General features: G+C 71.3%; 47 protein-coding genes and 3 pseudogenes. 24 read left to right on the forward strand and 26 right to left on the reverse strand.

The annotated features are described in order from the left end of the window. The 4 genes from ACF08N_RS11380 to pdhA (ACF08N_RS11395) all read right to left on the reverse strand — a co-directional run. The coding region (locus ACF08N_RS11380; RefSeq protein ID WP_392324371.1) for an FG-GAP repeat domain-containing protein at window positions 1-1,473 on the reverse strand (1,473 nt) is incomplete at its 3' end. Window positions 1,474-1,677: 204 nt separating this feature from the next. Next, on the reverse strand, window positions 1,678-3,081 hold the full coding sequence (locus ACF08N_RS11385) for a dihydrolipoamide acetyltransferase family protein (RefSeq protein ID WP_392324372.1): 1,404 nt from the start codon (window positions 3,079-3,081) through the stop codon (window positions 1,678-1,680). A 14-nt stretch (window positions 3,082-3,095) separates the two neighbouring features. After that, on the reverse strand, window positions 3,096-4,076 hold the full coding sequence (locus ACF08N_RS11390) for an alpha-ketoacid dehydrogenase subunit beta (protein WP_392324373.1): 981 nt from the start codon (window positions 4,074-4,076) through the stop codon (window positions 3,096-3,098). A gap of 2 nt (window positions 4,077-4,078) precedes the next feature. Beyond that, window positions 4,079-5,227 carry a pyruvate dehydrogenase (acetyl-transferring) E1 component subunit alpha gene (gene pdhA / locus ACF08N_RS11395; protein WP_392324374.1) on the reverse strand — a complete coding sequence of 383 codons (1,149 nt, stop codon included), beginning with the start codon at window positions 5,225-5,227 and terminating at the stop codon, window positions 4,079-4,081. Window positions 5,228-5,554: 327 nt separating this feature from the next. Between pdhA (ACF08N_RS11395) and ACF08N_RS11400 the strand changes: the two genes are divergently transcribed. From ACF08N_RS11400 to ACF08N_RS11410, 3 genes are all read left to right on the forward strand, one after another. Then, window positions 5,555-6,220 carry a response regulator gene (locus ACF08N_RS11400; RefSeq protein ID WP_392324375.1) on the forward strand — a complete coding sequence of 222 codons (666 nt, stop codon included), beginning with the start codon at window positions 5,555-5,557 and terminating at the stop codon, window positions 6,218-6,220. Between the two features lie 249 nt (window positions 6,221-6,469). Then, the gene (locus tag ACF08N_RS11405; RefSeq protein WP_392324376.1) at window positions 6,470-6,886 is read left to right on the forward strand and encodes a pyridoxamine 5'-phosphate oxidase family protein; all 417 of its coding nucleotides are present in this window, start codon (window positions 6,470-6,472) and stop codon (window positions 6,884-6,886) included. 15 nt (window positions 6,887-6,901) lie between these two features. Then, window positions 6,902-7,912: a phosphotransferase gene (locus tag ACF08N_RS11410; protein ID WP_392324377.1), complete on the forward strand. Its 1,011-nt coding sequence runs from the start codon at window positions 6,902-6,904 to the stop codon at window positions 7,910-7,912. 28 nt (window positions 7,913-7,940) lie between these two features. Here ACF08N_RS11410 and ACF08N_RS11415 read toward each other — a convergent pair whose 3' ends face one another. After that, window positions 7,941-9,488 (reverse strand): protein kinase, encoded by a 1,548-nt coding sequence (locus tag ACF08N_RS11415; RefSeq protein WP_392324378.1) that lies wholly within the window; start codon window positions 9,486-9,488, stop codon window positions 7,941-7,943. Window positions 9,489-9,795: 307 nt separating this feature from the next. On the opposite strand from ACF08N_RS11415, the gene ACF08N_RS11420 reads away from it, so the two are divergent. The 6 genes from ACF08N_RS11420 (at window position 9,796) to ACF08N_RS11445 (ending at window position 17,624) form a co-directional block, all read left to right on the forward strand. Continuing rightward, window positions 9,796-11,409, forward strand: coding sequence for a protein kinase (locus tag ACF08N_RS11420; RefSeq protein WP_392324379.1), 1,614 nt, complete (start codon window positions 9,796-9,798; stop codon window positions 11,407-11,409). 415 nt (window positions 11,410-11,824) lie between these two features. Beyond that, window positions 11,825-12,418 carry a hypothetical protein gene (locus tag ACF08N_RS11425; protein ID WP_392324380.1) on the forward strand — a complete coding sequence of 198 codons (594 nt, stop codon included), beginning with the start codon at window positions 11,825-11,827 and terminating at the stop codon, window positions 12,416-12,418. Window positions 12,419-12,501: 83 nt separating this feature from the next. Then, entirely contained in the window at window positions 12,502-13,212 is a 711-nt protein-coding gene (locus ACF08N_RS11430) for a PadR family transcriptional regulator (protein WP_392324381.1), read from the forward strand. Between the two features lie 143 nt (window positions 13,213-13,355). Then, entirely contained in the window at window positions 13,356-14,117 is a 762-nt protein-coding gene (locus ACF08N_RS11435) for an ABC transporter ATP-binding protein (RefSeq protein WP_392324382.1), read from the forward strand. Beyond that, window positions 14,114-16,972, forward strand: a complete 2,859-nt coding sequence (locus tag ACF08N_RS11440; RefSeq protein WP_392324383.1) for an FtsX-like permease family protein — start codon at window positions 14,114-14,116, stop codon at window positions 16,970-16,972. Before ACF08N_RS11435 ends, ACF08N_RS11440 begins: the two co-directional genes overlap by 4 nt. 109 nt (window positions 16,973-17,081) lie before the next feature. Then, a complete protein-coding gene (locus tag ACF08N_RS11445; RefSeq protein WP_392324384.1) occupies window positions 17,082-17,624 on the forward strand; it encodes a bacterial proteasome activator family protein in 543 nt (180 codons plus the stop codon). Between the two features lie 168 nt (window positions 17,625-17,792). Here ACF08N_RS11445 and ACF08N_RS11450 read toward each other — a convergent pair whose 3' ends face one another. The 7 genes from ACF08N_RS11450 to pdhA (ACF08N_RS11480) all read right to left on the reverse strand — a co-directional run bounded on the left by ACF08N_RS11450 (window position 17,793) and on the right by pdhA (ACF08N_RS11480) (window position 26,598). Next, the gene (locus tag ACF08N_RS11450; protein ID WP_392324385.1) at window positions 17,793-18,782 is read right to left on the reverse strand and encodes an NAD(P)H-quinone oxidoreductase; all 990 of its coding nucleotides are present in this window, start codon (window positions 18,780-18,782) and stop codon (window positions 17,793-17,795) included. 10 nt (window positions 18,783-18,792) lie between these two features. After that, the gene (locus tag ACF08N_RS11455; protein WP_392324386.1) at window positions 18,793-19,881 is read right to left on the reverse strand and encodes a potassium channel family protein; all 1,089 of its coding nucleotides are present in this window, start codon (window positions 19,879-19,881) and stop codon (window positions 18,793-18,795) included. Then, window positions 19,869-21,377 carry a molybdopterin molybdotransferase MoeA gene (locus ACF08N_RS11460; RefSeq protein ID WP_392324387.1) on the reverse strand — a complete coding sequence of 503 codons (1,509 nt, stop codon included), beginning with the start codon at window positions 21,375-21,377 and terminating at the stop codon, window positions 19,869-19,871. The genes ACF08N_RS11455 and ACF08N_RS11460 overlap by 13 nt, the downstream gene beginning before the upstream one ends. Next, window positions 21,374-22,351, reverse strand: coding sequence for an NTP transferase domain-containing protein (locus ACF08N_RS11465; RefSeq protein WP_392324388.1), 978 nt, complete (start codon window positions 22,349-22,351; stop codon window positions 21,374-21,376). Before ACF08N_RS11465 ends, ACF08N_RS11460 begins: the two co-directional genes overlap by 4 nt. A 643-nt stretch (window positions 22,352-22,994) precedes the next feature. Continuing rightward, window positions 22,995-24,458 (reverse strand): dihydrolipoamide acetyltransferase family protein, encoded by a 1,464-nt coding sequence (locus ACF08N_RS11470; protein WP_392324389.1) that lies wholly within the window; start codon window positions 24,456-24,458, stop codon window positions 22,995-22,997. Beyond that, entirely contained in the window at window positions 24,458-25,462 is a 1,005-nt protein-coding gene (locus ACF08N_RS11475; protein WP_392324390.1) for an alpha-ketoacid dehydrogenase subunit beta, read from the reverse strand. Before ACF08N_RS11475 ends, ACF08N_RS11470 begins: the two co-directional genes overlap by 1 nt. Next, window positions 25,459-26,598 carry a pyruvate dehydrogenase (acetyl-transferring) E1 component subunit alpha gene (pdhA, locus tag ACF08N_RS11480; protein ID WP_392324675.1) on the reverse strand — a complete coding sequence of 380 codons (1,140 nt, stop codon included), beginning with the start codon at window positions 26,596-26,598 and terminating at the stop codon, window positions 25,459-25,461. Before pdhA (ACF08N_RS11480) ends, ACF08N_RS11475 begins: the two co-directional genes overlap by 4 nt. Before the next feature lie 241 nt (window positions 26,599-26,839). Here pdhA (ACF08N_RS11480) and ACF08N_RS11485 point away from each other — a divergent pair, with 241 nt between their 5' ends. Further along, window positions 26,840-27,382, forward strand: a complete 543-nt coding sequence (locus tag ACF08N_RS11485) for an Lrp/AsnC family transcriptional regulator (protein ID WP_392324676.1) — start codon at window positions 26,840-26,842, stop codon at window positions 27,380-27,382. A gap of 159 nt (window positions 27,383-27,541) precedes the next feature. Here ACF08N_RS11485 and ACF08N_RS11490 read toward each other — a convergent pair whose 3' ends face one another. After that, window positions 27,542-28,141, reverse strand: a complete 600-nt coding sequence (locus ACF08N_RS11490) for a TetR/AcrR family transcriptional regulator (protein ID WP_392324391.1) — start codon at window positions 28,139-28,141, stop codon at window positions 27,542-27,544. Beyond that, a complete protein-coding gene (locus ACF08N_RS11495; RefSeq protein WP_392324392.1) occupies window positions 28,138-29,649 on the reverse strand; it encodes a 3-hydroxyacyl-CoA dehydrogenase in 1,512 nt (503 codons plus the stop codon). The genes ACF08N_RS11490 and ACF08N_RS11495 overlap by 4 nt, the downstream gene beginning before the upstream one ends. A gap of 123 nt (window positions 29,650-29,772) precedes the next feature. Between ACF08N_RS11495 and paaN the strand changes: the two genes are divergently transcribed. Continuing rightward, a complete protein-coding gene (paaN, locus tag ACF08N_RS11500) occupies window positions 29,773-31,452 on the forward strand; it encodes a phenylacetic acid degradation protein PaaN (RefSeq protein WP_392324393.1) in 1,680 nt (559 codons plus the stop codon). Window positions 31,453-31,584: 132 nt separating this feature from the next. Here paaN and ACF08N_RS11505 read toward each other — a convergent pair whose 3' ends face one another. The 3 genes from ACF08N_RS11505 to ACF08N_RS11515 are packed head-to-tail and all read right to left on the reverse strand — an operon-like array spanning window position 31,585 to window position 34,207. Next, on the reverse strand, window positions 31,585-32,217 hold the full coding sequence (locus ACF08N_RS11505) for a TrmH family RNA methyltransferase (protein WP_392324677.1): 633 nt from the start codon (window positions 32,215-32,217) through the stop codon (window positions 31,585-31,587). Window positions 32,218-32,234: 17 nt separating this feature from the next. Further along, window positions 32,235-33,419, reverse strand: a complete 1,185-nt coding sequence (locus tag ACF08N_RS11510; RefSeq protein WP_392324394.1) for an HTTM domain-containing protein — start codon at window positions 33,417-33,419, stop codon at window positions 32,235-32,237. Continuing rightward, entirely contained in the window at window positions 33,416-34,207 is a 792-nt protein-coding gene (locus tag ACF08N_RS11515; RefSeq protein WP_392324395.1) for a DUF5819 family protein, read from the reverse strand. Before ACF08N_RS11515 ends, ACF08N_RS11510 begins: the two co-directional genes overlap by 4 nt. A 114-nt stretch (window positions 34,208-34,321) precedes the next feature. Between ACF08N_RS11515 and paaA the strand changes: the two genes are divergently transcribed. From paaA to ACF08N_RS11545, 6 genes are all read left to right on the forward strand, one after another. Continuing rightward, entirely contained in the window at window positions 34,322-35,293 is a 972-nt protein-coding gene (gene paaA / locus ACF08N_RS11520) for a 1,2-phenylacetyl-CoA epoxidase subunit PaaA (RefSeq protein ID WP_392324396.1), read from the forward strand. Beyond that, on the forward strand, window positions 35,290-35,580 hold the full coding sequence (gene paaB / locus ACF08N_RS11525) for a 1,2-phenylacetyl-CoA epoxidase subunit PaaB (protein WP_392324397.1): 291 nt from the start codon (window positions 35,290-35,292) through the stop codon (window positions 35,578-35,580). The genes paaA and paaB overlap by 4 nt, the downstream gene beginning before the upstream one ends. Continuing rightward, entirely contained in the window at window positions 35,577-36,296 is a 720-nt protein-coding gene (paaC, locus tag ACF08N_RS11530; RefSeq protein ID WP_392324398.1) for a 1,2-phenylacetyl-CoA epoxidase subunit PaaC, read from the forward strand. The genes paaB and paaC overlap by 4 nt, the downstream gene beginning before the upstream one ends. After that, entirely contained in the window at window positions 36,290-36,808 is a 519-nt protein-coding gene (paaD, locus tag ACF08N_RS11535; RefSeq protein WP_392324399.1) for a 1,2-phenylacetyl-CoA epoxidase subunit PaaD, read from the forward strand. Before paaC ends, paaD begins: the two co-directional genes overlap by 7 nt. Next, window positions 36,809-37,864, forward strand: coding sequence for a 2Fe-2S iron-sulfur cluster-binding protein (locus ACF08N_RS11540; protein ID WP_392324400.1), 1,056 nt, complete (start codon window positions 36,809-36,811; stop codon window positions 37,862-37,864). Window positions 37,865-37,999: 135 nt separating this feature from the next. Next, a complete protein-coding gene (locus tag ACF08N_RS11545) occupies window positions 38,000-39,169 on the forward strand; it encodes an acyl-CoA dehydrogenase family protein (protein ID WP_392324678.1) in 1,170 nt (389 codons plus the stop codon). A gap of 113 nt (window positions 39,170-39,282) precedes the next feature. On the opposite strand, the gene ACF08N_RS11550 is transcribed toward ACF08N_RS11545, so the two are convergent. The 5 genes from ACF08N_RS11550 to ACF08N_RS11570 form a co-directional block, all read right to left on the reverse strand. Then, window positions 39,283-39,627: a rhodanese-like domain-containing protein gene (locus ACF08N_RS11550; RefSeq protein WP_392324401.1), complete on the reverse strand. Its 345-nt coding sequence runs from the start codon at window positions 39,625-39,627 to the stop codon at window positions 39,283-39,285. A 65-nt stretch (window positions 39,628-39,692) separates the two neighbouring features. After that, complete coding sequence (locus ACF08N_RS11555) at window positions 39,693-40,538, reverse strand: hypothetical protein (RefSeq protein ID WP_392324402.1); 846 nt, start codon at window positions 40,536-40,538, stop codon at window positions 39,693-39,695. A gap of 55 nt (window positions 40,539-40,593) precedes the next feature. Then, window positions 40,594-42,093: a DUF2252 domain-containing protein gene (locus ACF08N_RS11560; protein ID WP_392324403.1), complete on the reverse strand. Its 1,500-nt coding sequence runs from the start codon at window positions 42,091-42,093 to the stop codon at window positions 40,594-40,596. A 533-nt stretch (window positions 42,094-42,626) separates the two neighbouring features. After that, window positions 42,627-42,773, reverse strand: coding sequence for a hypothetical protein (locus ACF08N_RS11565; protein ID WP_392324679.1), 147 nt, complete (start codon window positions 42,771-42,773; stop codon window positions 42,627-42,629). A gap of 93 nt (window positions 42,774-42,866) precedes the next feature. Next, on the reverse strand, window positions 42,867-44,243 hold the full coding sequence (locus tag ACF08N_RS11570; RefSeq protein WP_392324404.1) for a wax ester/triacylglycerol synthase family O-acyltransferase: 1,377 nt from the start codon (window positions 44,241-44,243) through the stop codon (window positions 42,867-42,869). Between the two features lie 495 nt (window positions 44,244-44,738). Between ACF08N_RS11570 and ACF08N_RS11575 the strand changes: the two genes are divergently transcribed. Then, window positions 44,739-45,749, forward strand: coding sequence for a 2-hydroxyacid dehydrogenase (locus tag ACF08N_RS11575; RefSeq protein ID WP_392324405.1), 1,011 nt, complete (start codon window positions 44,739-44,741; stop codon window positions 45,747-45,749). Window positions 45,750-45,903: 154 nt separating this feature from the next. Then, window positions 45,904-46,971 carry an alcohol dehydrogenase catalytic domain-containing protein gene (locus ACF08N_RS11580; RefSeq protein WP_392324406.1) on the forward strand — a complete coding sequence of 356 codons (1,068 nt, stop codon included), beginning with the start codon at window positions 45,904-45,906 and terminating at the stop codon, window positions 46,969-46,971. Between the two features lie 284 nt (window positions 46,972-47,255). Here the strand turns inward: ACF08N_RS11580 and ACF08N_RS11585 are convergent, their stop codons facing one another. Continuing rightward, a complete protein-coding gene (locus ACF08N_RS11585) occupies window positions 47,256-47,948 on the reverse strand; it encodes a response regulator (RefSeq protein ID WP_392324407.1) in 693 nt (230 codons plus the stop codon). 285 nt (window positions 47,949-48,233) lie between these two features. Between ACF08N_RS11585 and ACF08N_RS11590 the strand changes: the two genes are divergently transcribed. The 4 genes from ACF08N_RS11590 (at window position 48,234) to ppdK (ending at window position 54,531) form a co-directional block, all read left to right on the forward strand. Then, entirely contained in the window at window positions 48,234-49,973 is a 1,740-nt protein-coding gene (locus ACF08N_RS11590) for a GAF domain-containing protein (protein ID WP_392324408.1), read from the forward strand. Window positions 49,974-50,216: 243 nt separating this feature from the next. Beyond that, window positions 50,217-51,086, forward strand: a complete 870-nt coding sequence (locus tag ACF08N_RS11595; protein ID WP_392324409.1) for a universal stress protein — start codon at window positions 50,217-50,219, stop codon at window positions 51,084-51,086. Between the two features lie 83 nt (window positions 51,087-51,169). After that, entirely contained in the window at window positions 51,170-51,838 is a 669-nt protein-coding gene (locus tag ACF08N_RS11600; RefSeq protein ID WP_392324410.1) for a CBS domain-containing protein, read from the forward strand. Then, a complete protein-coding gene (gene ppdK, locus ACF08N_RS11605) occupies window positions 51,835-54,531 on the forward strand; it encodes a pyruvate, phosphate dikinase (protein WP_392324411.1) in 2,697 nt (898 codons plus the stop codon). Before ACF08N_RS11600 ends, ppdK begins: the two co-directional genes overlap by 4 nt. Window positions 54,532-54,692: 161 nt before the next feature. On the opposite strand, the gene ACF08N_RS11610 is transcribed toward ppdK, so the two are convergent. Beyond that, on the reverse strand, window positions 54,693-55,013 hold the full coding sequence (locus tag ACF08N_RS11610; protein ID WP_392324412.1) for a YHS domain-containing protein: 321 nt from the start codon (window positions 55,011-55,013) through the stop codon (window positions 54,693-54,695). Window positions 55,014-55,148: 135 nt separating this feature from the next. Here ACF08N_RS11610 and ACF08N_RS11615 point away from each other — a divergent pair. Continuing rightward, a pseudogene (locus tag ACF08N_RS11615) lies at window positions 55,149-55,265 on the forward strand (hypothetical protein); the annotation flags it as partial. Between the two features lie 154 nt (window positions 55,266-55,419). On the opposite strand, the pseudogene ACF08N_RS11620 reads toward ACF08N_RS11615, so the two are convergent. Both ACF08N_RS11620 and ACF08N_RS11625 read right to left on the reverse strand, forming a co-directional pair. Further along, window positions 55,420-55,473 (reverse strand): annotated as a pseudogene (locus ACF08N_RS11620) (hypothetical protein); the annotation flags it as partial. A 222-nt stretch (window positions 55,474-55,695) separates the two neighbouring features. After that, a pseudogene (locus ACF08N_RS11625) lies at window positions 55,696-56,857 on the reverse strand (nitrate/nitrite transporter). Between the last annotated feature and the right edge of the window lie 240 nt (window positions 56,858-57,097).

Raw genomic sequence — 57,097 nt, forward strand, 5'->3', positions numbered from 1 at the left:
GAACGGGGCCGCGGCGTTGCCGGTGCCCTTGTAGAGCCACAGCACGCCCGCCTTGTCGCGGGCGATCAGGTCGGCCCTGCCGTCCGCCGTCACATCGCCCGCGCCGGTGAGCTCGTTGAAGATCTGCCAGCCGCTGCCGATCCTGGTGCGCGCCGCGAACGGGGCCGCGGCGTTGCCGGTGCCCTTGTAGAGCCACAGCACGCCCGCCTTGTCGCGGGCGATCAGGTCGGCCCTGCCGTCCGCCGTCACATCGGAGACACCGGTCAGCTTGTCGAAGATCTGCCAGCCGCCGCCGACCTGGGTGCGCCGTGCGAGCACGTTCCAGTCGCCGGTCGTGCGGTAGTGCCACAGCACACCGGCCGCGTCCCGGCCGACGACGCCGCCACCCGTGGCCTGAGTCGTGACCGGGGCGAGCTTGGTGAGGGCGTTGTAGGTGTTCCAGCCGCCGCCGATGACCTCCTCGTAATCCCGGAAGGGATGTGCGGCCCGGCCGGTGCCCATGTGCGAACGGAGCATGCCGTCCTTGCCCCGCGCGAGGAGCTGGTGGTGCGGCCGGACCGGGTAGGGGCTGTCGACCGCGAAGGTGCTGGATGCGGACGGGTTGTGGGTGCCGAAGGTGTACACCTCGTAGACCGCTTCGGCGTCGATCTTCCACGCCGCCGTCTGCGCCGCGGCCTTCAGGGTGTAGCTGATGGTGACGTCTCCCGGCGTGACGTCACACGTGACCCCGCCGTAGCCGATCGATCCGTAGGTGTGGTCGCAGCCGGCGTTGTCGCCGTGCGAGACGGACTCGATCTCGATGGAGACCTCTTCCTCCTCCCAGTCACGCAGGCCCTCGGCGGGGCGGAAGGAGATCCACAGCTGCCCCTCGTCGACCGCGTGCAGGGTGACCGACTGGGTGACCGAGCCGCCTGCCTTCAGTGTCGGGGTGTTCAGCTGCATCGTGTTCTGCGCGACGTGCTCGGCCGACTTGACCGTGATCGCGCCCGCCGAGTGCCGACCGCTCTCGGCGAACGTCGCCGCGGTCTGGGCTTCCTTGACCGCCTTGTCGATGCTCGTACCGCTCGGCGCGTAGGCGAGTCCGAAGTAGGCCTTCGTGCCGTGCGCGGCGGAATCGGCGGCCTCCACGGTCGGCGTGGGAATGTATCCGTTCGCATCGCAGAGATACACACCGGCGGTGCCCGCCGGCTTGCAGTCCTCGTCGACCGAGACCTCAAGCCCCGCGGGCACGCCCCCACCGGTCCAGGCCGGGTCGTCCAGCGGCTGCTTGCTCAGGGCGTAGACCATGGTCCCCGCCGGCTCGCTGTACCACGCCGGCGGATTGAGTTCGGCCCAGCCCTCGCCGGGCATGAGCGTCACATTGCGGACGTCCTCGAAGCTGAAGTCGTCGGCCGCCGCGGCGGACGAGGCCCCCGCGAGAGCACCGGTGGCCAGCAGCGCCACCGTTGCGGAAACAGCCAGGAGTCTGCGCATGCAGTATCCCCCACGAGAAAGGCGGCATCTGCTGCCGCGGCAACGCCAGGCTCCCCCCAAGCGTGCCCGAAACCTACACCACATGAACACCTCGGCTTCACTCACGTCACCTCCCTCCCGGGCGTTGTGACGGGACGGGGAACGCAGACGCCCGACCGGGGCGACCCGGTCGGGCGTTTCACGTGAAACAGAGCAACAGGCCCATCAGGCCCAGGTGATGAGCCTCTTAGGGTTCTCCAGGATCGCCGCGACGTCCGCGAGGACCTTGGAGCCCAGCTCGCCGTCGACCAGCCGGTGGTCGAAGGACAGCGCGAGCGTGGTGACCTGACGGGGCTTGACCTTGCCCTTGTGGACCCACGGCTGGAGCTTGATCGCGCCGACCGCGAGGATCGCGGACTCGCCGGGGTTGAGGATCGGCGTGCCCGTGTCGACGCCGAAGACGCCGACGTTGGTGATGGTCACCGTGCCGCCCTGCATGGCCGCCGGGGTGGTCTTGCCCTCGCGGGCGGTGGCCACGAGCTCGCCCAGCGCCTCGGCCAGTTCCGGCAGGGTCTTGTCGTGCGCGTCCTTGATGTTCGGCACGATCAGACCGCGCGGGGTGGCCGCGGCGATGCCCAGGTTGACGTAGTGCTTCTGGACGATCTCCTGGTTGACCTCGTCCCAGGAGGCGTTGATGCCCGGGTTCCGCTTGATCGCGACGAGCAGGGCCTTGGCGATCAGCAGCAGCGGGTTGACCCGCAGCCCGGCCATGTCCTTGTCGGCCTTCAGCTCCTCGACCAGCTTCATCGTGCGCGTCACGTCGAGCGTGACGAACTCGGTGACGTGAGGCGCGGTGAAGGCGCTGCCGACCATCGCGGCGGCGGTCGCCTTCCGTACGCCCTTGATCGGGATACGGGTCTCCCTCGCGGAGGGCTCTACAGCGGCCGGCACGGGAGCAGGCGCCTCGGCCACGGGCGCGGCCGGCGCCGGGGCCGGAGCCGCGGCGGCGTGCACGTCCTCGCGGGTGATGATCCCGTCGGGGCCGGTCGGCGTGACCGTCTCCAGGTCGATGCCCAGGTCCTTTGCGAGCTTGCGCACCGGCGGCTTGGCGAGCGGGCGCGGACGGGCCGGGGCGGCGGCCCCGTTCATCTCGGCCTGGATCGCGGCCGCGGCGGCCTGCTCCGGGACGGCTCCGGCCGCGGTCTTGCGCGGACGGCGCTTGGTCGAGGACTCGGCGACGCCGTATCCCACGAGGACCGGCTGGCGGCCCTGCGGCTTGGCCTCGGGCTCGGCCTCGGGTGCCGGTTCGGCGGCGGCGAGCGAGGGCTCGGTGGCCGCCGGGGGCGGCTCCTCGACCGGGCCCGACCCGGGAGCCACGTCGATCGTGATGATCGACGTGCCGACGTCGACGGTGGTGCCCTCCTCGAAGCGCAGCTCGTGCACGACGCCGTCGTACGGGATCGGCAGCTCGACGGCCGCCTTCGCCGTCTCGACCTCGCACACGACCTGGCCGTCGGTGACGGTGTCACCGGGCTGGACGTACCACTTGAGGATCTCGGCCTCGGTGAGTCCCTCGCCCACGTCGGGCATCTTGAACTCGCGGAAGCGCAGGGAGGTGTCTGCGGTCATGGTCACGGCACTCCTCAGTACGCGAGCGAGCGGTCGACGGCGTCCAGCACCCGGTCCAGACCCGGAAGGTACTCCTCCTCCAGGCGGGCCGGCGGGTAGGGGGCGTGGAAGCCGCCGACCCTCAGCACGGGGGCCTCGAGGTGGTAGAAGCACCGCTCGGTGATACGGGCGGCGATCTCCGCGCCCGAGCCGTAGAACACCGGGGCCTCGTGGACCACGACCAGCCGGCCGGTCTTCTCGACGGACGTCTGGATCGTGTCGAAGTCGATCGGGGACATCGAGCGCAGGTCCACGACCTCGATCGACTTGCCCTCCTCGGCGGCCGCGGCCGCCGCCTCGACGCAGACCTTCACCATCGGGCCGTAGGCGGCGAGGGTGAGATCGGTGCCGGCCTGGGCGACGCGCGCCTTGTGCAGCGGGCCGGGGATCGCCTCGGTGTCGACCTCGCCCTTGTCCCAGTAGCGCCGCTTCGGCTCGAAGAAGATCACCGGGTCGTCGCTCTGGATGGCCTGCTGGAGCATCCAGTACGCGTCGGACGCGTTCGACGGGGAGACCACCTTGAGGCCCGCGACGTGCGCGAAGAGCGCCTCGGGGGACTCGGAGTGGTGCTCGACCGCGCCGATGCCGCCGCCGTAGGGGATGCGTACGACGACGGGGAGCTTGATCTTGCCGAGCGCGCGGGCGTGCATCTTCGCGAGCTGCGTGACGATCTGGTCGTACGCCGGGAAGACGAAGCCGTCGAACTGGATCTCCACGACCGGGCGGTAGCCGCGCAGGGCCATGCCGATCGCGGTGCCGACGATGCCGGACTCGGCGAGCGGGGTGTCGATGACCCGGTCCTCGCCGAAGTCCTTCTGCAGCCCGTCGGTGATGCGGAAGACGCCGCCGAGCTTGCCGACGTCCTCACCCATGATCAGGACCTTGGGGTCGGTCTCCAGGGCCTTGCGCAGCGACTCGTTGAGCGCCTTCGCGAGCGGGAGCTTCTGTACCGCCATGACTAGTTGCCCTCCTCGGCGAACGACGCCTGGTAGGCGGCGAACTGCGCCCGCTCCTCGTCGACGAGCGCGTGCCCGTCCGCGTACACGTGGTCGAACATCGACATGTCGTCGGGGTCGGGCATGGCCCGTACCGCCTCGCGCACCCGCTTGGCGAGCACGTCGCTCTCCTCGTCCAGCGCGGTGAAGAAGGCCGCGTCGGCGTGCCCCTCGTTCTCGAGGTAGGTCCGCAGGCGCTGGATCGGGTCCTTGGCCTCCCAGGCGGCGCGGTCCTCGTCGTGCCGGTACCGGGTCGGGTCGTCGGAGGTGGTGTGCGCGCCCATGCGGTAGGTGAACGCCTCGACCAGGGTCGGGCCCTCGCCGCGGCGCGCGCGCTCCAGCGCGGAGCGGGTGACGGCGAGGCAGGCGAGCACGTCGTTGCCGTCGACGCGGATGCCGGGGAAGCCGTAGCCCTGCGCGCGCTGGTAGAGCGGGACGCGGGTCTGGCGCTCGGTCGGCTCGGAGATCGCCCACTGGTTGTTCTGGCAGAAGAACACGACCGGGGCGTTGTAGACCGCGGAGAAGGTGAAGGACTCGGCGACGTCGCCCTGGCTGGACGCGCCGTCGCCGAAGTACGCGATCACGGCCGAGTCGGCACCGTCCTTGGCCACGCCCATCGCGTAGCCGGTGGCGTGCAGGGTCTGCGAGCCGATGACGATCGTGTACAGGTGGAAGTTGTTGCTGTTCGGGTCCCAGCCGCCGTGGTTCACACCGCGGAACATGCCCAGCAGGTTCGTCGGGTCGACCCCGCGGCACCAGGCGACGCCGTGCTCCCGGTAGGTCGGGAAGACGTAGTCGTCGTCGCGCAGGGCGCGTCCCGAGCCGATCTGGGCGGCCTCCTGGCCCAGCAGCGAGGCCCACAGGCCCAGCTCGCCCTGGCGCTGCAGGGCGGTGGCCTCGGCGTCGAAGCGGCGCGTGAGGACCATGTCGCGGTACAGCCCGCGCAGTTCCTCGGCGCTCAGGTCGATGTCGTAGTCCGGGTGCTGGACGCGTTCACCCTCGGGCGTCAGCAGCTGTACGAGCTGGGGCTCCGAACTCTGTGGCTTCTTCGCGGCGCTGACGCGCTTGGTGCTGCGTCGCGGTTTGCGCGCGGCAGTGCTCTCCACGGTCACGTGCGTGCTCCTCCGTCGGTCCGGCCCCCGGGGTCCGCCGGTGTGGCCAGTGCGGCTCGCCCGGGTCCGGGCCGGTGCACGGGGTGGGTGCGACGCGGCCGGATTCGGGCGTGACAGGTGCCCCGGCGAACGTCCTGTCAAAGGCACGTTACCCAGTGCGCAGCATTACTGCGAAACCCCATTTGACCTGCGATTTTGCTTGGATTTCCAAGTAAATCGAGGAAATGCGGGAACGCCACTGGTCAGGGCCGTGCGGACCGCCGGAACGAAGGCACGTTATCCCGCACACCCCGGGCACGGGAAGAGTCAATATGTGAGACTGCCCAGGTGCACGAAGAAGGAAAAATCACGGTATTTCTGCTCGACGACCACGAGGTCGTGCGGCGCGGCGTCCATGAGCTGCTTTCGGCCGAACCCGGCATCGAGGTCGTGGGTGAGGCCGGTACGGCGGAAGACGCCCTGGTCAGGATCCCTGCGACCGGTCCCGACGTGGCGATTCTCGACGTGCGGCTGCCGGACGGGAGCGGTGTGGAGGTGTGCCGCGAGGTCCGTTCGCAGAACGAGAACATCAAATGCCTGATGCTCACGTCGTTCGCCGACGACGAGGCCCTTTTCGACGCGATCATGGCCGGTGCCTCGGGTTATGTCCTCAAGGCCATCCGCGGCAGCGAACTGATCGGCGCCGTGCGCGACGTGGCGGCCGGCAAGTCGCTGCTCGACCCGGACGCCACCGCCCGTGTCCTCGCGCGGCTGCGCGACGGCAACAAGGCGGGCGGCGACGACCGGCTGGCGAACCTCACGGACCAGGAGCGCCGGATCCTGGACCTGATCGGCGAGGGCCTGACCAACCGGGCCATCGGCGAGCGGCTGCACCTCGCCGAGAAGACCATCAAGAACTACGTCTCCAGCCTGCTGGCCAAGCTCGGCATGGAGCGGCGCTCGCAGGCCGCCGCGTACGTGGCGCGCATGCAGGCGGAGCGCGGGCAGCGCTGAGGCGTTCCGGGGCGGGCGGCGTGCGGGGGCGTGCGCGCGGGCGGTGGGCATGGACCGGCGTGCGCGGGGGGCGGCGTGCGTGGACCGGCGTGCGCGGGGCGGCGTCAGCCTGGCGCACGGCCGGGGGTGTCACCCGTTCGGGCTGACCCGCCCGGACCCCGCCCGGACCCCCGCCGGGACTTAAGGCCCCTCCCGGATCAGGTCCGCCGGCCCTTCTGCGCGGGCCGCAGGTGACCGAGAGTGGAAGGCATGTCGTCCGAGGAACGCCGCGCCATCGATCTGCTCACCCGTGTCTCCTACGGGCGGCTGGCCACCAGCAGGCGGGCGATGCCCTTCGTCGCCCCCGCCCGCCACATCGTGGCCGACGGCCGCGTGCTGCTGCGCCTGCACCGCGGTTTCGACTGCCACCGCGCCGGCGACGGCAGCGTCGTGGCCTACGGCGCGGACAATCTGAACTCGGGCGCTCCGGCCCTGTGGTCGGTGCAGTTCACCGGCACGGCGCGGACCGTGGACGTCACGGACGAGCAGCTGGCGCTGTTCGGTCCCCGGCCGCACCGGATCGACGGCCAGGACTTCGACCCGGTCTACCTGCGCGTCGACCCGCGGTTCGTCACCGTGCACACGATCGACCACCTCGAAGAGCCACCTGCACGACACACAGCGTGATCTAACATCTGGCGGGTGCCGCGCTCATCTGCTACCGCTGCGCCCCCCGTCGACGCCGTTCTGCGCCGCTACGACACCGTGGGCGAACCGCTGTCCTGCCGTCCCGTCACGCAGGGGCTCCTCAATCGCGGCTACCGGATCTCCACCACCCGCGGCGCATACTTCCTCAAGCACCACCTCGACGGCGACCGGGACGCCATCTCGCGCCAGCACCGGGCCACCCGCAGGCTCCAGGCCCTCGGGGTCCCGGTCGCACCGCCGCTGGAGGACACCTGCGGCGGCACGGTCGCCGTCATCGGCGGCCGCTGCTACGCCCTGCATCCGTGGATCGAGGGCCGGCACCGCGACGGAGCCCAGCTCAGCACCGCCCAGTCGCGGCGCCTCGGCTCCCTCCTGGGGCTCGTGCACACCTGCCTGGCCCAGGTCATGGACGGGGCGGCGAACCGGAGTGCCGCCTACGAGAGCGCCGACCCGAAGGAGACGTTCGCCCTCATCGACGAACTGCTGGAGCTGGCCCGCGGCAGCCGCCCGCGCGACTCGTTCGACACCCTGGCCGAGCACCGGCTGCTCCAGCGGCGGGCTCTGCTGGCTCAGCACGCGGGCCGCAGGCCGCCGCCGGGCGGCGGGGGCGGCTGGGTCCACGGCGACTTCCACCCGCTGAACCTGCTCTACCGGGGCGCGGAACCCGCCGCGATCGTCGACTGGGACCGCCTCGGCGTCCAGCCCAGGGCCGAGGAGGCGGTTCGGGCCGCGGCAATCTTCTTCGTCCAGCCCGGCGGGCAGCTGGAGTTGACGAAGGTCCGGGCGTACGCGCGGGCCTACCGGCGTGCGGCGGGCGCGGACGCCGGCGAACTGGCCGCGGCGGTGCACCGGGTGTGGTGGGAGCGGCTCAACGACTTCTGGATACTGCGCTGGCGCTACCAGCTCCACGACCGAAGGGCCGACCCGCAGTTTCCTGCGGCGTCGGCCCTGGCGGTCTGGTGGACGCGGGAGTACGAGGCGGTGTGCGACGCCTTCGCCGGGTGACTCCCGCCTCGGGCCGCCTCATTTGCCCTCAGTTGCCCGCGGGGCCCGAGGTGTCGCCGTTCCCGCCGTCGGTGCCGCCCGCCGGATCGGTCGGGATGTCCGTCGGCTCCGTCGGAACGTCGGTCGGGTCCTCCGTCGGGTCCTCCGTGGGACCGTCCGTCGGGTCGCCGGTCGGGTCACCGGTCGTCGGGTCGCCCGTCGGCGTCTGCGGGGTGCTCGGCGTGAACGAGGGGGTGTACGACGGCGTCCAGGACGGCTGCTGGTCGCCCCCGGTCGTGCCACCCGGATCCTCCGTCGGATCCGTCTCCTCGTCGGTCGGCGTCGGCGTCTCGTCCGGCGTGGACGGCGTCCGCGAGACCGTGGGGGTGGTGTCGGGATTCTTGCCGGTGTCGTTCGCCTTGTTGAGCGCGAACGCGATGCCGGCGACGACCGCGACGACGGCCAGCGCGGCGAGCAGCCACACCTTGCCCCGGCCGCTCCTGCGGCCGCCGTGGTGCATGCCGTCGTAGCCGCCGTCGTGCGGGTTCGGCGGGGGCAGGATCGAGCCGCCCTGGGACGTCTCGCCGTGCACCGGGTGCACGGCGGTCGGTCCCGTCATGCCGCCGGCCGGGGTGGCCCCGGGGTCGTACAGATCGACCGGGCCGGTGTTCCAGACGCCCGTGTGGCTGCCCTGCTGCTGGAGCATCTGGAGCGCGTACTGGACGAGTCCACGCATCTCCTCGGCGCTCTGGAAGCGGTCGTCCGGGTCCTTCGCGAGCGAGCGCATCACCAGGCCGTCGAGCTCCGGCGGCACCGCGTCCAGGACCTGCGACGGCGGGACGGGGATGTCCTGCACGTGCTGGTAGACGACCGAGAGCGGCGTCTCACCGGTGAACGGGGGCCGCAGCGCGAGCAGTTCGTAGAGCAGGCAGCCCGTCGCGTACAGGTCGGAACGGTGGTCGACGGCCTTGCCCAGCGCCTGCTCGGGGGAGAGGTACTGCGGCGTGCCCATGACCATGCCGGTCTGGGTCATCGTCGACTGGGCGCCGTGCAGGGCGCGGGCGATGCCGAAGTCCATCACCTTCACGGCACCGGAGTTGGTGATGATGACGTTGGCGGGCTTGATGTCGCGGTGCACGATGCCGTGCTGGTGCGAGTAGGCCAGGGCCTCCAGGACGCCGGAGACGATGATCAACGCCTGCTCGGGCGGCGGGGCTTCGGCGTTGACCAGCAGATCGCGGATCGTGCGGCCCTCGACGAGCTCCATCACGATGTAGGGGACGGTCTGACCGGCGACGACGTCCTCGCCGGAGTCGTAGACCGCCACCACGGCGTGGTGGTTGAGGCCCGCGACCGACTGTGCCTCGCGCGTGAACCGGGCCTTGGAGACGGGGTCCTCGGCCAGATCGGCGCGCAGCAGCTTGACGGCGACGGTACGGCCGAGCCGTACGTCCTCGGCCGCGAACACCTCGGCCATGCCGCCTCGTCCGAGACGGTGCGTCAGCCGGTAGCGGCCGTCACCGACCAGTCCGCCGATGCCCCAGGCGTCCGCCGACTCCGGCACTCCGCCGCCGTCTGCTTCGGGTTCGGGTGCCATCAGTCCTCGCCGTCGTATCTGTCCGCGTGCGTGGTGTGCGTGCGGGGTCCGCTGTCCTCAGGGTGCTTGTGTCACGTCACGCTACAGCCTTCGGACGACAGGCCGGTTTCGAAGGAGACCGGCCATCAAACCCTCGGCCCGCCGCCCGGCGCAAATTCCATGCTGTTCCTGTAACGCTTCCGAGACGCTTCTCGTGCGTACGGTCACGGAACGGGCACCCGGCTTGACGTGTCGGTGCCCTGGGGCAGACTTGCCCCCGTAGATCCGGATCAGGCGCGGCCGACGCGCGCACGGGGGGAAGCACGAAATGAGCCAGGACGGCGCACAGGGCCGCTATGCGGGCGGTTCCGTAGCGGGCGGCCGGTACCAGCTTCGCGACCTGCTCGGCGAAGGCGGCATGGCGTCCGTATATCTGGCGTACGACTCCGCGCTGGACCGCCAGGTCGCGATCAAGACGCTGCACACCGAGCTGGGCCGGGAGCAGTCCTTCCGCGAGCGTTTCCGCCGCGAGGCGCAGGCGGTCGCCAAGCTGTCCCACACCAACATCGTCTCCGTCTTCGACACGGGCGAGGACGAGCTGGACGGCTCGCTCATGCCCTACATCGTCATGGAGTACGTGGAGGGCCAGCCGCTCGGCTCGGTCCTCGCCGCGGACATCCAGCAGTACGGGGCGATGCCCGCCGACAAGGCGCTCAAGGTCACGGCCGACGTGCTGGCCGCGCTTGAGACCAGCCACGAGATGGGCCTGGTCCACCGCGACATCAAGCCGGGCAACGTGATGATGACCAAGCGCGGCGTGGTCAAGGTCATGGACTTCGGCATCGCCCGCGCCATGCAGTCGGGCGTCACCTCCATGACGCAGACGGGCATGGTCGTCGGCACCCCGCAGTACCTCTCGCCCGAGCAGGCCCTGGGCCGCGGCGTGGACGCCCGCTCCGACCTGTACTCGGTCGGCATCATGCTCTTCCAGCTGCTGACCGGACGGCTGCCCTTCGACGCGGACTCGCCGCTCGCCATCGCGTACGCGCATGTGCAGGAGGAGCCCGTCGCCCCGTCGACGATCAACCGCTCCCTCACCCCCGCGATGGACGCGCTCGTCGCCCGGGCACTGAAGAAGAACCCGAACGAGCGTTTCCCGAGCGCGGCCGCGATGCGCGACGAGTGCGCCCGGGTCGCGGGTGCCGGCCAGACCGGCGCACCCGTGATCATCGGCGGCACGGCGGCGAACAGCGGTGCGGGGGTCGGCTCCGCCGTCTTCCCGCCGCTGGACCAGTCGGCACCGGCGCCCCAGAGCGTCCAGACGCCGTACCAGCCGGGCCCGTACGGCCCGCCCACCCCGGCCCCCGCGCCCACTCCCGCTCCGCACTACGGGTACCCGACCCCGGCCCCGGCCTACCAGACGCAGCCCCCGGCGGCGTCCACGCCGCCGCCGTACACGATGTCCCCCGCGTCGGCTCCCTCGTCCGGCGGCAGCGGCAGCAAGCGGAACATGCCGGTGATCGTGGGCGCGATCGCGGTGGCGCTGCTGGCCGTCGGCGGTCTGATCACGGCGATCGCGCTGAACGGCGACGACCCGGGGACGGAAGCGGGCGGGGGCGGCGAGCCCTCGACGAGCGAGTCGAAGCAGGCGGGCTACAAGGGCCCGGAGCGCAACCGGACCATCGACAAGACGAAGTGCTCGGACGCCCAGGAGGGCTACGACGACCCGTCGAAGGTCCAGGCGCCCGACTTCGTCTACAAGGACATCCTGTCGGTGAAGGAATGCGCCGACGCCCAGGGCTGGAAGATCAACGTCAAGGAAGTCGCCAACGCGCAGTGGGGCGAGGACATCGTCATCTCGCAGTTCCCGCTGGCGGACACGGAGGTCTCCGAGGACAACGCCACCTTCACCCTCGAGGTCTCCACGGGGTACCCGGAGTAGTCCTCTCGGTGACGCACGGGCGGCCCCCTGCGGGGGCGGCGGTTTCGGGGACGGCCCGGTGTCCGGGGGCGGCCCGGTATCCGGGACAGCTCGTTTCCGGGCCGCCCCGGGACGAGCTCGTTCCGGGGCGGCCCGGTTTCCGAGGCGGCTGGGTTTGGCGGCCCGGTGTCCGGGGGCGGCCCCGGTGTCCCGGGCGGGCCGGGTGATGCGCCGTTCGGCCGAGGTCCGGCTCACGATCCGTGTGCCGGGCCTCGGCCGTTGCGTCGCTGCAACCGTGGTCTGTCCGCCGCAGGCGTCCGCCGCGTACGCCTGTCACACCCAGTTGTCCGAGATGCCGGATTTATCCACCCGTGTGACGCTGAGTCCGTTCCTCGATCAGTCGGCGACTCGGTGCCCCGTCTCGGGAGGCCCTCCGGTGATTCCACAACTCCGCGCCCGGTGCGCGATCACCGTCGCATCCCTTGCGCTGGCGACCCTCCCCCTCGCACCGGCCGCGCACGCCGAGCCGTCCGCGCCCCCCGGCCCCCGGCCCGTCGTGAAGCCGTCCCCCTCGCCCTCGACCTCGTTCGCCGGCCGGCATGCCGGTCAGGGCAGGCCCCGGCCCGGGCGGCAGGAGCCGGCGACGACCGGGCGCGCGAGTCCGTCCGTGGACCCGTTGCGCAGCGCCACCTCACCCGCCGCGTCCGAGCCCGCACGGCTGGCCCGGCAGCCCTCCCGCTCCACGGGGCCGTCCCCGTCCACCCCCAGGACGGCGCCCCGTACGGACGACGCGGAGCACGATCCCCCTCCTGTGGACGACGGGGGTCCCCAGAGGGACAGGGACCACGGGTACTGGGACGTACGGCCGCCCGCCGCGCCGCCCTCGGCGCCCGCCGAGGCCGGTGACCAGGGGCCTCAGGCCGTCCCGGAACCGGTCGCCCAACAGATCTCCCCGCTGTCGCTCGGGGTCGGCATGGCCCTGATGGGCCTCGGGATCGGCTTCCTCGGCATCCGGCTGCGCCGGCGCTGACCCCCGTCCCCCTCAAGACGGACGCCGAACGTCCTTCCGAAGAAGGTTGGCCCGGATCGACATACCCGGTATACATACCGAGTATGTCGATCCGCCACGGGCTGCTCGCCCTCCTGGAACCCGGCCCGCGCTACGGCTCCCAGCTCCGGTCCGAGTTCGAGTCACGTACGGGTGCCACCTGGCCGCTGAACGTCGGGCAGGTCTACACGACCCTCGGCCGCCTGGAACGCGACGGCATGGTCGTCCAGGACGGCGAGGACGACGCGGGCCACGCCCTCTACGTCATCACCGACAAGGGCCGCACCGAGCTGAGGGAATGGTTCACGACGCCGGTGGACCGCAGCAGCCCGCCCCGTGACGAGCTCGCCATCAAGCTCGCGATGGCGGTCGGGACGCCCGGCGTGGACGTCCGCTCCGTGATCCAGTCCCAGCGCCGTCACTCCGTGAAGGCGATGCAGGACTACACCCGGCTCAAGGCGCAGGCGCTGACGGCGATCGAGAGCGGTGGCCCGCAGGAGCGCGACGACGTGGCCTGGCTGCTGGTGCTGGAACAGCTGATCTTCCAGACCGAGGCGGAGGCCCGCTGGCTGGACCACTGCGAGATGCGGCTCACCCGGCTCTCGGCGGCCGCCCGACAGACCTCTCAGCCGGACGCGCCTCCCGCACCGTCGCCCGCACCGGAGGGAACGGCGGCCTCGGGCCGTGATGCCGGGACCGACCGTACGGCGGCATCGGGCGGACGCACCGGGACCGGCCGTACGACGGCTTCCGGGCGGCGCACCGGGCCCGCGTAGGACCGGGCGCGGCCTCTTCGACGGGCACGCCGTGCCCGATGTCCCCGGCAGCCCGCCCCGGCTGCCCTTCAGGTCCACGAGGACCTTTTCGACCTCTCGTACACCGCCTGTGTGTACTCACCCGCTCAAGGGGGGAACCACCCATGTCCCAACAACAGTCACCACAGCCACTCTCGTCACAGCAGCCCGTGCTGCAACTCCAGCAGCTGACGCGGGTCCATGGCAGCGGAGCCACCGAGGTGCACGCCCTGCGCGGCATCAACCTGGACGTCTTCCCCGGCGAACTCGTCGCCGTCATGGGCCCGTCCGGATCCGGCAAGTCCACGCTCCTGACCATCGCGGGCGGACTGGACGCCCCCACCTCGGGCCGGGTGATCGTCGAGAACACCGACATCACCAGCGCGGACCGCAAGACGCTCGCCGCCCTGCGCCGCCGCAGCATCGGGTATGTCTTCCAGGACTACAACCTCATCCCCGCCCTCACCGCCGCCGAGAACGTCGCCCTGCCGCGTGAACTCGACGGCACCTCGGCCCGCAAGGCCCGCGGCGAAGCCGTCGCGGCCCTGGAGGAGATGGGGCTCGGCAGCCTCGCCGACCGCTTCCCCGACGAGATGTCGGGCGGTCAACAGCAGCGCGTCGCCATCGCCCGCGCCCTCGTGGGCGAGCGCCGGCTCGTCCTCGCCGACGAGCCCACCGGCGCCCTCGACTCCGAGACGGGCGAGTCCGTGCTGGCGCTGCTGCGGGCGCGCTGCGACGCCGGAGCGGCCGGCATCCTCGTCACTCACGAGCCCCGCTTCGCGGCGTGGGCCGACCGGGTCGTGTTCCTGCGGGACGGCGCGGTCGTCGACCAGACGGTCCGCAGCGAGGCCGACTCCCTGCTCTCGGGCCAGGCGGCCGAGCTGTGACGACCTGGTACCACTCCTGGCGGGCCGCGATCAGGATCGCGCGCCGTGACGCCTGGCGCTCCAAGGGGCGCAGTTTCCTGGTCCTCGCGATGATCGCGCTCCCCATCCTCGGAGTGAGCGCCGCCGATCTCACCGTGCGCAGCGCCGAGTTGTCGACCGAGCAGAGTCTGGCGCGCCGGATCGGTGCCGCGGACGCACGGCTGACCGACCCCGGCATGGGCGGCATCGCGATCCTTCAGGCTCCGGACGGCAGCAATTACGGTCCGGTCGAGGAATACGACGACAAGCCGTATCCCGACGGCCGCACGGACATCGCCGAGGCGCTGCCCGCGGGCGCGAAGTCGCTGACGGACACGACCGGTTACGCCAAGTTCCGTACGACGCACGGTCTGCTGCAGGCCGAGATCCGTGAGCTGAAGGCCACCGACCCGATGGCCCGGGGCATCATGCCGGTCGTCAGCGGCAGGCTGCCGCAGAAGTCCGACGAGGTCGCCGCCACCACCCACTTCCTCGAGAGCAGCGGTCTGAAGGTCGGCTCGAAGCTGACCGCGCGGGGTTTCGACCCTGCGTACACGATCGTCGGTGCGTACGAGCTGCCCGACGCGCTGGACACCGACCAGGTCAACGCCCTTCCCGGCGCCCTGATCGCCCCGCTCGCCAAGGCTCTGGAAGCCGCCGGGCTGCCCGGACCCTCGCCCCACACGACGCTCCTCGCGACCGTGCCCGGTGGTTTCACGTGGAACATGGTCCAGGACATCAACGCCAAGGGGGTGGCGGTCCAGTCGCGTGCGGTGGCGCTGGACCCGCCCGCCGATGCCGACGTGCCGCTGTTCCAGAAGGAAGGCTGGAGCCAGTACGAGGAGAGCACCGCGGCCAAGGCCGCCGCGCTCGCCGCGGTCGGCACGGTCGTCGGTCTCACGATGCTGGAGATCTGTCTGCTCGCCGGTCCCGCGTTCGCCGTGGGGGCGCGCCGGTCCCGTCGTCAGCTGGGCCTCGTAGGGGCCAACGGCGGCGACCGCCGCCACATCCGGGCCATCGTCCTCGCCGGCGGTCTGGTGATCGGTGTCGCCGCGGCCGTCGTGGGCACCCTGCTCGGTCTGGTCCTCACCTTCGCTCTCCAGCCGGTGCTGGAGGACACCATGGGCCAGCGTTTCGGCAGTTTCGACGTACGGCCCCTGGAGCTCCTCGGGATCGCCCTGCTGGCCGTGCTGACCGGCCTCCTGGCCGCGATCGTCCCCGCCGTCACGTCGTCCCGGCAGTCCGTCCTGGCCTCGCTCACCGGACGCCGGGGCGTGCGCAGGAGCAGCCGTGTACTGCCCGTCATCGGCCTGGTCGCGGTGGCCCTCGGTGCCTCGATCGCGCTGTACGGGTCCACGATGACGGACCAGTTCGCCGTGGTGGCCGGCGGCAGTGCCATCGCCGAGCTGGGCGTGGTCGCGCTGACCCCGGCCCTGGTCGGCCTGTTCGGCCGGACCGGCCGCCTGCTGCCGCTCTCCCCGCGGCTCGCACTGCGCGACGCGGTGCGCAACCGGGGGCGTACGGCTCCTGCCGTCGCCGCGGTGCTGGCCGCGGTCGCGGGCACCGTGGCCGTGGCAACGTACGCGGCGAGCGCCGACGCGCAGAGCAGGGCCGCGTACGAGGCCCAGCTGCCGCACGGAGCCGTCTCGGTGATGATTGACGAGGCCGGCGGACGCGACGTGCCGGGGGTCCGCGACACCGTGCAGAAGCTGCTGCCCGTCGCTGTACGCGCCGATGTGGACCGCGTCGCCGTCGGCAAGGGCAACTGCTCGATGTACGAGACCCGCAAGGGCTGCGGCCGCTACGAAGTGATCGTGCCGAAGGCCCACGAGTGCCCCCTGTGGGCGACGGACCCGGCGAAGCCCGACGAGGACCCGGCCGAGAAGTTCACCAAGGCGGAACGCCGCAAGCTCGCCGAGGACTGGCGCTGCCAGGAGAGCGGCGGCTACGGGGTCCCGACCGACAGCGGCCTTCTCGTCGGCGACGCGAAGCTGCTCAAGGTGCTCGGCATCCACGATCCGGGGGCCGAGAAGGCCCTGGCCTCCGGCCGGGCGGTCTCCTTCGACAAGCGCAACGTCAGCGCCGACGGAACCGTCGGCATCCGTCTGATCACCGACACCGAGGCCGCCGACCGGGCCATGGAGGAGGGCAAGGAGGCTCCCGGAAAGATCAAGAGCCTCCCCGTCCACCAGGTCACCGGCAAGGAGGCGTACGGCGTCAGGCTGCTCGTGCCGCCGGCGGCGGCCAAGGCGGCCGGCCTCGACACGGTCCCGATCGGCGCCTACTTCTCCACCGACGGGATGCCCGGCAGCGAGCAGCGCCAGAAGCTCGACGACGAGCTCGACAAGACGGGCGCGGACATCAGCCTGCACATCGAGGAGGGCTACACCAGCGAGAACAGCATCGTGCTGCTGGCTCTGACCGTCTTCGCCGGACTGATCACCATCGGTGCGGCCGGTATCGCCACGGGCCTGGCGCAGGCCGACGCGGAGGCCGACCTGAAGACGCTGGCCGCCGTCGGCGCCCCGCCGCGGGTCCGCAGGACGCTCAGCGGGTTCCAGTGCGGCGTGGTCGCGGCCATGGGGGTGGTGCTGGGATCGGCGGCAGGGGTGCTGCCGGCCGTCGGCCTGCGGCTCACCGAGAGGCGCCAGCAGACGAACTGGTACCAGGAGGCCCTCGACAGCGGCTGGGGCCCGGGCGACCTCCCGTACGTGCCGATCGTCGTGCCGTGGGAGACGCTGGTCACGCTGCTGGTCGCCGTGCCGGTGGGCGCGGCCCTGCTGGCGGCCCTGGTCACCCGCTCCCGCGGGGCGCTCGCCCGCCGCGAGGCGACCTGAGCGGACCCGCACGGCGATGTGCTGCGCTTTTGTGCCCCCGTAGGAGGGTGGATCACCCTCCTACGGGGGCACACCGAGTGATGACGCCCGCGTACGAGAGAATGGCGGCATGGAGATGCCGAGGAATGAACGGTCGCAGGAGAGCCCCCAGGTCCTCGTAGTGGGACAGGACGGGATGGCGCTCGGCGGCGGTGACGGTGACGACGAGTCGCGCGAGGTCCCGGTGACGGAGATGGTCGAACAGCCGGCGAAGGTCATGCGCATCGGCAGCATGATCAAGCAGCTGCTGGAGGAAGTCAGGGCGGCACCTCTCGACGAGGCCAGCCGCGTCCGCCTCAAAGAGATCCACCACGGATCGGTCAAGGAGCTGGAGGACGGCCTCGCGCCCGAGCTCGTCGAGGAACTGGAGCGCCTTTCCCTCCCGTTCACCGACGACGCGATTCCCTCCGAGGCCGAACTGCGTATCGCCCAGGCTCAGTTGGTCGGCTGGCTGGAAGGCCTCTTCCACGGCATCCAGACGGCGCTGTTCGCCCAGCAGATGGCCGCCAGGGCGCAGTTGGAGCAGATGCGCCGCGCCCTGCCGCCCGGTGCCCCGCACGACGACGACGAAGGCGGTCAGCACGGAGCGATCCGCTCCGGCCCGTATCTGTAACGAGGATCGGCGCACCCGGTCTGTGAGCAGGGTCCGCGCAACGGCACGCGCACCAGGCGCGCCTGGTGCGCGCCGATCCTGCGGGCACGGCCCACGGCGCGGGTCGGCACGACGAAGGCCCGGCCCACCTGTCCGGTGGGCCGGGCCTTCGGCATGCCGGCGGGTACGTCAGGGCTTCTCAGGTGCGATCAGCAGCACCTTGCCCACGTGGGCGCCGGACTCCAGTGCCCGGTGGGCCTCGGCGGCGTCCGGCAGCGGCACCTGGCGGTCCACGACCGCGCGGACACGGCCCGCCGCCACCAGCGGCCAGACGTGTTCGGCGACGGCCGCGATGATGGCCGCCTTCTCGCCCAGCGGGCGGCGGCGCAGTGAGGTGGCGGTGATCGCCGCTCGCTTGTTGAGCAGGGCGCCGAGGTTGAGCTCACCCTTCACCCCGCCCTGGAGGCCGATGACCGCGAGCCGGCCGTTGACCGCCAGCGCCCGGACGTTCCGGTCCAGGTACTTCGCACCGACGATGTCGAGGATGACATCGGCCCCGGCCCCGTCCGTGGCCTTGCGGATCTCTTCGACGAAGTCCTGCTCGCGGTAGTCGATCAGGATGTCGGCGCCCAACTCGGCGCAGCGCGCCAGCTTCTCGGGGCCACCCGCCGTGACGGCCACCCGTGCGCCCACGGCCTTGGCCAGCTGGATCGCCATCGTCCCGATGCCGCTCGCGCCGCCGTGAACGAGCAGGGTCTCGCCCGGCCTCAGGTGGGCGACCATGAAGACGTTGGACCATACGGTCGCGGTGACCTCGGGCAGCGCGGCGGCCGTCGCCAGGTCCACTCCGCGCGGGACGGGCAGCAACTGCCCCATCGGCACGGCGACTTTCTCGGCGTACCCGCCGCCGGCGAGCAGCGCGCACACCTCGTCGCCCACGGCCCAGCCCGAAACCCCGGGCCCCAACGCGGAGATCCGGCCCGAGCACTCGAGACCGGGATACGGGGAGGACCCGGGCGGCGGGTCGTAGAAGCCCTGCCGTTGCAGCAGATCGGCGCGATTGACGGCGCTCGCGACGACGTCGACGAGGACTTCTCCCTCGCCGGGTACGGGATCGGGCACCTCGGCCCAGACCAGGGCCTCAGGACCACCGGGCTCGGGGATCGTGATCGCATGCATGGCTGCGAGGCTACCCCCGGCGGTCCGGGGTGTGGTCGTTCTCTGAGCGCACGATGGTGATCAGCCGGTCGGTGAGCTGGAGCGGGCTCGCGGCGGGGTCGTCGTAGCCGAGCAGCCGGTGCCCGCGCAGCACGCTCACGACGAGATCCTCCGTCTCCCGCACACTCCGACCCACCTCGGCCTTTATGACCGGTCGCTCGATGAGGTCGAGGCCGCTGCCCTGCTGGATGAGATCCTCCAGGACCGTGCCCGCGGTGGGGCTGAGCACGGACAGGCCGAGCAGCCGCCCGGCGGCGCCCGAGCTGGTGATGACCGCGTCGGCGCCGGACTGGCGCAGCAGCGGCGCGTTCTCCTCCTCACGGACCGCGGCGACGATCTTGGCGCCGCGGTTGAGCTGCCGGGCCGTCAGAGTGACCAGGACGGCGGTGTCGTCGCGCTGGGGAGCGACGATGATCTGACGGGCCTTCTGGAGCTCGGCCCTGATGAGCACGTCGCTGCGGGTGGCATCGCCGACCACGCCGACGAAGCCCTCGGCGTTGGCCGCGTCGACCACCTTGCTGCTCGGGTCGACGACGACAATCTGGTCCTTCCGCAGCCCGGTGGCACAGAGCGTCATCATCGCCGATCGTCCCTTTGTACCGAAGCCGACGATGACGGTGTGATCGCGCAAAGCGGACCTCCAGCGGTTCAGTCGCCACTCCTCCCGGGTGCGTTCGGTGAGGACCTCGAGGGTGGTGCCGACCAGGATGATCAGGAAGAGCACACGCAGCGGGGTCACCAGCAGCACGTTCGTGAGCCGCGCCCCGTCGCTGTGGGGAACGATGTCGCCGTACCCCGTGGTGGAGAGGGTGACGGTCGCGTAGTAGACGGCGTCGAGGAAGTCGACGGACTCGTCTGCGTTGTCGTGGTAGCCGTGGCGGTCGCTCCAGACCAGGAGCACCGTGATCGCAAGAACCATCAGGGCCATCAGCAGCCGCTTGCTGACCTGCCGCAGCGGACGCTCGATGACCCGCCGGGGGAGTTTCACCCGGCCGCTGACCAGGTGCTCGTCCGCGTTCCGCGCCATGGCGTCGTGACCGGGAAGTTTCACGTGAAACATCCTCCCTCGCCGGCCGGCGTCCAGGTGATCCAGGGCAGGTCGAGGACTTCCAGCTCGTCACCGGCCTGCGCCCCGCCCGGCGGAACCACGGCCAGGCCGTCGGCCGCCGCGATGCCCCGCAGCATCGCCGGACCGTTGTAGTGGAGCGGCACGAGCACATCCTCGCCCTGCACAAACGGCACGAGCCGGGTGTCGTGCGGGTGGCCGTGCACCGCTTCCCGTACGGGCAGGCTGTACGAAGCCGCGGGCGGTCGCCCGCAGAGCCCGCGCAGCAGCGGCTCGGCGAGCGTGAGCAGCCCCGAGACAGCGGCCAAGGGATTCCCGGGCAGGCCCACCAGGTGGCGGCCGGGAGCGAGCCGGGCGAGCAGCATGGGGTGGCCCGGCCGTACGGCGACGCCGTCGACCAGCAGCTCGGCGCCCGCCTTGCGCAGCACCGGGTGAACGTGGTCCACGGGTCCCGCCGCCGTACCACCGGTGGTGACCATCAGGTCGGCGTGGGAGGTCGTGACGGCCCGGTGCAGGGCCCCGGCGTCGTCCCCGATCCGCCGGGTCGCGACGACCTCGGCACCCAGCGACCGCAGCCATGGGCCGATCATCGGCCCCAGGGCGTCGCGGATGAGACCGTCGTGGGGGAGTCCGGAAGTGAGCAGCTCGTCGCCGAGGACCAGGACCTCGACACGAGGCCGTGCGACGGTCACGAGCTGGTCGTAACCGGCAGCCGCGGCCAGCCCCAGGACGGCCGGCGTCACCTGGGAGCCGGCGGGAAGGAGCTGGTCGCCGGACCGGCACTCCTGGCCTCGCGGCCGGATGTCCTGGCCGGGGACCACCTCGCGGTCGGCCTGGAGCTGCTGTGCGGCCGCATCGGCGCGGGCGTGCTCGCTGCGGATGACGGCGGTCGTGCCGGGCGGCACCCGCGCGCCGGTGGCGATCCGTACCGCTGTGCCGTCGGGCAGGGGTCGCGTGCCGCCGTCCCCGGCGAGCACCGACGCCTCGGCGTACAGGCGCCAGGGCCCCGGACCGGCGACGGCCCAGCCGTCCATGGCGGAGGTGTCGAACGACGGAAGGTCGCACAGCGCGACGAGCGGCCCGGCGACGACCTGCCCCAGCGCGTCGCCGAGGGCCATGTTCTGCGTGCGCGGCGCGGTGCCGCGTCCGATCCGGGCTGCGAGGGAGCGCGCCTCGGGCCAGGAGGTGGCGCGGTGACGGTCGGGGGCGGCGGCGGGAGAGGCAACGGGGCGGCCGGGTGTGGCGGCGGGAGCGGGGCGGTCGGGGGCGGGGCGGTCGGGCTCCGTGCGGTCGGGTGCGGCCCGGTGGGGTTGCCTGTCCCGAGGGCCGACGAGAGCGAGCGCCTCGTCCACTCCGTCGAGGTCGTCGTCGGGGGCGTCGCGGTCGAGGGTCTCGTCGTTGAGGTCGTACAGGTCATCGCCGGGGCGGCCGTGGGCGGGGCCCGACCGCCTGGGGGCGCGGCGCCCCGGTGTGTCGTCGTGACCGGTCATCCGGCTTCGGCCTCGCCGTTCCTGCGGGGTTCGCCGGGGGCGCCGGGGGCACTCTCGTGGCCGGTCCCACCGGCTCCGGCGGTGCCGGGCACGGGCCCTTCGGCCTGCCCTGCCTTCCCGGTCTGCTCGGCCTGCTCGGTCTCCTCCGCCCAGCGCGCCGCGAGCGCGACGGCCTTGCGGGCGGCCTCGGCGACCGCCTCCGGCCCGCCGCCTGCCCGAGCGGCCGCGTATCCCACCAGGAACGTGGTCAGCGGCGCGGCGGGACGGGCGACGCCGTGCGCAGCGTCGCGCGCGAGGTCGAGAAGGACGCGGGTGTCGACGTCGAGCTCGACGCCGAGTTCGTCCTTGACTGCGGTGATCCATTCATCCAGCACGTAGCCATGCTCCCTGATACGGGCCCGGGCCGCGGAAATGTCCTCCCAGGTGTCGCAGTCGAAGGAGGCGAGTGGGTCGGTCCGGATCCGGGCGAGGTCGAGTTCCTGTGCCAGAAGACGCAACGGCAGCCCGGAAAGGCTGCCGTGCTCGGTCGCGAGGAGAGCAAGTTCACGCCGGAGCGACTCGGTGCGGTAGACCGCCACGAGGGGCTGGTCGCGGCCGTCGGCGTCGGTCAGCAGCGCCGCCTCGCGCTCGCTCTCGTCGAGCGCGGAGACCAGGCGCCGCACCGTCGTCCGCTCCAGGAACGGCAGGTCGGCGGAGAGCACGAGCACCGCGGGCGCCTCGCACTGCCGCACCCCGGCGTCGAGCGCGGCGAGCGGACCGCCGCCCGGCGGCTCCTCGCGCGCCCAGACGACCGGCCGCACGGTGGGGCGGCGCCCGCCGACGACGACGGTGCGTCCGGCGTCGCGGCACACACCGAGGACCCGGTCGAGCAGGGCCCGCCCGCCCACGCTCACCGCAGGCTTGTCGGCTCCGCCCAGGCGCTTCGCGGCGCCTCCGGCGAGCACGATGGCGTCGTACGCGGTCTTCGCGGTCACCCATGCAGTATGGGCCGCGATCGCCCCCACAGGGAGCCCCGTCCCGATCTCCGGTCGGATCCCGGTCCGGGGCGTGCGCAGCGGGGTCCCGGCGGCGCCGCAACCGTGGCCGGGTGCGCCTGGGCGGTGGCCCGGCTCTGTTCGGTTGCGCCTGGGCGGTATCCCGGCGCTGGACAGCGGCGCCCCGGCGCCCGCCCCGGCCGTGGTGGGTGCGCCTGGGCGGTGGCCCCGCTGCGCCCGGGCGGTATCCGGCGCTGGACAGCGGCGCCCCGGCGCCCATCCCGGCCGTGGCCGGGTGCGACCGGGCGGTGGCCCCGCTCTGCCCGGTTGCGCCTGGGCGGTGGCCCGGCGCTGGACAGCGGCGCCCCAGCGCCCGTCCCGGCCCGGGCGCTGGCGGTGGCGCCCCGGCGGTGCCCAAGCAGTCACCAGGCGGAACCCCGGGCGGCACCCCGGCCATGGCCTGTTGCGCGCCGGGCAGTGTCCCGGCAGTGGCCGGCGGCAGCCCGGCGGCGCCTCAGCCGTGGGGGACGGCGTCCCAGCGCCGTCCCAGCCGTGGCCGGGCGGCGCCCCAGCAGCGTCCCCGCCCCGGCCGGGCGCCACGCCGGCGGCACTCCAGCCGTGGCCGACGGCGCCCCGCAGCGCTCTACAGGCTGCGCAGCAGTACCGAAGGGTGCTCCACGCAGTCGGCGACATACCGCAGGAACCCGCCCGCGGTGCCGCCGTCGCAGACGCGATGGTCGAAGGTCAGCGACAGCTGGACCACCTGACGTACCGCCAACTCCCCCTCGTGCACCCAGGGCTTCGGGACGATCCGGCCGACGCCGAGCATCGCGGCCTCCGGGTGATTGATGATCGGCGTGGAGCCGTCGACGCCGAACACTCCGTAGTTGTTCAGCGTGAAGGTGCCGCCCGTCAGGTCCGCCGGAGTCAGCGTCCCCTGCCGCGCCGCCTCCGTGAGCCGCGCGAACTCCGCGGTGAGCGACTCCGCAGACCTGGTGTGCGCGTCCTTGACGACGGGCACGACCAGGCCGCGCTCGGTCTGTGCCGCGAACCCGAGGTGCACCTCGGGGAGCCGCACGATCTCGCGGGCGTCCATGTCCACGGTGGAGTTGAGCTCGGGGTGCCGCGCGAGCGCGGCCGTGCAGATCCGGGCGAGCAGGGCGAGGAGGGAGACCTTCGGCCCGCCCGCGGCGTTCATCGCCGCGCGAGCGGCCATGAGCTCGGTTGCGTCCGCGTCGACCCAGCACGTGGCGTCGGGGATCTCGCGCCGGCTGCGCGAGAGCTTGTCGGCCACGGCTCCGCGCACACCACGGAGGGGAACGCGCTCGGCCTGAGCCGTGGGCGCCAGGGGCCGGGCCGGCTCGGGCCGGGACATCACGGGCTGCGGTGCCGCGGCCGCTTGGGCCTGCGTGCCGCCCGCGCGTACGGCCCGCTCGACGTCGGCCCGCAGGATGAGCCCGTCGGGCCCGGATCCGGCGAGGAGGCGCAGATCGAGGTCGTGCTCGCGGGCGAGCCTGCGCACGAGCGGGGAGATGACGGCGACGGGGCCGCCCTGCGGCGCCCGCTCGGCCGCCGCCCTGCGCGCCGATGCCCCATGGGCGGGACCGGGCATCGCGGGCGCCGTATCCGCCGCCCCGGAAGCAGTAGCAGGCGCGGTGCGCGCTGTGGAGCCGACGCCATCGGCGGACGGCGCGCCCGTGGCCGGCCGGATGCGTCGGCGGCGGGCCGCCGGGGCCCCCGTCCCGTATCCGACCAGCACGTTCCCGGAGGTCTCGGGGCCGGTATCACCCGTGGTGGCCGCCGGCCCGGCAGCGGCGCCGGATCCGGCGGCGCCCGCGACGCCCACGGTCCCCGCGTCCATCGCCCCCACCGCGACCGTCAGCAGCGGCGCGCCGACGGGCAGTTCGGTGCCCTCCTCGCCGAAGCGCGCGGTGACGACGCCTCCGTACGGGCAGGGCACCTCGACCATCGCCTTGGCCGTCTCGACCTCGACCACGGGCTGGTCGATCGCCACGACGTCGCCGACGGACACCAGCCAGCGCACGATCTCCGCCTCGGTCAGTCCCTCGCCGAGGTCGGGCAGCTTGAATTCGAGCACCTGCGCCATCAGCTCTCCGCCTCCCACTGCAGCCGTGCCACCGCGTCGAGCACCCGGTCCACGCCCGGGAGGTGGTGACGCTCCAGCATCGGCGGCGGATACGGGATGTCGAAACCGGCGACCCGCAGCACGGGCGCCTCCAGATGGTGGAAGCAGCGCTCGGTCACCCGCGCGGCGATCTCCCCGCCGGGGCCGCCGAAGCCGGTGGACTCGTGGACGACGACCGCGCGGCCGGTCCGCCGCACGGAGGCGCAGACGGTCTCGTCGTCGAACGGCACGAGCGAGCGCAGGTCCACGACCTCCAGGTCCCATCCCTCGGCATGGGCGGCCTCGGCCGCCTCCATGCAGACCGGCACGGACGGGCCGTAGGTGATGAGCGTGGCACTGCGGCCTGGGCGCCGCACGACCGCGCGGCCGATCGGCTCGACGGCCGGCGGGGCCTCCGGCGACCACTGCGCCTTCGACCAGTACAGCCGCTTGGGCTCCAGGAAGACCACGGGGTCGTCGGAGGCGATCGCGGCCCGCAGCATCCCGTAGGCGTCCTCGACCGTGGCGGGCGTGACGACATGGAGGCCCGGGGTCGCCATGTAGTACGCCTCGGAGGAGTCGCTGTGGTGCTCGACGCCGCCGATCCCGCCGCCGTAGGGCACGCGCACGGTGATCGGCAGCGGCATGGCGCCGCGGGTGCGGTTGCGCATGCGGGCCACGTGGCTGATGAGCTGCTCGAACGCGGGGTAGGCGAAGGCGTCGAACTGCATCTCGACGACGGGCCGCAGCCCGTACATCGCCATGCCCACGGCCGTGCCGAGGATGCCCGCCTCGGCCAGGGGCGTGTCGGTGCAGCGGTCCTCGCCGAACTCCTTCGCGAGCCCGTCCGTCACCCGGAAGACACCGCCGAGCGTGCCGACGTCCTCTCCCAGCACATGGACGGTGGGGTCCTCGGCCATCGCGTCGCGCATCGCGCGCTGGAGGGCCTGGGCCATGGTCGCCGGCTTCACGGCAGCCGTGGTCATCGTGCTTCTCCCTCGGCCTCGAGCTCGGCGCGCAGCTGCGCCGCCTGCTCGCGCAACTGGCCGGTCTGCTCCTCGAAGACGTGGGCGAACAGGTCCATCGGGTCCAGGACCGGGTCGGCGTTCATCCGCTCGCGCAGGTCGGCCGCCATGGTTTCGGCGGCATCGGCTGCCGCCTTGCGACGGTCGTCGTCGAGCAGACCTCGCTCCGTCAACTCCCGCTCCAGCAGCAGGATCGGGTCGTGCCCACGCCAGGTCTCGACCTCGCTCTCGCCCCGGTAACGCGTGGCGTCGTCGGCGTTGGTGTGGGCGTCCATGCGGTACGTGACGGCCTCGATCAGCGTCGGGCCGCCACCGCGCCGGGCGCGGGCGACGGCCTCACCGAGCACCTGGTGCACGGCGGCCGCGTCGTTCCCGTCGACGAGGCGGCCGGGCATGCCGTAGCCGACGGCCTTGTGGGCCAGGGACGGCGCGGCGGTCTGCTTGGCCAGCGGCACGGAGATCGCGAAGCCGTTGTTCTGGACGAGGAAGACGACGGGGGCCTGCCACACCGCCGCGAAGTTCAGCGCCTCGTGGAAGTCGCCCTCGCTGGTGCCGCCGTCGCCGACCATGGCGAGCGCGACGACGTCGTCGCCCTTGAGGCGGGCGGCGTGCGCGAGTCCCACGGCGTGCGGCAGCTGGGTGGCGAGCGGGGTGCACAGCGGCGCGATGCGGTGCTCGTGCGGGTCGTACCCGGTGTGCCAGTCGCCGCGCAGCAGTGTCAGGGCCTGTACGGGGTCGAGCCCGCGGGCGACGGCCGCGAGGGTGTCGCGGTAGCTCGGAAACAGCCAGTCCCGCTCCTGGAGGACCAGCGCCGCGGCCACCTCGCACGCCTCCTGCCCGGTGCTCGACGGGTAGACGGCGAGCCGGCCCTGCTTGGTGAGCGCGGTCGCCTGGGCGTTGTACCGCCGGCCACGCACGAGCTCCGCGTAGAGCCGGAGCAGCAGCTCGGGGTCGGCCGCGGCAGCGGCCTTGGTGCCCAGGACCCGGAACGGCTCCGGGTCCGGGAGCAGGGGCGCGGGGTCGGTGCGGTGCTGCCAGGCCGGGGGCGGGGTGGGCCGGTAGGCGGCAGCGTCACCGGGCAGCTCCTGGACCGTCATGCTGCTCTTTCTCAACGCGAGCACCTCCTCGTGGGAGCGCCGACGATCAACGAAGACGAAGGCGACGACGAATGCGAACGGGAGGCGTCGCGAGTGTGGCGCGCCTCACCTACCGATTGTTCGGTCGCGGATGCATTTTGGCTACAGGCACGGGCAGCCTGTGGACAAACGGTTCTCCACAGCTTGAGATGGAGACAGGTCGTCCATGCGGGAAAGGCGGGGGGACATGCCGACTGAACAAATGGCCCAGGACGGGGACCGCGCGGAGCAGACGCCTCCGCCGCGCCCCCTGGACGCGATCGACCGCGACATCCTGCGAATGCTCCAAACGGACGGCCGTGCCTCGATCCGTTCCGTGGCCGAGCGCGTGCACGTGTCGCGTGCCAACGCGTACGCGCGGATCAACCGGCTCATCGACGACGGGGTGATCCGGGGCTTCAGCGCCCGCGTGAACCATGAACGGGCGGGTCAGGGCGCCTCCGCGTACATCACGCTCAAGATCGTGCAGAACTCCTGGCGTACCGTGCGCGAGCAGCTCCAGGCCCTGCCCGGAGCCGCGCACATCGCGCTGGTGAGCGGCGACTTCGACGTGCTGCTCCTGGTGCACACGCCCGACAACCGCACCCTGCGCGAACTGGTCCTGACCAGGCTGCAGGCCATCCCGGAGGTCCTGTCGACGCGCACGCTGCTGGTCTTCGAGGAGACGGACCTCGACCCGGCACCCGGCCCGCCGGGCACGGCCGCGGGCCTGGCGCCCGACGCGGAGCCGTCGGAGGGCCCGTAGGGCACTCGCCGGCTGGGCACGGGCGACTCAGCCGTGCGTGCCCACGCAGCCCTGGCTACCGCTCAGGCGTGCGCGCCCATGCGCAATCGCCGCCGACCACTCGGGCGCCCGCGCCCCACGCAACCGCGTACGCGAACCCGCGCCCAGCCCACCGACCGCTCAGGCGTGCGCGTCCGTGCGCAGCCCGTCGAAGGCCATCCGCACGACCGCCTCGGCCACCTGCTCCCCGTCGTACCCGCCGCCCGCCTGCGGGCGGTACCACTCGACGAGGGAGTTCACCATGCCGAAGAGCAGCCTCGTCGCAAGCCGGGTGTCCATGTCGGCCCGCAGGTCCCCCTCCGCGGCGGCCGCCTTCAGCAGGTCGGCGACCCGCTGGTCGAACTCGCGGCGGCGTTCCAGCGCCCACCGCTCGGTCTTCGTGTTGCCCCGCACGCGCAGCAGCAGCGTCACATAGGGCAGTTCGGCCATGAGCACCTCGACGGTGCGGCGGGTGACGTATTCGACGCGCTCGACGGCCCGGCCCCGCAGGGCGCCGTCCTCGTCGAGGATCGCGAACAAGGCGTCCAGGGCCCGGCTGACGGCCCGGCGCAGCAGCTCCTCCTTGCCCGCGACGTGGTGGTAGATCGACGACTTGGAGATGCCCGCGGCCCGGGACAGATGCTCCATGGAGGTGCCGTCATAGCCGCGCTCGTTGAAGATCCGCACGGCGACGGTCAGCAGCGTCTCGGGGGTGTACGTGTCCCGCTTGGGCGTGGTCATGAGGCGTCCTCGGGCGCGGAGCCGTACGACCACTGGTGCAGCCCGAGCGTGCGCGCGTATCGGCCGGTCGGCACGGACTGGTGCAGGTTGGCGAGCAGCTCCCAGGCCCAGTCGCGCCCCAGCTTCTCGTTCCATTCGACCGGTCCCAGCGGGTAGTTCACGCCCAGCCGCATCGCCGTGTCGATGTCCTCCGCGGAGGCGACCCGCCGCGCGACGGCGTCCAGCGCGAGGTCGCCGAGCATCGCGACCGTACGCGCGACGATCATGCCCGGGACGTCGGGGAGGACGCTGACCCGCTTGCCGAGCGCCTGGAACAGGCCCGTGGCCTGCGCGAGCGTGTCCTGCTGGACATCGGATGCCGCGGACAGGGCTATCCGGCCGGCCGACGTGTAGTCGAGGGCGAGGTCGAAGTAGACGACGTCGCGGAACTCCGCCGAGATCTGGCCGTCCGCCAGCACCAGCTGCCCGCCGCTGGGCAGGATCAGGCGGGTCCCGTTGTCCTCGTCCTCCTGCCGCACGGTGATGCCCGCCGCGCGGATCATCCCGATCAGCTCCGCGGCGGGTCCGAGGTCGCCCTCGACGACGACGTACTCCGGCGCCTCCTCGGGTGCCGCGTCGGCCGGCGCGGGCCGCGCGGCGCCCTCGGCGTACGAGAACCAGCCGTGTCCGGATTTCCGGCCCAGCCGGCGCGACTCGACGAGTCGGCGCTGGGCGAGGGACGGCTGGAACTTGGGGCTGTGGAAGAAGGACTCCCACACCGAGCGGGTCACGGCCTCGTTGACGTCCTGGCCGATCAGGTCGGTGAGCTCGAAGGGCCCCATCCTGAAGCCGCCGCACTCGCGCAGGATCGCGTCGATGGTGGCCGGGTCGATGCCGTGCTCCTCGTGGACGGCGAAGGCCTCGGCGTAGAAGGGCCTGGCTATGCGATTGACGATGAAGCCGGGCAAGTCGGCGCAGCGCACAGGTGTCTTGCCCCAGGCCGCGGCCGTCGCCCACGCGCGCGTGGCGGCCTCCTCGTCGGTGGCGTGACCGCTGACGACCTCGACCAGGGGGAGCAGCGGGGCGGGGTTGAAGAAGTGCAGGCCGACGAAGCGGCCGGGGTGGCGCAGGGTGCCCGCGACGGCCGTGACCGAGAGGGAGGAGGTGTTCGTGGCGAGCAGGCAGTCGTCGGCGACGATCTTCTCCAGCTCGGCGAACAGCTCCTGCTTGACCTCCAGTTGTTCGAGGACGGCCTCGACGACGAGCGCGGCGTCGGAGAGCTCGGCGACGTCCGCTGCGGGAAGGAGCCTCGCCCGGGCGGCGTCGCGCTCCATGCCGTCCATACGGCCCTTCTCGACCAGCCGGTCCAGGCGCGCCCCGATCGCGTCCGCGGCCTCACCGGCCCGTCCGGGCACGGCGTCGTAGAGCCTCACGGGGTGGCCCGCGACGAGGGCGACCTGCGCGATGCCCTGGCCCATGGTGCCGGTGCCGACGACGGCGACGGTGCGGCTGGTGTCGATGGCGGTCATGGAGCGATCCTCCCCGATGAGTTGTCCACAGGTTCGACAGGCCCCCCTTGTACCGACCGATCGTTCGGTTACTCTAACTCTGTCATTCCTTCCCTGCCCAGCTCGACGAGGAGTTGGTCCGTCATGCAGCAGCTGACCGAGACCCACCGGCCCACGCTCGACCAGGCCCTCGAAGCGATCCGCACGCGCGCCTACTGGTCCCCGCACCCGGAGCACCCCAAGGCGTACGGCGAAAGCGCCCCCGCGGACGGCCTGGCCGCCTTCGAGGCTCTGCGCGGCACCCGCTTCGACCTGGACCAGCCGGGCACGGACGGCTGGACGGGCGGTGAGACCTCGCCGTACGGACCGGAGCTGGGCATCGAGTACCCGCACCCCGATCTGGACGTGCTGCTGCCCGCGATGCGCGCGGGCATGACCGCCTGGCGCGAGGCCGGCCCGGAGACACGCGCCCTGGTCTGCCTGGAGATCCTCTCCCGGATCAGCGCCCGCACCCATGAGTTCGCGCACGCGGTGATGCACACCAGCGGGCAGGCGTTCATGATGGCGTTCCAGGCGGGCGGCCCGCACGCCCAGGACCGCGGCCTGGAGGCCGTGGCGTATGCGTACGAGGAGCAGACCCGCACCCCGGCCGCTGCCGACTGGTCCAAGCCCCAGGGCAAGCGCGACCCCCTTGAGCTGCGCAAGACGTTCACGACGGCGGGCCGCGGCATCGCCCTGGTGATCGGCTGCAACACCTTCCCCACGTGGAACGGCTACCCCGGCCTCTTCGCCTCTCTGGCCACGGGCAACCCGGTCCTGGTCAAGCCGCACCCGCGCGCGGTGCTCCCGCTCGCCCTCACGGTGAAGGTCGCACGCGAGGTCCTCGCCGAGACCGGCTTCGATCCGAACCTCGTCTGCCTTGCCGCCGAGCGTCCGGGCGAGGGCATCGCCAAGACGCTGGCCACCCGCCCCGAGATCAGGATCATCGACTACACGGGCTCCACCGCGTTCGGCGACTGGCTGGAGACCAACGCCCGCCAGGCGCAGGTCTACACCGAGAAGGCCGGCGTCAACACGGTCGTCGTCGACTCCACCGACGACTACAAGGGGATGCTGTCCAACCTGGCCTTCTCGCTGTCCCTGTACAGCGGCCAGATGTGCACCACCCCGCAGAACGTGCTGGTTCCCCGGGACGGCATCACCACTGACCAGGGCCCGAAGACGTACGACGAGGTGGCGGCCGACCTCGCGGCGGCCGTCGGCGGTCTGCTCGGCGACGACGCCCGGGCCAATGCCCTGCTGGGCGCCCTGGTCAACCCTGATGTCAAGGCACGCCTGGAGGCTGCGGCCGACCTCGGCGAGGTCGCCCTCCCGTCGCGGGAGGTGGTCAACCCCGAGTTCCCGGACGCGACGGTGCGCACCCCGGTGATCGTCAAGCTCGACGGCGCCCGGAAGCTGTGGGAGTCGCAGGACGCGGAGCCGGCCTTCCTGTCGGAGTGCTTCGGCCCCGTGTCGTTCGTGGTGGCCATGGACTCCACGGCGGACGCGCTGGACCTGCTGCGACGTACGGTCCGCGACAAGGGCGCCATGACGGTCGGGGCGTACACCACGTCCGAGGAGACGGAGCGTGCGCTCGAGGAGGTCTGCCTCGACGAGTCGGCCCAGCTCTCGCTGAACCTGACGGGAGGCGTGTACGTCAACCAGACCGCGGCGTTCTCCGACTTCCACGGCTCCGGCGGCAACCCGGCGGCGAACGCCGCCCTGTGCGACGGCGCGTTCGTCTCGAACCGCTTCCGCGTGGTCGAGGTTCGGCGCCAGGCCTGACCCGGTCGGCGGGCCGGTCCGCTGCCGGCCCGCCGCTCACAGCCCTCGCCCGAGCACCCGGGGCGGGCCGGCCGTGAGCTCGGGATCAGGAGAGTCCGGGACCAGGGGGCTCGGGGCCAGCGGGGCTCGGTATCAAGGGAGCGGTACGTCCGCGTGCCGCTGCACCCACGCGTGCATCGCGATGGCCGCAGCGGCACCCGCGTTGATCGACCGCGTGGAGCCGAACTGCGCGATCGAGCAGACCATCGCCGCGTGTTCGCGCGCCTCCTGCGTGAGCCCGGGTCCCTCCTGTCCGAAGAGCAGCACACAGCGGCGCGGCAGCTCGGTCCGCTCCAGCGGCACGGCTCCCGGCAGATTGTCGATTCCGATGATCGGCAGGTCCTCCGCGGCCGCCCACGCGGTCAGCGACGCCGTGTCCGGGTGGTGGCGCACATGCTGGTACCGGTCAGTGACCATGGCCCCCCGCCGGTTCCAGCGCCGACGGCCCACGATGTGGATCTCGTTCGCCAGGAACGCGTTCGCGGTACGCACCACGGATCCGATGTTGAAGTCATGACCCCAGTTCTCGACGGCCACGTGGAAGCCGTGCCTGCGGGTGTCCAGGTCGGCGACGATCGCCTCGCGCGTCCAGTACCGGTACCGGTCGACGACATTGCGGCGGTCGCCCTCGGCCAGGAGCTTCGGGTCGTACCGCTCGTCGCTCGGCCACGGCAGCGGGTGCGGTCCCACGCCGATCTCGGGGCCGTAGCCCTCGTCGTACTGCATCGGTTCCTCGGTGGTGCTCACCCGACGAGCGTACGGGGCACTTCGCCGTTCTCCCGTTCCGGCTGTTCCTGGGCGGCGCTCCGCGAGAACAACCGGTCACGCGCTCGGGCCGCCCTCGCACCCAGCCACAGGAGGAAGGCCGTCGGCAGGAAGACGGCGTCCGCGGCGATCATGGCGAGCGAGAAGACCGGCAGCCCGAGCAGCACGGCGATGCCCGCGTGTTCCATGATCATGGCGACCAGCAGGACGTTCTTGACCCGCCGGTTGAAGAGAGTGAACGGGAACGCGACCTGGACGGCGACCGTGCCGTAGGTCAGCACCAGCATCAGGAGGCCGCTGGTGGCCAGCGCGTCGGAGAGGGCGGGCCACGGCGTGAAGTAGTCGAGTTTGAGCGGGTAGTACAGGGCCGTGCCGTCCTGCCAGCGCGTGCCCTGGATCTTGTACCACCCAGCGGTCGCGTAGATCAGGCAGACCTCGGCCATGATCACGACGAGTGCGCCGTTGTGCACCACATTGGCCAGGACGTCGAGCAGTGCGCGCGGCTGGCTGCGGGGCGCGTACCGGCAGACCAGCCACCACAGTCCCTGGGCCGTCCACAGGCCCCAGAGCAGCACGAGCACGAACAGACCGGTCCGGTTGAGGAAGGTCCCGACGACCAGTCCGGCTCCGAGCACCGTCCACAGAAGGGGGCCGACGCGGTCCCGGGAGGGGAGGCCGGGCACGGTGCGTGCCGCGCGGCGTGCGTCGAGGGACCAGACCTGGGCGCAGCGGCTGAACACCAGGTAGATCGCCATCAGGTGGACGACATTGTCACCGCCGTCGCCGGCGAAGATGGAGCGGTTCTGCAGCGACAGCACGCCGAACATGAACAATGCCGCCGCGGCGCGGGTGCGCCAGCCGAGTATGAGCAGGAAGCTCGCCACTATGGACAGGCCGTAGACGGTCTCGAACCACAGGCCGTTGTCCGACCACAGCAGGCCGGTGAAGGCGTTGTTGTTGGCCACCAGCTCCTGGCCCATGGCCCAGCTCCAGGGGCCGCCGGGCCCGTAGAGATGATGGCGGTGGTGCAGCTCGACCAGCAGGAACACCAGCCAGGTGGTGCCGAAGCCGATCCGGACGATCGCGGTCTGGTAGGGGCCGAAGGCCGTCTCGGTGATGCGCTGGACGATGCGGGCCGCACCGCGCTCCGTGGTGGTGCTCATCGGCCCGCCTCCGTAGCGCCGTTGTCGACTCCGGCGGGCAGATCGGCCGCCGTGACCGGCCACCAGGGCAGGACCCGGTGTGCCGGCCGGGTGTTCGTCTTCTCGCCGCTCCACGGGGGCGCTTCGATCGCCCGGGTCGACGACCTGAGCTGGACGCGCTGGACGGGACCGCCCAGGTCGAGGTCGTCCAACCGCATCATCACGATGCGGCGGATGTAGCGCTCGGAGAGCCTGCCGCGTACGCCGATGGGGCGGGCCTCGTTGTCGTGGGAGCCAAGGAAGAAGTCCCAGCCGCGGCGCAGCTGGTTCTGGTGGATGTGGCTCGGGAGGAGGTTGCCGCGGATGGCTTCGCCGTCCTGGGCGGACAGATCGATCCATTCGCTGGTGCGCCGGCTGCCGTCGGCCGCGGTGTATTCCGCCCGCGCCTCCACGGCGATGTTCTGCTGGAGCGGATTGGGGGCGAAGAGCTTCCAGTTCTGTTCGAACTCGGGGTACACCCACCACTGGACCGCGCCACCATGGCTCTTCGTGACCGTGTTGGCGGGGGCGACGTGGAGGAAGACCATGGTCAGGTGGACGCACACGAGGGCGGCGACGAGCGTGACGGAGACGGCGGCCACGGCCTGGTACGGCCGGGAGAGCGCGGCGATACCGCGGTCGGGCCGGTCCGGCGTCGTGGCAGGCGGGGCGGCGGCGGGCGTCACCGCCTCCCCTTCCGGCGGCCGTGGCGCGGGCAGGGCGGAGCCGAGGCTCGTCCCCGTGCCGTCCTTGTTCTCGTAGGACTCCATCCCCGCCCCGATCCCCTGCCGTCCACGTCAGTTATCCACAGGGTTGACACCCTAAGGGCCGCCGACCCACCATTGAAGTCGATGAACCGAACGATCGGTCGGTAGGGGGCCCGGATGACGACAGTGACACCGGAGGCGTACGAGGCGGCATTCGACGCCGCCGTGGCCGCCGACGAGCGCATCGAGCCGCGCGACTGGATGCCGGACGCGTACCGGGCCTCGCTCGTCCGCCAGATGGCCCAGCACGCGCACTCGGAAATCATCGGCATGCAGCCGGAGGCCAACTGGATCACCCGCGCGCCCTCGCTGCGCCGCAAGGCGATCCTGATGGCCAAGGTCCAGGACGAGGCCGGCCACGGCCTCTACCTCTACAGCGCCGCCGAGACGCTGGGCACCAGCCGCGACGAGCTGCTCGACAAGCTCCACACGGGCCGCCAGAAGTACTCGTCGATCTTCAACTACCCGACCCTGACCTGGGCGGATGTCGGCGCCATCGGCTGGCTCGTGGACGGCGCCGCGATCACCAATCAGGTCCCCCTCTGCCGCTGCTCCTACGGTCCGTACGCCCGCGCGATGGTCCGGATCTGCAAAGAGGAGTCCTTCCACCAGCGCCAGGGCTACGAGCTGCTGCTCACCCTGTCCCAGGGCACTCCGGAGCAGCACGCCATGGCCCAGGACGCGGTGGACCGCTGGTGGTGGCCCTCGCTGATGATGTTCGGCCCGCCGGACGACGCCTCGGCACACTCGGCCCAGTCCATGGCCTGGAAGATCAAGCGTCATTCGAACGACGAGCTGCGCCAGCGCTTCGTCGACATCTGCGTCCCGCAGGCGGAGGCGCTCGGCCTGACGCTCCCCGACCCGGACCTCCGGTGGAACGAGGAGCGGGGCCACCACGACTTCGGCGAGATCGACTGGTCGGAGTTCCAGGAAGTCCTCAAGGGCAACGGCCCGTGCAACGAGCAGCGGATCACCCAGCGCCGCCGTGCACACGAGGCGGGCGCCTGGGTCCGCGAAGCGGCCGCGGCCTACGCCGACAAGCACAGATCACCAGCACCGCACGCCGAGCCCGGGGAGGCGACCGCATGAGCAGCTCGACCGATTGGCCGCTGTGGGAAGTCTTCGTGCGCTCGCGCCGCGGCCTGTCCCACACGCACGCGGGCAGCCTGCACGCCCCGGACGCCGAAATGGCCCTGAGGAACGCACGCGACCTCTACACCCGGCGCAGCGAAGGCGTCTCGATCTGGGTGGTGCCCTCCACCGCGATCACCGCGTCCTCGCCGGACGAGAAGGACCCCTTCTTCGACCCGGCCGCCGACAAGCCCTACCGCCACCCGACCTTCTACGAGATCCCCGAAGGGGTGAAGCACCTGTGAGCAGCGCCCCCGTGCACACCGCCGCCCTGGCGCTCGGCGACGACGCCCTGGTGCTCTCGCACCGGTTGGGGGAGTGGGCCGGCCACGCTCCGGTCCTCGAGGAGGAGGTTGCCCTCGCCAACATCGCCCTCGACCTACTGGGCCAGGCCCGGGTGCTGCTCTCCCTCGTCGGGGACGAGGACGAGCTCGCCTACCTGCGCGAGGAGCGCGAGTTCCGCAACCTCCAGCTCGTCGAGCAGCCGAACGGCGACTTCGCCCACACCATCGCCCGCCAGCTCTACTTCTCCGGCTACCAGCGCCTGCTCTACGAGGCGCTCGCCGCCGGTGAGGGCCCCTTCGCCGGCCTCGCCGCGAAGGCGGTCAAGGAGGTCGCGTACCACCGCGACCACGCCGAGCACTGGGTCGCGCGCCTGGGAGACGGGACCGCGGAGAGCCACGAGCGCATGCAGGCGGGGTGCAATGCCCTGTGGCGGTTCACCGGCGAGATGTTCCAGCCGGTCGAGGGGCTGGACATCGAGTGGGAGGCGCTGGAGTCGGTCTGGCTGGAGTACGTCACCGGCGTGCTCAAGCAGGCGACGCTGACCGTGCCGGACGGGCCGCGCAAGGGCGCCTGGTCGGCGGGGGCGGGGCGCCAGGGCCTGCACACCGAGCCGTTCGGCCGGATGCTCGCCGAGATGCAACATCTGCGCCGGAGCCACCCGGGGGCGTCATGGTGACCAGGACACAGGAACGACCCATCGGTGAGACAGCGCTGGAGGCGGAGCTGCGCAGACTGGCCGGCTCCGTTCCCGACCCCGAGCTGCCGGTGCTGACCCTTGAGGAGCTCGGAGTGCTCCGCGGCGTCCACGTGGTCGGCCCGGACCGGGTCGAGGTCGAGCTGACCCCGACCTACACGGGCTGCCCGGCCATCGAGGCGATGACCGCGGACATCGAGCGCGTGCTGCACGACCACGGGATGGCGGACGTCTCGGTCGTCAAGGTGCTCTCCCCGGCCTGGTCGACGGACGACATCAGTGCGGAAGGGCGGCGCAAGCTCAGCGAGTTCGGCATAGCGCCGCCCCGCCCCCACCGGGCCGAGGGACCGGTGCAGCTGACGCTCGCCGTGCGCTGTCCGCACTGCGGGTCGACCGAGACCGAGCTGCTGAGCCGGTTCTCCTCGACGGCGTGCAAGGCCCTGCGCCGTTGCGTCTCCTGCCGCGAACCTTTCGACCACTTCAAGGAGCTGTAGATGTTCCATCCGCTCCGGGTCGGCGCCGTCGAGCAGCTCACCGACGACTCGGTGGCCGTCACCTTCGAGGTGCCGCCCGAGCTGCACGAGACCTTCCGCCACACCCCGGGTCAGCACCTGGCCGTGCGCCGGTTCGTGGACGGCCAGGAGATCCGGCGTACGTACTCGATCTGCGCACCGGCCGCCCTCGATGGCGACGTCCCAGTGCTGCGTGTGGGCATTCGCCTGGTCGACGGAGGCGAGTTCTCGACGTACGCCCTCAAGGAGCTGGCCGTCGGCGACATCGTCGAGGTCATGCCTCCGATGGGCAGGTTCCTCCTGCCCCCCCGCCCCGGGCACTTCGCCGCGGTGGTCGGCGGCAGCGGCATCACCCCGGTCCTGTCCATGGCGGCGACACTGCTCGCCGCGGAGCCGGACGCCCGGTTCTGTCTGATCCGCAGCGACCGTACGGCGGCGTCGACGATGTTCATCGAGGAGGTCGCCGACCTGAAGGACCGCTTCCCGGACCGCTTCCAGCTGGTCACCGTCCTCTCCCGGGAGGAGCAGCAGGCGGGTCTGCCGTCCGGACGGCTGGGCCGGGAGCGGCTGACGGCTCTCCTGCCGGCGCTGCTGCCGGTGGCGGACGTGGACGGCTGGTTCCTGTGCGGGCCCTTCGGTCTCGTGCAGGGCGCCGAGCGGGCCCTGCGCGCGCTCGGGGTGGACCGCGGGCGCATCCATCAGGAGATCTTCCATGTCGACGACGGCTCTGCCCCCGCTGCCGCTCCGGTGGCGGCACCCGCCCACGCGTCGCTGACGGCGACGCTCGACGGCCGGTCCGGCACATGGCCGGTGCAGGAAGGCGAGTCGCTGCTGGAGACCGTGCTGCGCCGCCGTGCGGACGCTCCGTACGCCTGCAAGGGCGGCGTCTGCGGCACCTGCCGCGCCTTCCTCGTCTCCGGAGAGGTTCGCATGGACCGCAACTTCGCGCTGGAGCCGGAGGAGACCGAGGCGGGCTATGTGCTCGCCTGCCAGTCCCATCCGGCCACAGCAAAGGTGGAGTTGGACTTCGACCGCTGACGCGGCACCTCCGGTCCCGGAATCCCGCTCGCACACGCTGTGTTCATTTCCGGCACGGTGCCCTATCTTGACGACCCGTCAGATATGGCCTCTGCCGGTGCCGTTGCGCTGGTGTGCGTGCGGGAGGACGGGACAGTGGACTTCACCTTCACCGAGGAGCAGCAGGCGGCCGTGGAGGCCGCCCGGGCCGTACTGTCGGGCGTGGCACCCGACGCGGTGCCGAGTCCCGCTCTGACCCCGGGCGCGGTGTCCGACGACATCGACCGCCCCTTGTGGGCCGACCTCGCGCGGGCGGACCTGCTCGGCCTGGTCCTGCCGCCGGAGCACGGCGGAGCGGGGCTGGACCCGATCGCCCTGTGCCTGGTGCTCCGCGAGTCGGCGAAGGTGCTGGCCAGGGTGCCCCTGCTGGAGACGAGCGCGGTCGCCATGGCGGTCGCCCGCCACGGCAGCCCCGCGCTGCGCGCCGAGATCCTCCCCCGGGTCGGCCGCGGCGAGCTGGTTCTGACCGTCGGGGCGAACGGCCGCACCGGCCATGACCCCGCCGAGCTCGCCGTGACCGCGCACCGGGACGCGCCGTCGAGCGGCGGCTGGGTCCTCGACGGCGTGCAGACGGGCGTGCCCTGGGCCCAGTGCGCGGACCGTATCGCCGTGCCCGCGCACACCGACGACGGCCGCGCGCTGTTCGCTCTGGTCCCCCGGGGCGCCGCGGGGCTCACGCTCGCCGAGCAGGTCTCCACCAGCGGCGAACGGTTCGCCGAGATCACTCTGGACTCCGTACGCGCCGACGGCTCCACCGTCATCGACGGGGAGGGCGTGTGGGAATGGCTGCGTCAGCTCCTGGCGACGGGCACGTGCGCGCTGGCGCTGGGCCTCGGCGAAGCGGTCCTTGCCATGACGAGCCGCTACACGGCGAAGCGCGAACAGTTCGGCCATCCCCTGGCGACCTTCCAGGCGGTCGCCGTCCAGGCGGCCGACCGCTACATCGACCTGCGCGCCATGGAGGCCACCCTGTGGCAGGCCGCCTGGCGTCTGACCGAGCCGGAAGAGACCGGGACATCGGGTGCGGCGTCCACCGGCGCTCTGCCCGTTGCGGGCGACGTTGCCGTGGCCAAGATCTGGGCGTCCGATGGGGTGCGCCGCGTGGTGCAGACAGCCCAGCATCTCCACGGCGGCTTCGGCGCGGACACCGATTATCCACTCCACCGCTTCCATGCCTGGGCCAAGCAGCTGGAACTCTCCCTCGGCCCTGCCGCAGCCCACGAAGAGGCCCTCGGCGATCTGCTCGCCGCCCATCCGCTCGGCTAGCGGCCTGACCAGGGCCCAGGGAGCTGCCGCTCGGCCAAGAGGCTCCTGGACACGGCCCAGGGCCGGCCGCACGCGCGTGACGGCCCCCTCTCGCGCCGGCCGCCCGGCCGGGATCAGAGCACGAAGGCGGGCTCGCCGTTCTCGGTCACCATCGGGCGGCCCGCGCCGTCCCAGGCGAGCATGCCGCCGTCGACGTTCACCGCGTCGATGCCCTGCTGCACCAGGTACTGGGTCACCTGGGCGGAACGGCCGCCGACCCGGCACATCACAAAGGCGCGGCGCCCGTCCGCCACCGCCTCGGTCACCTCGCCGAAGCGGGCGACGAAGTCGCTCATCGGGACGTGCAGCGCACCCTCGACATGCCCGGCCGCCCACTCGTCGGCCTCACGGACGTCCAGCACCAGACCGTCGGCCGGTACCGCGGCGGCATCCACGGAGGGCAGCGGGGCGAAGTTCATGGGGGAATGCCTTCTCTCGTATGTACACGGCAGCCGGGCCGGCCGCCTGGGGGGCCTCTGGAAAACTACTCCACCAGGCCGGCCAGTTCCTTCTCCCGCTCGGCGACCTGCGCGAGCAGCTGCTCGGCGATCTCGTCGAGCAGCGCGTCCGGATCGTCGGGCGCCATCCGCAGCATCGCGCCGATGGCACTGTCCTCCAGCTCCTTGGCGACCGCGGTGAGCAGCTCCTTGCGCTGCGAGAGCCACTCCAGGCGCGCGTAGAGCTCCTCGCTCTCGCTGAGCTGCAGCTCGGGCGTCACCGGCCCGGCCTCCCACTCCTCGGCCAGCTCCCGCAGCCGGGCCGCGTCGCCGAGGCCGTAGGCGGCATTCACCCGGGCGATGAACTCGTCGCGCCGCGCCCGCTCCGTCTCGTCCTGCGCCAGGTCGGGATGTGCCTTGCGGGCGAGCTCCCGGTAGAGCTTGCGCGCCTCTTCACTGGGCCGGACCCGCTTCGGGGAGCGCACCGGCTGCTCGGTGAGCATCGCGGCGGCCTCGGGGGACAGGCCGTCGCTGTCCATCCAGTCGTGGAACAGCTCGTCGACGCCGGGCATCGGCATCACCATGGCCCGGGCCTCCTGCGCTTTGCGCAGATCCTCCGGGTCGCCGCTGCGCGCCGCCCGGGCCTCGGCGATCCGGGCGTCCAGCTCGTCCAGCCGCGCGTACATCGGCCCGAGCTTCTGGTGGTGCAACCGGGAGAAGTTCTCGACTTCCACCCGGAACGTCTCCAGCGCGATCTCGAACTCGATCAGCGCCTGCTCGGCCACACGCACCGCCTGCGCAAGCCGGGCCTCGGGCCTCGGCTGTGCGTCCTGGTGCGCGTCGCGCTCTTCGTCGTTCCGGGTGGTCGGTCCCCCGGCGGCTTCCTGGGTCACCCGTCCAGCCTACGGGCGCGAGGGCCCGCCCGGTCACACCCCACGGCCGGCCCGGTCACACCCCCAGCTCGGCGGCTATCCGTCCGCTCTTGACCGCGGCCAGCAGGTCCGCGTGATCCGCCTCGGTCCGGTCCGCGTATGTGACGGCGAAGGACGCCACGGCCTCGTCGAACTCCTCGCTCTTGCCGCAGTAGCCGGCCAGGAGCCGCGGATCGGCGCTGTGGGCGTGCGCGCGCGCCAGCAGCGCGCCGGTCATCCGGCCGTAGTCGTCGACCTGGTCAGGTGCCAGGGCGGCGGGATCCACGCTGCCCTTGCGGTTGCGGAACTGCCGCACCTGGAACGGCCGGCCGTCCACCGTCGTCCAGCCGAGCAGGATGTCGCTGACGACCTGCATGCGCTTCTGTCCGAGCACCACACGCCGTCCTTCGTGCTCCACCGGCCGCACCGGGAAGCCGACAGTACGCAGATACGGATCCAGCGCCGAGGCCCGCGCCTCCTTCACCTGGAGGATCAGCGGATCGCCCCGGTGATCGAGCAGCAGCACCACGTACGAGCGTGTGCCGACGCTCCCGGTGCCCACGACGCGGAAGGCGACGTCGTGGATCGCGTACCGCGCGAGCAGCGGCAGCCGGTCCTCGGAGACCGTGGCCAGGTACGGGCCGAGGGACGCGGCGACCGCCGACGCCTCCTCGTCCGGCACCCGCCGCAGCACCGGCGGCGCGTCCACGAAGCGGTGGCCCACCTCGCCGCCCCCGCCCGTGACCGCCTCCGTGGACTTCGCGGCGAAACGGGCGCTGGTGTTGTTGCGGGCCTTGGCGGCGACCCGCTCCAGGGTGCCGAGCAGATCGCGCGCGTCAGTGTGCGAGACGAGCTCCTCGTCGGCGATCGCGTTCCACGCGTCCAGCGCCGGCAGCTTCGCCAGCAGCCGCATGGTGCGGCGGTAGGCGCCGACGGCATCGAAGGCCGCAGCCCGGCAGACGTCCTCGTCCGCCCCCGCCACCCGGCCGGCCAGCACCAGCGACACCGCCAGCCGCTTGACGTCCCACTCCCAGGGGCCGACGACGGTCTCGTCGAAGTCGTTGAGGTCAATGACGAGACGCCCGCGGGCATCCCCGTAGAGCCCGAAGTTCGCGGCGTGCGCGTCGCCGCAGATCTGGGCGCCGACCCCGGTGACGGGAGTGCCCACCAGATCGTGCGCCATCAGCCCGGCCGAGCCGCGCAGGAAGGCGAACGGCGAGGCCGCCATCCGTCCCACCCGTATGGGAGTGAGCTCGGGCACACGGCCCCGGCTGGACTCCTCCACCGCCCGCACCGCGTCGGGCCGCCCCGCCGTGAGGACGAGCGCATCGTGCCCGGACCGCGGCACGCGCGCCCGCAGCGCCTTGCCCACGTCCTTCGGGGAACCGCCTGCCTCGCCGGCCACCCGCCCCTTGCCCGCCGTACGCGGCGCGAATCCGGGCACCTCCGGAATGCGCCCGCCGGCGACCCCGCCCGCCCCGCCGACCGCCCCGGCTTCCGGCCGCTGCGCCGGCACCACCACCCCGGCCTCGTCCATGCCGCTGCCTCCCCCGGCGTCGTACGCCCTCGACCAACATCAACTGCCCTGACCGTACCGCCGGGCCGCAACAGCCGTCTGCCCCTGTGGAAAACCCTGTCCACAGGGCGGGCCGGGGGGGACGAAGGCGCCCGGCGCGGTGTCCGAGAGGCTCAGCCGGCGTCCGGTAACCCAGCCTCGTGTCCGAGAGTCTCAGCGGGCGTCCGGTAAGGGGCCTTCCGGTCGGCGGGGACCGAGGCCGCCTTCGTCCCCGCCTCCCGCCGCCGCGCCGCACCGCGCCGCCCTGCCCCGCTCCCGCTCCCGTGAGGCACGCCACCGAGCCTCGATCCACACGCCCCACACACCACAGCCCCGGCGCCACGAGGGCAGCCGGGGCTGGTGGAGCAACGAGAAACGGGCCCCCACCGGGACTTTCGTCCGGTGGAGACCCGTCTCCGATGGTGGGGAACCGACGAAAAGGCCTGACCAGGGTCCGCGCACAGTCGCCGGAGATCGTTTCCCGAGGATATGTAGATCATTTCCCGCCGCCCAGGTCAGCCGGTCGTCCCTCTTCGGTCGTGCGGATCGGCCATGTGCACCAGTCGCTGCTGCCGTACAAACAGCACTCGCCCCTCGCGGCGAAACCAGGTGCGGCGCGTCAGCAGTCCGGGGTCCAGGTGAAGGGTCTGACAGTGGTCCAGGACGGGACCTGCCGAGCGGTGCGACGATGCCGATCACCGGCTACCGCTGCTGATCGGGATTGGTGCTCAGGCCCCAGAAAACTGTCCCGCACGTCATCTCGCGTCGGCATGAGGTCGGAAAGGGCTCAGTGCTTCCAGAGAGTTGCGCAAGCTCTCGGCGAAGACATCAACGTCGGGGCATGCTTTCGCGTCAGCGACCACAGAGACGTTGAACTGCCCCGCGTAGGTGAGCGCGGCGATGCCAAGCGTGACGTTCCCGATGATCGGAACCACCGGGAATACTTCGAGCAACTGTGCCCCGGCAAGGTACAGCGGCATCGGCGGCCCGGGGATGTCGGCGACGTAGATGTTCATCCGCCGCTGACGGACGAGGCTGCGCACCATGGCCCGCTGGAGAGCGATATTCCGGGCGAGTACGCCTTCGGGAGGACGAAAGACCCTCTTCTTGCGTTCGGCGCTCTCCGCGGCGATCAGCCGCAGCCGTCGACCAGGATCGGTCACGCCCAGCGGGAGCGGCACGAACATCATCCCGTCCTGATTGCCGCGCGCCCGGCCCTGTTCCTCCTCGTGAAGCGAGACAGGTACGAAGGCCCGCAGGGCCACGTCCTCAACGCGTTCCTGGCGACCACGCAGCAGATCCCGCAGGCCGTCGGCGACAGCTGACAGCAGGACGTCGTTCAGTTTCGCGCCGTGTGCGTGGGCGATCTGCCTGGTGACATCGAGTCTGCCGCGGATGACCGTGAGCGTGCGTTGTTGGCTGATCGGGCGGTTGAGGCTGGTGCGCGGCGCTCGCCCATTGACGAAAACCTCGCGCGTCGCCGGCCAGGTCCTTCGCACCTGGCCCAGCGTCGTGACCGGGTGGCCGAGCTTCGAGACCACCTCCTTGGCCGCCTGGGCCCGTCGACGCAGATTGTCCTCGAGCAGGTAGCGGCTGGATGGTATCGGCGCCGGCGTCCACGATGGTGCCGGCGTCGGCCGCGCCTCGGCGTCCGGATCGAGAAACGCGCCGAGCATGGCCACCCCGGCCGCGCCGTCGGCGATGGTGTGGTGAATCCTGATGAACATGCCGACCAGGTCCCCGTGCAGACCCGGCAGGAACCACATCTCCCACAGCGGTCGTGACCGTCGCAGTCGGTGCCTGCGCAGTTGCTCCACAGCGAGAAGAAGCTGATCCTCATCGGCAGGAGCGGTGAGGGGGAGAACCCGGACGTGCTCGGTGAGATCGAAGGATTGGGCATCGACCCACAGCGGCCACCCCAGCCCGCGTCGAGGCGCATACAGCAGCTGGCGGAACCGAGGGACCAGAGGAAGGCGGCTTCCTATCACCTCGCGCACGGTTTCGATCCGAAAGCGGCCGTCTGGATCGAGCAGCCCGGCGCCGTCGAGAATGGCGAGAGCGCCGATCTCCTCGGGCCAGCCGAGATCGTCCGGCCAGAGCAGCATGAGGTCCTGCGGGTTCAACCTCTCCATGACCATCACCGTCACCCAAGGCCTGTGCCTGCCAGAACAGTCTCCCGCTGTTGCACCCCAGGTACCAGGTTCTGCCTGGTTGATCACGAAAGGAGTCGGAGACGAGCGCGGCTGCGTCGACGGGACCGAGGTAGACGGAGCCGCGTTTGTCGAACCTGATCGCGATTGTGCGGAAGGTCTTTCAACTTGTTGATCGCCCGCTCGCTCCCCGCCCTCCAGGGAGCCCAGTCCAGCCTGCCCCTGTCGCCGTCGTTCCTCACGACCGACGGTCCATGCGCCACCCGCCATGGGCCCGCGCCGTATCTCCGAATTCTTCGATCTGCACGAACTCCCGCCGTCCACTTCGCGCTGACATCTGGCCGTCCAGGACGACGACGCTCCACACGGCGAACAGCCGGCACCCCTCCTGCAGAGGCGGGGCGGTGTGTCCCGGAGCGGTGAGCCGCGGTGCGTGGAGAGATGGTGGGAGCAGTCACCCGAAGCCGGGAGGAACCAGTGCAGATCATCGCCTACGGAGTGCTCGCCGACGAGCGCAATTACCTGGAGTCGGCGTTCAACGAGGCGTTCGAGGGTGCTCACACCCTGCGTTGCCTGGAACTGTTCCTCGACAAGGACACCGTACCGATCGCCTCTGGCTACGAGTCTGTACTGACCAGCGTGAACGACACCCTCGACGCCGAGGTTCTCGGTGCCCTCGCGGCCGGCGGCACCCGGCTCATCGCCCAGCGCTCGACCGGTTACAACAACATCGACCTGCGTGCCGCCGGTGACTGCGGTCTGGCTGTCTCCCGCGTCTCGTACTACTCCCCCGAATCGGTTGCCGAATTCGCCTGGGCACTGGCCCTGACGGTCAATCGACGGATCGTCCGCGCCGTGATCCGTGCGCGCGAATTCGACTTCCGCCTCGACGGGCTGATGGGGCGTGACTTCCACAGCCGAACTGCCGGGATTCTCGGCACCGGGAAGATCGGCACCGCCTTCGCTCGCATTGCTCGCGGCTTCGGCATGCGCCTGCTCGGTCACGACATTGACAAGAACCCGGAATGCCTGGCGCTCGGCATGCGCTACGTCGCTCCGGAGCAACTGTTCGCCGAATCCGATCTGATTAGCCTCCATGTGCCGCTGCTGCCGGAGACGCACCACATCGTCAACGAGGACGCGCTCGCCCGGATGAAGGACGATGCGATCCTCGTCAACTCGAGCCGCGGCGGCCTCGTCGACACTGATGCCCTGATCGCGACGCTCCGCGCGGGGCGGCTCGACGGGGTAGGTCTCGATGTCTACGAGGAGGAGGCCGCCTGGTTCCACCTCGACAAGTCGCTGGAGGTGATGACGGACGACGCACTCGCACGGCTCATGACCTTCAACAACGTCGTTGTCACTTCCCACCAGGCATTCTTCACGCAGGACGCGGTCGGTCAGATCGTCGCGGCCACCGTGCAGAACGTACGGGACCACCTCGACCGGCGCAGCGGACCGAACACCTTGGTACCGGCTCGCGGCTGACCGACCACTTGGGATGCAAACCGGCGCTTGTACGGGGCGAGAGGCCCGGCCGGGGTCATTCGGCCCAAGCGGCTGTGGACCGGGCTGAGAGACGCTGGCGGTGGGCCCCCGGAAGGGGACCATCGCCTGCCGACACGGAAGGAAGGCCTATATCATGAAGGCACTCGTGTTTCAAGGCCCGGGGCAGACGTCCTGGCAGGACGTCCCCGACCCGGACATCGAAGACGCCGCGGACGCCGTGGTCCGCGTCGATGCCGTGACCATCTGCGGCACGGACCTGCACATCATCAAGGGAGACGTCCCCGAGGTGGCCCCCGGCCGGATCCTCGGACATGAGGCGGTGGGCGAGGTCGTGGAAGTCGGCAGCGACGTGCGCACCGTGCGTCCTGGCGACCGTGTACTGGTGTCCTGCATCTCCGCATGCGGGCGGTGCCGCTTCTGCCGCGAGAATCACTACGGCCAGTGCCGGGAGGGAGGCGGCTGGGTCCTGGGCCACTTGATCGACGGCACACAGGCCGAGTACGTGCGCGTACCGTTCGCCGACCTCTCGGTGCACCCGCTCCCGAGCGCCGTCAACAGCGACGACGCGGTGCTGCTCGCCGACATCTTCCCCACGGCGTACGAGGTAGGTGTCCTCAACGGCCGAGTACAGCCCGGCGACACACTCGTCGTGGTCGGTGCAGGGCCGATCGGTCTGGCCACCATCGCGACCGCCAAGCTGTTCACACCCGGCCGGATCATCGCCGTCGACCTTGCCGAGGCCCGGCTGGCGGCTGCGCAGGCCATCGGAGCGGACGCCACGGTCAACGCGGCCGAGGGTCCCGAGAGTCTGGTCGAGGATCTCACCGAAGGCCTGGGCGCAGACGTGGTCGTGGAGGCGGTCGGCGTGCCGGAGGCATTCGAGATGTGCACCCGCATGGTCCGCCCCGGCGGGCGGGTGGCCAATGTCGGTGTCCACGGCAAACCCGCGACGTTGCACCTCGAGGACCTGTGGATCAAGGACGTGACCATCACGACCGGCCTCGTCGACACGTACAGCACCCCCCTGCTGCTGGGCATGCTGGCGGCTGGCCGGCTGCCTTCGTCCGAGCTGGTCACCCACCGTTTCGAGATGGGGCAGATGGAGGAGGCGTACGACGTCTTCTCGCGTGCGGCGGACACGGGTGCGCTCAAGGTCGTGCTTGGTGGGCCGCAGCACGACGCTGTCGCCCTGCCTGCCTAGGCAGGTCGGCGCATCAAGGCCGGTGCTGCCGGCTGCACCGCCTTCAGGGGCAGCGGCTGCGAGCACCTGGCCCGTCACCTGGCCGTCCGGCGGTGCCGGACGGCACGTATGGGGGCCTGTCGGCCCTGGTGGCGGCTGACGCGGCGTGGTTCTCTGGAAGTGACGAGGAGGGCCCTCAAGGACACGGGGAAGCGGACGTACGAGCCGTGCACCGTGCGATCAGGATCCGCGAGAAGCGGATGGGGCCCTCTTCGCCGCGTCGCGATGACCAGGCCTGATGCGTTTCAGTGCTGCTGCTCTTCGTGTTCGTGAACCTGAGCAGCGATGACCGCCGCCTGCACTCGCCGCTCGACACCGAGTTTCGACAGCAGTCGTGAGATGTGGTTCTTCACCGTCTTCTCCGACAGGTACAGGCGCTTGCCGATCTGGCTGTTGGTCAGGCCTTCACCCACCAAGTCCAGGACAGCGCGTTCCCGCTCCGACAGGACGGCCAGCCGCGCATCCTCTTCGTACGGGGGCGTGGCCGGGCCTCGCAGTGAGTTCATCAGCCGAGCGGTGGTCGCAGGATCCAGCATGGACTGACCGGTTGCGACGGTGCGGATCGCCGCCATCAGGTCGGTGCCCTTGATCTGCTTCAGCACGTAGCCGGCGGCTCCCGCCATGATCGCGTCGAGCAGGGCGTCTTCGTCGTCGAAGGACGTCAGCATCAGGCATGCGAGGCTGGGCATGCGGTTGCGGAGCTCGCGGCACACCGTGATGCCGTCGCCGTCCGGGAGACGGACGTCGAGGACGGCGACGTGCGGGCGCAGTGCCGGCCCTCGGGCGAGCGCCTGCTCGGCGGAGGCGGCCTCGCCCACCACCTCCATGTCCGGCTCGTCGGCGAGCAGGTCGCTCACGCCTCGGCGCACCACTTCGTGGTCGTCCAGGAGGAAGACCCTGATGGGCGACTGCGCGGAAAAGACCGGTACCTCGGTCATCTCTGCTCCCAGGGGATCGGGCCGATGATTCGATCCTGGCCCCCTCGACTCACTTCCGCCAGGGCCGAACGGTCCCTGTCCCTGTCACCGTCACCGCAGGCCGATCGGCCTGTGGCCGTGCCCGTCCAACCCCTCCCGGCCGCCGCGTCACCGGCAGGACGGCGGAGGCAGCGTGCCCTGCACCTCGGCAGCCTGAGACGGCGGCCGAGGCGCAGGGCACACGAGGGCTCCTGGCCCTACGGTGGAGAGGGCGAGGGATGCCGTTCCCCCTGCCTCGGAGGCACGATGAGCGTCGGTCCGGAAGGCATCGGCCAGCCGTCGAAACTGCGGCTGGACGAGCTGCTGGAGGAGGTGCAGGTCCGCATCGAGGCCGTGCGCGGCATGCGGGACCGGGTGCACGGTCTGCTCGAAGCGGTCCTGTCGGTGGGCCGCGGGCTGGACCTCCCTCAGGTACTGCGGGGGATCATCGAAGCGGCCACTGCGCTTGTGGATGCCGAGTACGGCGCGCTAGGCGTGATCGGCGAGGACCAGATGCTCTCCGAGTTCATCCCCGTCGGCGTCTCGGATGAGCAGTGGGCGGCCATCGGGGACCTGCCCAGCGGCCACGGGCTTCTGGGGGAGCTGATCCGCAACCCGGCACCTCTGCGGCTCGCGGATCTGTCCAAGCATCCGGTGTCGTACGGCTTCCCGCCGAACCATCCTCCGATGCGCTCGTTCCTCGGAGTGCCGATCCGGGTGGGGCAGCAGGTGTTCGGCAACCTGTACCTCACCGAGAAGCGGGGTGCCGCGGAGTTCGACGCCGAGGACGAGTCGGTGGTCTCCACGCTGGCCGTGGCCGCAGGCATCGCCATCGAGAACGCGCGGCTCTACGAGGAGGCACGCCGCCGCGAACGCTGGTCGACTGCGGGGTCGGAGGTCACCAGTGCACTGCTGTCCGGGAAGCCCCGCGCCCAGGTGCTCGAGCTGATCCTTGAACACGCCCGGGCCATCGTGCCGTCGGATCTCGGCCTCATCACGGTACCGGCCAAGGGCACGGGACGGCTGCGCACCGCGATTGCCACCGGGCACGGTGCCGAACGGCACAAAGGTGCGCTGCTGCCGATGGGAGAAGGGTTGGTGGCGGCTGCGTTCGAGGGCCAGGCACCGATCAGCACCCTCGATCTCGAGGGCGAGGAAAGCACGAGTACCGACGCCGCGCGGTGGGCGGGTCTCGGTCCGGGCATCGCCGTGCCCCTGGGGACGGGCAAGGGTGTGCGTGGTGTGCTCCTGCTGGCCAGGGACGAGGCAGGGGCGCCGTTCGCGGAAGCGGAGTCGACGCCCCTGATCAGCTTTGCCGGCCAGACCGCGTTGGCGATGGAGCTGGCGGAGCGACGCAGCGACGCCGAGGAAATGGCGCTGCTGGAGGATCGCGACCGTATCGCCCGCGATCTGCACGATCTGGCCATTCAGCGGCTGTTCGCCACCGGCATGACCTTGCAGAGCGCGCAGAGGTTCATCGACCATCCGCAGGCCACAGAGCGGCTTCAGCGCGCGGTGGACGATCTCGACGCCACAATCAAGATCATCAGGTCGACCATTTTCGGGTTGCGCAGTCATGAGGCCGAAGCTGCGGCCGCGCAGTCCCTGCGAGGCGCGGTGGTCAAGGCGGTGCAGGATTCAGCCGCCTCCTTGGGCTTCTCGCCCGCTCTGAGGGTCGAAGGGTTGCTCGACACCCGTACCGACGGCGTGGTCGGACAGCATTTGGTCGCCGTCCTTGTCGAAGCGCTGAGCAATGTCGCCCGTCACGCCCGCGCGAGGACGGTAGACGTTCAAGTAGAGGTAGGAGCCGACGAGCTGCGCCTGACTGTCACGGACGACGGCGTGGGAGTCCCGCCGGGCGCAGCTCACAGTGGGCTGAAGAACCTGCGCGAGCGAGCGCGGGCCCTGAACGGCAGCCTGGATATCGGCCCCGTGCCGCACGGCGGTACGCGCCTGGTGTGGCGGGTTCCCTTGTCGTCTCCCGAATCCGCCCCCAGGCCGGCCTGAGGCCGCGGGGCGTGTACTCGCGTTCACTGTGAACGCCACGCGGCTGCGGCGGGCGCTCGCATCGCGGCCGTACGGTGCTGTGCGGTCTCTCATCATCCCGGTCTGGTCCTGCATCGACGCGGATGGCCCGGTGCCGTGGGGCTGCGTGGCCGCCGCGCGGGGCCGACCGGCCCTACCGGTTTCGCTGTCGCTGGTGGGACGGTGACAACGGAAACAGGAATCGCTGTGAAGGCGGTGGGGACGATGACAGAGTCACCCCTGGTAGTAGGCGTCGACGGGTCGGATTCCAGCCTTCGTGCCATCGACTGGGCCGCCGATGAGGCCGCTCGGCTCGGTCTGCCTCTGCGGCTGGTCCACGCCACGATGTGGGAACGCTACGAGGGGGCGGCGCTCGCGGCCAATCTAGGACGCTCCGACACCCGCGTACTCGGCCAGAACATCGCGGGGACGGCAGAGCACCGTGCTCAGCTGCGCGCTCCCGACGTGAAGGTCACCACGGAAGTACTGTCCGAGGACACGGTCCAGGCCTTGCTCGAGGAGAGCAGGCATGCCACCGCCCTGATCACAGGGTCCCGGGGCCGGGGCGGGTTCGCCGGCCTGCTGTTGGGGTCGGTCAGTCTGGCCCTGGCCGCACGCGCTCAGTGCCCAGTGATCGTCGTGCGAGGGGACGAGTTCACGCTTGCCGGACAGCATCGTCGTGTGCTGCTCGGTGTCGGGCCGATGGACGCGGCCTCGACGGCCATGCGGTTCGCCTTCGATGAGGCGGCCGTACGAGGTGCCGTTCTGGATGCCGTGTGCGCCTGGCGGTGCCCGGCGCACGAGAGCGCCGACCTCCTCGACGACCCCGCACGCCGCTACCGGGACAGGGCGGAGACCCTGCTCGACGAGGCACTGGCCGCCGGTGCCCGCGCACACCCCCAAGTGCTCATCCGGCGCAGCGCGATCGAGGGCCCGGCAGGCAAGATCCTGGCCAACAGGTCCGCTGCGGCAGACCTGCTCGTCGTCGGTGCGCGGCGGCGCAAGGGCCGAGTCGGTATGCAACTGGGCAGGGTCGGGCACGCCGTGCTCCACCATGCCGCCTGCCCCGTGGCCGTGGTTCCGCAGGACGTCTAGCGAGGCATGGAACGGGTCCATCGGCACACCCTTGAAGGGAGTTCGTCATGACAACTCGGTCGCCCCACACCGTGGACGAGGTGATGACCTCCACCGTCGTCGCCGTCGGCCTCGACGCACAGTTCAAAGAGATCGTCAGCGTCATGCGGCAGTGGCAGGTCAGCGCGGTGCCCGTCCTTGAGGGTGAAGGCAAGGTCGTCGGCATAGTCTCCGAAGCCGATCTTCTGCCCAAGGAGGAACTGAGGGACACCGACCCCTCGCTGATCGAGCAGCAACGGCGCTTGGCCGACTATGCGAAAGCCAGCGCGCTGTCCGCCAGAGATCTCATGTCGAGCCCCGCAGTCACCATCCAGGCTGCCGCCACACTCTCTCAGGCAGCACAACGAATGGCACGACACCACGTCAAGCGGCTGCCCGTCGTGGACGAGTACGACACGCTCAAGGGCATCGTCAGCCGGGGCGATCTGCTGAAGGTCTTCCTGCGGCCGGACGCCGATCTGGCCGACGAAGTACGCCACGACGTCGTCGACCGCCTGTTCCCCGTCTCGCGCCGCAGTATCCGCGTGGACGTCAGCCGGGGCACGGTCACCCTCACCGGAACGGTCCGCGACCCGGCGCTCGTCCCCGTCGCCGCACGTCTCACACAGGCCGTCGAAGGCGTGGTGGACGTGCGCTGCCTGCTCACCGCCCCCGTTACCGGGCCGGCCGACAATCCCTCAGCCGCGCCACAGGAAGCGGGGACATCACCATGACGCGGTACGTGTACGACTTCACGGAGGGCGACCGGAGCATGGCCGCCCTCCTCGGCGGCAAGGGCGCCAACCTCGCGGAGATGACCCGCATGGGGCTGCCCGTCCCGCCCGGCTTCACTGTCACGACCGACGCCTGCCGGGTCTTCCTGACCACCGGCCGACCACCCGCGCAGCTGGACCAGGAAGTCGCCGCCCACCTGGCAACCCTGGAAGAAGCCTCCGGCAAGCGGCTCGGCCAAGTGGACAACCCGCTCCTCCTCTCCGTCAGGTCAGGGGCGCGCTTCTCGATGCCGGGCATGATGGACACGATCCTCGACGTCGGCCTCAACGACCACTGCGCGATGGGGCTGGCCACGTCACCCGAGCGGCAGCGCTTCGCCTGGGACTCCTACCGCCGCCTGCTGCAGATGTTCGGCAGCACGGTGATGGGCGTCGAGAGCGGCCTCTTCCAAGACGCGCTCACCGTCCTGCGGCTCGAGCGCGGCGCCGCCGACGACACCGAGTTGGACACATCCGACCTGATCCGGCTCGTCGAGGCCTTCAAGGACCTGATCAGGGAACGGGCCGAAGAGGCATTTCCTCAGCATCCGGCTGAACAACTGCGGCGCGCCGTCCATGCGGTGTTCTCCTCGTGGAACAGCGAGCGCGCCCGCCTCTACCGCCGGCGCGAGCACATCCCCGACGACCTGGGCACCGCGGTCAACATCCAGGCCATGGTCTTCGGCAACCTCGGCCCCGACTCGGGCAGCGGTGTCGCCTTCACTCGTGACCCGGCCACCGGCCGTCCGGGCGTGTATGGCGACTATCTGCCCAACGCCCAGGGTGAGGACGTCGTCGCGGGAATCCGCAACACGGTCCCCCTGCAGGACCTCGCCCATCTCGATCCTGGATCCTTCGCCCGGTTGCGCGACACCATGGCCACGCTGGAAGCCCATTACCGAGACCTGTGCGACATCGAATTCACCATCGAGCGCGGCACCTTGTGGATGCTGCAGACCCGCGTCGGCAAACGCACGGCGCAGGCCGCCTTCAGCATCGCGACCCAGCTCACCGACGAAGGACTGATAGACCCGCCCGATGCCCTCGCCCGGGTCGACGGCCCCGCGCTCGCTCAGCTGATGTTCCCGCGTTTCGACACCTCCGGCCCGACGGATGTGATCGCCCACGGCACTCCCGCCTCACCCGGGGCGGCGGTCGGCGAAGCCGTCTTCGACTCGGCGGAAGCCGTCCGGCGGGCGGTAGAAGGCAGACCGGTCGTCCTGGTCCGCCAGGAGACCACACCGGACGACCTGCCCGGCATGGTCGCCGCCCAGGCGGTGCTGACCAGTCGTGGTGGCAAGACCTCCCATGCGGCCGTCGTCGCCCGTGGCATGGGCAAGGTGTGCGTGTGCGGCGCCGAGGACATCACCGTGGACCTGCAGCGGCGTGCCTTCACTGCGGGCGGGACGACCGTGTCCGAGGGCGCCGTGATCTCCGTCGACGGATCGGACGGTGTCGTACGGCTCGGAGCCGTGCCCCTGATCGACTCGGAGGTCATGCGCTGGTTCGACGCCGGCAGCCCCACGCCCGACAGCCGGGCCGGTCAGACCGTGCGCGACGTGCACCGGCTCCTGCAACAGGCGGACTCGCTAGGGCACATGGAGGTGCGAGCCAACGCCGACACCCCTGAGGATGCCGCCCGCGCCCGCCGTTTCGGTGCCCAGGGCATCGGCCTGTGCCGCACCGAGCACATGTTCCTCGGCGAGCGGCGCCCTCTCGTCGAGGCCATGATCCTCGCGGCCGACGACGCCGCGCGTGAAGCGGCCCTCGCGGCCCTGCTTCCGCTGCAGCGCGAGGACTTCACCGGCATCCTCCAAGCGATGGACGGCCTGCCGGTCACCATCCGCCTCCTCGACCCGCCCCTGCACGAATTCCTGCCCGACCTGACCGAGCTGTCCGTGCACCTGGCCCGTCAGGAGGCACTCGGCACCCCTCCTACCCCGCACGACACCGAGCTGCTGGCGGCCGTGACACGCATGCACGAACAGAACCCGATGCTCGGCCTGCGCGGCGTCCGCCTCGGCCTCGTGGTCCCCGGGCTGGTCGCCATGCAAGTGCGGGCCATCGCCGAAGCGGTCGTGGCCCGCAGCCGGGCCGGGGGAGATCCGCGCGCCGAGATCATGGTCCCGCTCGTCGACGCCGTCGAAGAACTGCACCTGGTCAAACAGGAAGTCGAACGGGTCCTCCAAGAAGTCTCCGCCGAAGCCCGCTTCCCTGTCCGCTGCCCGGTCGGCACCATGATCGAGCTGCCGCGCGCGGCACTGACGGCAGGCCGCATCGCCGAGGACGCCGCATTCTTCTCCTTCGGCACCAACGACCTCACCCAGACGACGTGGGGCTTCTCCCGCGACGACGTGGAGGCCGCGTTCTTCTCCGTCTACCTCGACAAGGGCATCTTCCCCGTCTCCCCGTTCGAGACGATCGACCGCGAAGGGGTGGGCCGGCTCGTGGAGATCGCGGTAGCCGAAGGCCGCGCCGCACGTCCCGGACTGAAGATCGGGGTGTGCGGCGAGCACGGCGGCGACCCCACCTCAGTGCGCTACTTCCACACCCTGGGCCTCGACTACGTCTCCTGCTCGCCGTTCCGCATCCCCGTCGCCCGTCTGGAAGCCGGACGCGCCGCCCTGAGCACCACGGACGTCGACACACGCTGAGCGCTTGTGGACATGCTGGATCAGACGATCTCCAGCACTCGGACACCGGCCAGCGCAGCGTCGCGTCGGGAGCCGGGGGTCGGGGGTCGGCCTTGTGGTCGGCGTGACCGGTGCCTGAGTGTGCTATGGGTGGGCGTGGCGAGGGGCGGCCGGAGCGATGGTCATCGGGGCTCACCTTCCTCGCGTGTACTCCCGGACGCGGGCGCCGTGTAGCGGTCCGGGTCGCCATCGAACGTGGCGGCGCACGGGGCAGAGCAGAAGTAGTACGTGTCGTGCTCGGTTTGCCGGTGTTCTGCGGCGGAGCTCCTGTCCACCTGCATGCCGCACACCGGGTCCGCGACCGCGTTCTCGCCGCCTTGGGAGGCGGGGTGGTGGTGCTGAGGGTCCGACGAGCCGCGCCGCCCGCCGCTGGCCCGCCTGCGCGGACGGCGCGCCACGCTGGACGCCTGTGCCGCCCCCCACAGGCCCACCGGCGGATGCATCAGTGGCGAGCAGAGCGGGAAGGGACAGTACCCCGGCGATCAGGAGGGGTGGGGGCGGTGTGGCGGGCACTACGGTCAACCCTCCCTGGTCTCCTTCCGCGACGCCAAGCTGCGCCCCATGGCGCTGGTCTGCCCGGCCACAAGCGCGACAACCTGCTGGAACTCCAGGTCAAGGCAGTGGTCAAGGACGACCTGCGCATCGAGCAGGACCTGAGCCGCTGGTTCCCGCTGTGGAGAGCCCCCGGCCTGTGAAGGACCGGCGACCCGGCCGGAGCCGGCGCCGAAGGTCCGGCCGCCGTCGTTGCTCGCGGCGACGCCGTCCTGGTATGTCGGAGCTGCCGGAGTGGTCGATGCCGGGCATGGAGGAGGGCAAGTCCTCACGCCGCGCCTTCAGCCACCCGGAGATCTCTGCCATTCGGATGGCCTGCTGGTGGTGCGGGATCATGCCCTGCGCAAAGGAGACGTCCTAGTCGTTGTGGGCGCTGGCGGTGTTCTCGGCACTGGCCGACAAACTGCAACCAAAACCGCAACCACAGCATGACGAAGGTTCCGACCACGTCCCGGTCGGAACCTTCGTATCCGCAGTTCAGCGGCTCGGCGACCCCTCGCTCCCGAACCTGCCGATCTCCCTCGGCGGATCCAGAGCCGGCCCCATCTCGCGAGGGTGAGACCGTGGCGGCGCCTACGCCGATGGCGGTGTTTGCCTGGCTTGGCGCCGCATGGTGGAGGCAGTGAACGCTGCGGTGGCACCCGCGGTGGCCGCCAGCAGTACGAATCCCCATGTGTAGTCGTCTGTGGCTGCGTAGATGGCGCCCATCACCAGAGGCGGGAAGAAGCCGCCGAGGCCTCCGGCAGCACCCACGACACCGGTGACCGAGCCCACCTGTTCCGGGGGCACCAGGAGGGCGACGAGTGCGAAAACGGCGCCCGATCCCGCGCCCAGGGCGGCTGCCATGCCGAGGAAGGCGAGCGTTCCGAGCAGGACGAGCGGCGGCTCGAAGGAGGCAAGGAGGGCGAATGCGGCTACCGCCGCGTAAGCGGCGATGAGCAACGGCACGGGGTGCAGCCGGTCGGAGAGCCATCCGCCGACCGGACGCATGGCGACGGCAAGGACGACGAAGCCTGCGGTGCGCAGGGCAGCGTCGGACCGTCCGAGTCCATAGGCGGTGGTGAGGTAAGTGGGCAGGTAAACGCTGAAGGCGACGAAGCCGCCGAAGGCCATGGCGTAGAGGAAGGACAGTTGCACGGTGGCAGGCATCTTCACGCTCGCTGCAGTGCGGGTACAGGGAGCCGGCCGGTACAACGCGGTCGGGCCTGTCGCGCAGGAGGAAACGGGCGGCCAAGGCATACACAGCCAGCAGACCGGCGACCAGGTCGAAGGGGAACGCATAGCCGACAGCGTCGGCAAGCTGCACGGTGGTGAAGGACGAGAGAGCAGTGCCGCCCGTGCCGATACCGAAGATCCCCAGCGCCAAGCCGCGCCGCTCAGGCGGGTACCAAGCGTTCACGAACGGCACGCCCACGGCGAACGCCGTGCCGCCCAGGCCGAGGAAGAAGCCCCCCACAAGCATCTCGGGCAGAGAGTCGGCCAAGTGACCGAGATAGAGCACAGGCAGAACGGTGAGGGCGGCGACGACGGGAAACATCCCGCGTGCACCGACACGGTCGGTGAGGGCGCCCACGGGAATCCGGCCGAGCGAGCCGACGATCACTGGTACCGCCACCACGAGGGACTGCTGAAAGGAGGTCAGGTCCAGGTCCTCCCGGAGGGCCGGTCCGAGCGGCGCCAGCAGAGCCCACGCCCAGAAACAGAGCAGGAATCCGGCCGTCGCCAGGACGAGCATCCGCGTCGACTGCATGGATGCCGCCGCCCCACCTGACCGCGGCGCTGAAATGTGGCTCAAGGGATTCCTCCGCATCCCGGAGCGGGTTGTTCGCTCTTCGGCTCGCCCACGATGGTGGCGCGTACTCGCCCGCCGTATCCGCTCGACGCGCCCGCCGCCCCGGGTGATGTGGCCCGGCTGACCAGCACGCACGAGGCTTCACTGAGCTGGGCCGGCGTTCGGATCCCGGCAGCTGACGGC

It is taken from the genome of Streptomyces sp. NPDC015127 (assembly GCF_043080095.1).
In the GTDB taxonomy this organism is placed as follows: domain Bacteria; phylum Actinomycetota; class Actinomycetes; order Streptomycetales; family Streptomycetaceae; genus Streptomyces.

Excerpts from the sequence above, each read along its gene's own strand:
- ACF08N_RS11385 (WP_392324372.1), bottom strand. The coding sequence starts at position 3,081 with ATGACCGCAGACACCTCCCTGCGCTTCCGCGAGTTCAAGATGCCCGAC.
- ACF08N_RS11390 (WP_392324373.1), bottom strand. The coding sequence starts at position 4,076 with ATGGCGGTACAGAAGCTCCCGCTCGCGAAGGCGCTCAACGAGTCGCTG.
- ACF08N_RS11405 (WP_392324376.1), top strand. The coding sequence starts at position 6,470 with ATGTCGTCCGAGGAACGCCGCGCCATCGATCTGCTCACCCGTGTCTCC.
- ACF08N_RS11415 (WP_392324378.1), bottom strand. The coding sequence starts at position 9,488 with ATGGCACCCGAACCCGAAGCAGACGGCGGCGGAGTGCCGGAGTCGGCG.
- ACF08N_RS11420 (WP_392324379.1), top strand. The coding sequence starts at position 9,796 with ATGAGCCAGGACGGCGCACAGGGCCGCTATGCGGGCGGTTCCGTAGCG.
- ACF08N_RS11430 (WP_392324381.1), top strand. The coding sequence starts at position 12,502 with ATGTCGATCCGCCACGGGCTGCTCGCCCTCCTGGAACCCGGCCCGCGC.
- ACF08N_RS11435 (WP_392324382.1), top strand. The coding sequence starts at position 13,356 with ATGTCCCAACAACAGTCACCACAGCCACTCTCGTCACAGCAGCCCGTG.
- ACF08N_RS11445 (WP_392324384.1), top strand. The coding sequence starts at position 17,082 with ATGGAGATGCCGAGGAATGAACGGTCGCAGGAGAGCCCCCAGGTCCTC.
- ACF08N_RS11450 (WP_392324385.1), bottom strand. The coding sequence starts at position 18,782 with ATGCATGCGATCACGATCCCCGAGCCCGGTGGTCCTGAGGCCCTGGTC.
- ACF08N_RS11455 (WP_392324386.1), bottom strand. The coding sequence starts at position 19,881 with ATGTTTCACGTGAAACTTCCCGGTCACGACGCCATGGCGCGGAACGCG.
- ACF08N_RS11460 (WP_392324387.1), bottom strand. The coding sequence starts at position 21,377 with ATGACCGGTCACGACGACACACCGGGGCGCCGCGCCCCCAGGCGGTCG.
- ACF08N_RS11470 (WP_392324389.1), bottom strand. The coding sequence starts at position 24,458 with ATGGCGCAGGTGCTCGAATTCAAGCTGCCCGACCTCGGCGAGGGACTG.
- ACF08N_RS11475 (WP_392324390.1), bottom strand. The coding sequence starts at position 25,462 with ATGACCACGGCTGCCGTGAAGCCGGCGACCATGGCCCAGGCCCTCCAG.
- pdhA (WP_392324675.1), bottom strand. The coding sequence starts at position 26,598 with ATGACGGTCCAGGAGCTGCCCGGTGACGCTGCCGCCTACCGGCCCACC.
- ACF08N_RS11485 (WP_392324676.1), top strand. The coding sequence starts at position 26,840 with ATGGCCCAGGACGGGGACCGCGCGGAGCAGACGCCTCCGCCGCGCCCC.
- ACF08N_RS11490 (WP_392324391.1), bottom strand. The coding sequence starts at position 28,141 with ATGACCACGCCCAAGCGGGACACGTACACCCCCGAGACGCTGCTGACC.
- ACF08N_RS11495 (WP_392324392.1), bottom strand. The coding sequence starts at position 29,649 with ATGACCGCCATCGACACCAGCCGCACCGTCGCCGTCGTCGGCACCGGC.
- paaN (WP_392324393.1), top strand. The coding sequence starts at position 29,773 with ATGCAGCAGCTGACCGAGACCCACCGGCCCACGCTCGACCAGGCCCTC.
- ACF08N_RS11505 (WP_392324677.1), bottom strand. The coding sequence starts at position 32,217 with ATGCAGTACGACGAGGGCTACGGCCCCGAGATCGGCGTGGGACCGCAC.
- ACF08N_RS11510 (WP_392324394.1), bottom strand. The coding sequence starts at position 33,419 with ATGAGCACCACCACGGAGCGCGGTGCGGCCCGCATCGTCCAGCGCATC.
- ACF08N_RS11515 (WP_392324395.1), bottom strand. The coding sequence starts at position 34,207 with ATGGAGTCCTACGAGAACAAGGACGGCACGGGGACGAGCCTCGGCTCC.
- paaA (WP_392324396.1), top strand. The coding sequence starts at position 34,322 with ATGACGACAGTGACACCGGAGGCGTACGAGGCGGCATTCGACGCCGCC.
- paaB (WP_392324397.1), top strand. The coding sequence starts at position 35,290 with ATGAGCAGCTCGACCGATTGGCCGCTGTGGGAAGTCTTCGTGCGCTCG.
- paaD (WP_392324399.1), top strand. The coding sequence starts at position 36,290 with ATGGTGACCAGGACACAGGAACGACCCATCGGTGAGACAGCGCTGGAG.
- ACF08N_RS11540 (WP_392324400.1), top strand. The coding sequence starts at position 36,809 with ATGTTCCATCCGCTCCGGGTCGGCGCCGTCGAGCAGCTCACCGACGAC.
- ACF08N_RS11550 (WP_392324401.1), bottom strand. The coding sequence starts at position 39,627 with ATGAACTTCGCCCCGCTGCCCTCCGTGGATGCCGCCGCGGTACCGGCC.
- ACF08N_RS11560 (WP_392324403.1), bottom strand. The coding sequence starts at position 42,093 with ATGGACGAGGCCGGGGTGGTGGTGCCGGCGCAGCGGCCGGAAGCCGGG.
- ACF08N_RS11570 (WP_392324404.1), bottom strand. The coding sequence starts at position 44,243 with ATGGAGAGGTTGAACCCGCAGGACCTCATGCTGCTCTGGCCGGACGAT.
- ACF08N_RS11580 (WP_392324406.1), top strand. The coding sequence starts at position 45,904 with ATGAAGGCACTCGTGTTTCAAGGCCCGGGGCAGACGTCCTGGCAGGAC.
- ACF08N_RS11585 (WP_392324407.1), bottom strand. The coding sequence starts at position 47,948 with ATGACCGAGGTACCGGTCTTTTCCGCGCAGTCGCCCATCAGGGTCTTC.
- ACF08N_RS11590 (WP_392324408.1), top strand. The coding sequence starts at position 48,234 with ATGAGCGTCGGTCCGGAAGGCATCGGCCAGCCGTCGAAACTGCGGCTG.
- ACF08N_RS11595 (WP_392324409.1), top strand. The coding sequence starts at position 50,217 with ATGACAGAGTCACCCCTGGTAGTAGGCGTCGACGGGTCGGATTCCAGC.
- ACF08N_RS11600 (WP_392324410.1), top strand. The coding sequence starts at position 51,170 with ATGACCTCCACCGTCGTCGCCGTCGGCCTCGACGCACAGTTCAAAGAG.
- ppdK (WP_392324411.1), top strand. The coding sequence starts at position 51,835 with ATGACGCGGTACGTGTACGACTTCACGGAGGGCGACCGGAGCATGGCC.
- ACF08N_RS11610 (WP_392324412.1), bottom strand. The coding sequence starts at position 55,013 with ATGCATCCGCCGGTGGGCCTGTGGGGGGCGGCACAGGCGTCCAGCGTG.